General features: G+C 63.1%; 54 protein-coding genes (1 of these 54 cut by a window edge). 40 read left to right on the top strand and 14 right to left on the bottom strand.

Annotated elements, in window-relative coordinates; genetic code table 11:
* The 16 genes from PP4_RS26425 to PP4_RS26350 all read left to right on the top strand — a co-directional run.
* Positions 1–1606: the 3' portion of an efflux RND transporter permease subunit gene (locus PP4_RS26425; protein ID WP_016502137.1), read on the top strand. Its footprint begins 1460 nt before the window's first position; the window shows 1606 of its 3066 coding nt (coding positions 1461–3066); its start codon lies beyond the left edge, outside the window; it ends in the stop codon at positions 1604–1606.
* 238 nt (positions 1607–1844) lie between these two features.
* Positions 1845–2027 (top strand): sulfur starvation response protein OscA, encoded by a 183-nt coding sequence (oscA, locus tag PP4_RS26420; protein WP_016489716.1) that lies wholly within the window; start codon positions 1845–1847, stop codon positions 2025–2027.
* A gap of 48 nt (positions 2028–2075) precedes the next feature.
* On the top strand, positions 2076–3083 hold the full coding sequence (locus PP4_RS26415) for a sulfate ABC transporter substrate-binding protein (protein WP_016502136.1): 1008 nt from the start codon (positions 2076–2078) through the stop codon (positions 3081–3083).
* A gap of 203 nt (positions 3084–3286) precedes the next feature.
* On the top strand, positions 3287–4105 hold the full coding sequence (gene cysT, locus PP4_RS26410) for a sulfate ABC transporter permease subunit CysT (RefSeq protein ID WP_012274724.1): 819 nt from the start codon (positions 3287–3289) through the stop codon (positions 4103–4105).
* A gap of 11 nt (positions 4106–4116) precedes the next feature.
* Entirely contained in the window at positions 4117–4989 is an 873-nt protein-coding gene (cysW, locus tag PP4_RS26405) for a sulfate ABC transporter permease subunit CysW (RefSeq protein WP_016502135.1), read from the top strand.
* Between the two features lie 3 nt (positions 4990–4992).
* The gene (locus PP4_RS26400; protein WP_016502134.1) at positions 4993–5982 is read left to right on the top strand and encodes a sulfate/molybdate ABC transporter ATP-binding protein; all 990 of its coding nucleotides are present in this window, start codon (positions 4993–4995) and stop codon (positions 5980–5982) included.
* A 346-nt stretch (positions 5983–6328) separates the two neighbouring features.
* Positions 6329–7129 carry an energy transducer TonB gene (locus PP4_RS26395; protein ID WP_016502133.1) on the top strand — a complete coding sequence of 267 codons (801 nt, stop codon included), beginning with the start codon at positions 6329–6331 and terminating at the stop codon, positions 7127–7129.
* Positions 7130–7159: 30 nt separating this feature from the next.
* Positions 7160–7879, top strand: a complete 720-nt coding sequence (locus PP4_RS26390; protein WP_016502132.1) for a MotA/TolQ/ExbB proton channel family protein — start codon at positions 7160–7162, stop codon at positions 7877–7879.
* A gap of 1 nt (position 7880) precedes the next feature.
* Entirely contained in the window at positions 7881–8282 is a 402-nt protein-coding gene (locus PP4_RS26385; RefSeq protein ID WP_012274719.1) for an ExbD/TolR family protein, read from the top strand.
* A gap of 295 nt (positions 8283–8577) precedes the next feature.
* Positions 8578–9159, top strand: a complete 582-nt coding sequence (locus tag PP4_RS26380) for an alpha/beta hydrolase (protein WP_016502131.1) — start codon at positions 8578–8580, stop codon at positions 9157–9159.
* Positions 9160–9223: 64 nt separating this feature from the next.
* Complete coding sequence (locus tag PP4_RS26375) at positions 9224–10054, top strand: sigma 54-interacting transcriptional regulator (RefSeq protein ID WP_016502130.1); 831 nt, start codon at positions 9224–9226, stop codon at positions 10052–10054.
* A gap of 175 nt (positions 10055–10229) precedes the next feature.
* Entirely contained in the window at positions 10230–11015 is a 786-nt protein-coding gene (locus PP4_RS26370; protein WP_016502129.1) for a MetQ/NlpA family ABC transporter substrate-binding protein, read from the top strand.
* Between the two features lie 305 nt (positions 11016–11320).
* Positions 11321–11986: an amino acid ABC transporter permease gene (locus PP4_RS26365; protein WP_016502128.1), complete on the top strand. Its 666-nt coding sequence runs from the start codon at positions 11321–11323 to the stop codon at positions 11984–11986.
* Positions 11967–12626 (top strand): amino acid ABC transporter permease, encoded by a 660-nt coding sequence (locus PP4_RS26360; protein WP_016502127.1) that lies wholly within the window; start codon positions 11967–11969, stop codon positions 12624–12626. The genes PP4_RS26365 and PP4_RS26360 overlap by 20 nt, the downstream gene beginning before the upstream one ends.
* Complete coding sequence (locus tag PP4_RS26355) at positions 12623–13396, top strand: amino acid ABC transporter ATP-binding protein (protein WP_016502126.1); 774 nt, start codon at positions 12623–12625, stop codon at positions 13394–13396. The genes PP4_RS26360 and PP4_RS26355 overlap by 4 nt, the downstream gene beginning before the upstream one ends.
* On the top strand, positions 13393–14265 hold the full coding sequence (locus PP4_RS26350) for a transporter substrate-binding domain-containing protein (RefSeq protein WP_016502125.1): 873 nt from the start codon (positions 13393–13395) through the stop codon (positions 14263–14265). Before PP4_RS26355 ends, PP4_RS26350 begins: the two co-directional genes overlap by 4 nt.
* A gap of 119 nt (positions 14266–14384) precedes the next feature.
* Here PP4_RS26350 and PP4_RS26345 read toward each other — a convergent pair whose 3' ends face one another.
* Positions 14385–16748 carry a penicillin acylase family protein gene (locus PP4_RS26345; protein ID WP_016502124.1) on the bottom strand — a complete coding sequence of 788 codons (2364 nt, stop codon included), beginning with the start codon at positions 16746–16748 and terminating at the stop codon, positions 14385–14387.
* Positions 16749–16834: 86 nt separating this feature from the next.
* Between PP4_RS26345 and PP4_RS26340 the strand changes: the two genes are divergently transcribed.
* On the top strand, positions 16835–17401 hold the full coding sequence (locus PP4_RS26340) for a sugar O-acetyltransferase (protein WP_016502123.1): 567 nt from the start codon (positions 16835–16837) through the stop codon (positions 17399–17401).
* Here PP4_RS26340 and PP4_RS26335 read toward each other — a convergent pair.
* The gene (locus PP4_RS26335; RefSeq protein WP_016502122.1) at positions 17380–17949 is read right to left on the bottom strand and encodes a DUF6436 domain-containing protein; all 570 of its coding nucleotides are present in this window, start codon (positions 17947–17949) and stop codon (positions 17380–17382) included. The genes PP4_RS26340 and PP4_RS26335 overlap by 22 nt on opposite strands.
* A 217-nt stretch (positions 17950–18166) precedes the next feature.
* Here PP4_RS26335 and PP4_RS26330 point away from each other — a divergent pair, with 217 nt between their 5' ends.
* Entirely contained in the window at positions 18167–19093 is a 927-nt protein-coding gene (locus PP4_RS26330) for a phospholipase BipL (RefSeq protein WP_016502121.1), read from the top strand.
* Here PP4_RS26330 and PP4_RS26325 read toward each other — a convergent pair whose 3' ends face one another.
* Positions 19094–19846 (bottom strand): DUF2059 domain-containing protein, encoded by a 753-nt coding sequence (locus PP4_RS26325; protein WP_016502120.1) that lies wholly within the window; start codon positions 19844–19846, stop codon positions 19094–19096. It lies immediately after the preceding gene.
* 110 nt (positions 19847–19956) lie between these two features.
* Here PP4_RS26325 and PP4_RS26320 point away from each other — a divergent pair, with 110 nt between their 5' ends.
* The gene (locus tag PP4_RS26320; RefSeq protein ID WP_080642827.1) at positions 19957–20592 is read left to right on the top strand and encodes a 2OG-Fe(II) oxygenase; all 636 of its coding nucleotides are present in this window, start codon (positions 19957–19959) and stop codon (positions 20590–20592) included.
* Entirely contained in the window at positions 20579–21070 is a 492-nt protein-coding gene (locus tag PP4_RS26315) for a DUF523 domain-containing protein (RefSeq protein WP_016502118.1), read from the top strand. Before PP4_RS26320 ends, PP4_RS26315 begins: the two co-directional genes overlap by 14 nt.
* Positions 21071–21175: 105 nt before the next feature.
* Here the strand turns inward: PP4_RS26315 and PP4_RS26310 are convergent, their stop codons facing one another.
* Positions 21176–21664: a transporter substrate-binding domain-containing protein gene (locus tag PP4_RS26310; RefSeq protein WP_016502117.1), complete on the bottom strand. Its 489-nt coding sequence runs from the start codon at positions 21662–21664 to the stop codon at positions 21176–21178.
* A 223-nt stretch (positions 21665–21887) separates the two neighbouring features.
* Here PP4_RS26310 and PP4_RS26305 point away from each other — a divergent pair, with 223 nt between their 5' ends.
* Positions 21888–22364, top strand: coding sequence for a DUF4399 domain-containing protein (locus PP4_RS26305; RefSeq protein WP_016502116.1), 477 nt, complete (start codon positions 21888–21890; stop codon positions 22362–22364).
* Positions 22365–22411: 47 nt separating this feature from the next.
* On the opposite strand, the gene serA is transcribed toward PP4_RS26305, so the two are convergent.
* Positions 22412–23641 carry a phosphoglycerate dehydrogenase gene (gene serA, locus PP4_RS26300; RefSeq protein WP_016502115.1) on the bottom strand — a complete coding sequence of 410 codons (1230 nt, stop codon included), beginning with the start codon at positions 23639–23641 and terminating at the stop codon, positions 22412–22414.
* Positions 23642–23812: 171 nt separating this feature from the next.
* Between serA and PP4_RS26295 the strand changes: the two genes are divergently transcribed.
* The 4 genes from PP4_RS26295 to PP4_RS26280 all read left to right on the top strand — a co-directional run bounded on the left by PP4_RS26295 (position 23813) and on the right by PP4_RS26280 (position 27995).
* A complete protein-coding gene (locus PP4_RS26295) occupies positions 23813–25210 on the top strand; it encodes an FAD-binding oxidoreductase (protein WP_016502114.1) in 1398 nt (465 codons plus the stop codon).
* Between the two features lie 25 nt (positions 25211–25235).
* Positions 25236–25901, top strand: a complete 666-nt coding sequence (locus tag PP4_RS26290; RefSeq protein ID WP_016502113.1) for a fumarylacetoacetate hydrolase family protein — start codon at positions 25236–25238, stop codon at positions 25899–25901.
* 181 nt (positions 25902–26082) lie between these two features.
* Positions 26083–27003, top strand: a complete 921-nt coding sequence (locus PP4_RS26285; protein WP_016502112.1) for an SdiA-regulated domain-containing protein — start codon at positions 26083–26085, stop codon at positions 27001–27003.
* 89 nt (positions 27004–27092) lie between these two features.
* Positions 27093–27995, top strand: coding sequence for an SdiA-regulated domain-containing protein (locus PP4_RS26280; protein ID WP_016502111.1), 903 nt, complete (start codon positions 27093–27095; stop codon positions 27993–27995).
* 117 nt (positions 27996–28112) lie between these two features.
* On the opposite strand, the gene rpiA is transcribed toward PP4_RS26280, so the two are convergent.
* On the bottom strand, positions 28113–28787 hold the full coding sequence (gene rpiA / locus PP4_RS26275; RefSeq protein ID WP_016502110.1) for a ribose-5-phosphate isomerase RpiA: 675 nt from the start codon (positions 28785–28787) through the stop codon (positions 28113–28115).
* Positions 28788–28922: 135 nt separating this feature from the next.
* Here rpiA and ilvA point away from each other — a divergent pair, with 135 nt between their 5' ends.
* Together ilvA and PP4_RS26265 are read left to right on the top strand one after the other, a co-directional pair.
* A complete protein-coding gene (gene ilvA, locus PP4_RS26270) occupies positions 28923–30437 on the top strand; it encodes a threonine ammonia-lyase, biosynthetic (RefSeq protein ID WP_016502109.1) in 1515 nt (504 codons plus the stop codon).
* 149 nt (positions 30438–30586) lie between these two features.
* Positions 30587–31012: a DUF2269 domain-containing protein gene (locus tag PP4_RS26265; protein ID WP_016502108.1), complete on the top strand. Its 426-nt coding sequence runs from the start codon at positions 30587–30589 to the stop codon at positions 31010–31012.
* A gap of 111 nt (positions 31013–31123) precedes the next feature.
* Here the strand turns inward: PP4_RS26265 and PP4_RS26260 are convergent, their stop codons facing one another.
* Entirely contained in the window at positions 31124–31780 is a 657-nt protein-coding gene (locus tag PP4_RS26260; RefSeq protein ID WP_016502107.1) for a histidinol-phosphatase, read from the bottom strand.
* A gap of 140 nt (positions 31781–31920) precedes the next feature.
* Here PP4_RS26260 and PP4_RS26255 point away from each other — a divergent pair, with 140 nt between their 5' ends.
* Together PP4_RS26255 and ptsP are read left to right on the top strand one after the other, a co-directional pair.
* Positions 31921–32400 carry an RNA pyrophosphohydrolase gene (locus tag PP4_RS26255; protein WP_003249017.1) on the top strand — a complete coding sequence of 160 codons (480 nt, stop codon included), beginning with the start codon at positions 31921–31923 and terminating at the stop codon, positions 32398–32400.
* A gap of 22 nt (positions 32401–32422) precedes the next feature.
* Complete coding sequence (gene ptsP, locus PP4_RS26250; protein ID WP_016502106.1) at positions 32423–34702, top strand: phosphoenolpyruvate--protein phosphotransferase; 2280 nt, start codon at positions 32423–32425, stop codon at positions 34700–34702.
* A gap of 72 nt (positions 34703–34774) precedes the next feature.
* On the opposite strand, the gene PP4_RS26245 is transcribed toward ptsP, so the two are convergent.
* Entirely contained in the window at positions 34775–35521 is a 747-nt protein-coding gene (locus tag PP4_RS26245) for an NRDE family protein (RefSeq protein WP_016502105.1), read from the bottom strand.
* A gap of 129 nt (positions 35522–35650) precedes the next feature.
* Here PP4_RS26245 and PP4_RS26240 point away from each other — a divergent pair, with 129 nt between their 5' ends.
* From PP4_RS26240 to PP4_RS26230, 3 genes are read left to right on the top strand one after another with little or no spacing between them, the layout of a single operon-like run.
* Positions 35651–36433 (top strand): sulfite exporter TauE/SafE family protein, encoded by a 783-nt coding sequence (locus PP4_RS26240; RefSeq protein WP_016502104.1) that lies wholly within the window; start codon positions 35651–35653, stop codon positions 36431–36433.
* 16 nt (positions 36434–36449) lie between these two features.
* On the top strand, positions 36450–37259 hold the full coding sequence (gene lgt, locus PP4_RS26235; protein ID WP_016502103.1) for a prolipoprotein diacylglyceryl transferase: 810 nt from the start codon (positions 36450–36452) through the stop codon (positions 37257–37259).
* Positions 37260–37307: 48 nt separating this feature from the next.
* A complete protein-coding gene (locus PP4_RS26230; RefSeq protein WP_016502102.1) occupies positions 37308–38279 on the top strand; it encodes a thymidylate synthase in 972 nt (323 codons plus the stop codon).
* Positions 38280–38402: 123 nt separating this feature from the next.
* Here the strand turns inward: PP4_RS26230 and cadR are convergent, their stop codons facing one another.
* On the bottom strand, positions 38403–38846 hold the full coding sequence (gene cadR, locus PP4_RS26225) for a cadmium resistance transcriptional regulator CadR (protein WP_016502101.1): 444 nt from the start codon (positions 38844–38846) through the stop codon (positions 38403–38405).
* A gap of 83 nt (positions 38847–38929) precedes the next feature.
* On the opposite strand from cadR, the gene PP4_RS26220 reads away from it, so the two are divergent.
* Together PP4_RS26220 and PP4_RS26215 are read left to right on the top strand one after the other, a co-directional pair.
* Complete coding sequence (locus PP4_RS26220; RefSeq protein ID WP_016502100.1) at positions 38930–41182, top strand: heavy metal translocating P-type ATPase; 2253 nt, start codon at positions 38930–38932, stop codon at positions 41180–41182.
* Between the two features lie 9 nt (positions 41183–41191).
* On the top strand, positions 41192–42061 hold the full coding sequence (locus tag PP4_RS26215; RefSeq protein WP_016502099.1) for a LysR family transcriptional regulator: 870 nt from the start codon (positions 41192–41194) through the stop codon (positions 42059–42061).
* A gap of 93 nt (positions 42062–42154) precedes the next feature.
* Here the strand turns inward: PP4_RS26215 and PP4_RS26210 are convergent, their stop codons facing one another.
* On the bottom strand, positions 42155–43108 hold the full coding sequence (locus PP4_RS26210) for an IS110 family RNA-guided transposase (protein WP_016502098.1): 954 nt from the start codon (positions 43106–43108) through the stop codon (positions 42155–42157).
* A gap of 343 nt (positions 43109–43451) precedes the next feature.
* On the opposite strand from PP4_RS26210, the gene PP4_RS26205 reads away from it, so the two are divergent.
* The 4 genes from PP4_RS26205 to PP4_RS26190 all read left to right on the top strand — a co-directional run bounded on the left by PP4_RS26205 (position 43452) and on the right by PP4_RS26190 (position 47963).
* Entirely contained in the window at positions 43452–44510 is a 1059-nt protein-coding gene (locus PP4_RS26205; RefSeq protein WP_016502097.1) for a putative 2-aminoethylphosphonate ABC transporter ATP-binding protein, read from the top strand.
* 1 nt (position 44511) lies between these two features.
* Positions 44512–46236 carry a putative 2-aminoethylphosphonate ABC transporter permease subunit gene (locus tag PP4_RS26200; RefSeq protein WP_041167935.1) on the top strand — a complete coding sequence of 575 codons (1725 nt, stop codon included), beginning with the start codon at positions 44512–44514 and terminating at the stop codon, positions 46234–46236.
* Between the two features lie 18 nt (positions 46237–46254).
* Positions 46255–47280 (top strand): putative 2-aminoethylphosphonate ABC transporter substrate-binding protein, encoded by a 1026-nt coding sequence (locus PP4_RS26195; RefSeq protein WP_016502095.1) that lies wholly within the window; start codon positions 46255–46257, stop codon positions 47278–47280.
* A 134-nt stretch (positions 47281–47414) separates the two neighbouring features.
* Positions 47415–47963 (top strand): phosphonate degradation HD-domain oxygenase, encoded by a 549-nt coding sequence (locus PP4_RS26190; RefSeq protein ID WP_016502094.1) that lies wholly within the window; start codon positions 47415–47417, stop codon positions 47961–47963.
* Positions 47964–48071: 108 nt separating this feature from the next.
* On the opposite strand, the gene PP4_RS26185 is transcribed toward PP4_RS26190, so the two are convergent.
* Both PP4_RS26185 and PP4_RS26180 read right to left on the bottom strand, forming a co-directional pair.
* Positions 48072–49436: a GTPase/DUF3482 domain-containing protein gene (locus PP4_RS26185; protein ID WP_016502093.1), complete on the bottom strand. Its 1365-nt coding sequence runs from the start codon at positions 49434–49436 to the stop codon at positions 48072–48074.
* Complete coding sequence (locus tag PP4_RS26180) at positions 49429–50820, bottom strand: DUF2868 domain-containing protein (RefSeq protein ID WP_041167934.1); 1392 nt, start codon at positions 50818–50820, stop codon at positions 49429–49431. Before PP4_RS26180 ends, PP4_RS26185 begins: the two co-directional genes overlap by 8 nt.
* 54 nt (positions 50821–50874) lie before the next feature.
* Here PP4_RS26180 and PP4_RS26175 point away from each other — a divergent pair, with 54 nt between their 5' ends.
* Complete coding sequence (locus PP4_RS26175; RefSeq protein ID WP_016502091.1) at positions 50875–51390, top strand: dihydrofolate reductase; 516 nt, start codon at positions 50875–50877, stop codon at positions 51388–51390.
* Positions 51391–51425: 35 nt separating this feature from the next.
* Here the strand turns inward: PP4_RS26175 and PP4_RS26170 are convergent, their stop codons facing one another.
* Positions 51426–52817, bottom strand: a complete 1392-nt coding sequence (locus PP4_RS26170; protein ID WP_016502090.1) for an L-cystine transporter — start codon at positions 52815–52817, stop codon at positions 51426–51428.
* Positions 52818–53061: 244 nt separating this feature from the next.
* Here PP4_RS26170 and PP4_RS26165 point away from each other — a divergent pair, with 244 nt between their 5' ends.
* On the top strand, positions 53062–54117 hold the full coding sequence (locus PP4_RS26165) for an HAD family hydrolase (protein ID WP_016502089.1): 1056 nt from the start codon (positions 53062–53064) through the stop codon (positions 54115–54117).
* 174 nt (positions 54118–54291) lie between these two features.
* On the opposite strand, the gene ilvD is transcribed toward PP4_RS26165, so the two are convergent.
* Entirely contained in the window at positions 54292–56133 is a 1842-nt protein-coding gene (gene ilvD / locus PP4_RS26160; RefSeq protein WP_016502088.1) for a dihydroxy-acid dehydratase, read from the bottom strand.
* Positions 56134–56396 lie beyond the last annotated feature (263 nt).

Here is a 56396-nt window from a genome sequence, read left to right as displayed (position 1 = left end):
GCTAGGGGTGCATATTCTCAAGAGCGACAAGGTCAAGGCCCATGAGGCCGAGCCTGGCCGTGTCGGACGGGCATTTGAAGGCGGGTTGCTGTGGTGCATGCGCAACCGCTGGTTGACCATCATCGGTACCGTGGTGCTGTTCGCGCTGGCGCTCTTTTGCATGCGCTTCGTGCAGAACCAGTTCTTCCCGTCCTCGGACCGCCCGGAAATTCTCGTCGACCTCAACCTGCCACAGAACGCCTCGATCGAGGAAACGCGCAAGGTGGTCGACCGCTTCGAGGCGCGGATCAAGGACGACCCGGACCTGGTGCACTGGAGCACTTACATTGGTCAGGGGGCGGTCCGCTTCTACCTGCCCCTCGACCAGCAGTTGCAGAACCCTTACTACGCGCAGCTGGTGATTGTCAGCAAAGGCTTCGAAGAGCGCCAGGGCATGATGGAGCGTCTGCAGAAGATCCTGCATGAAGAGTTCGTCGGCATTGGCTCCAATGTGCAGTCGCTGGAAATGGGCCCGCCTGTAGGGCGGCCGATCCAGTACCGGGTCAGTGGTCCTGATATCGATCAGGTGCGCAAGCACGCGATCGAACTGGCCACCTTGCTTGACCAGAACAAGCACATCGGCGAGATGATCTACGACTGGAACGAGCCGGGTAAGGTGCTGCGGGTGGAAATCGCCCAGGACAAGGCACGCCAGCTGGGGCTGTCGTCGGAAGACGTGGCCAATGTGATGAACAGCATCGTCAGTGGCGTGCAGATCACCCAGGTCAACGACAACATCTACCTGGTGGACGTGGTCGCGCGGGCCGAAGACAGTGAGCGCGGCTCGCCCGATACCCTGCAGAACCTGCAGATTCTCACCCCCAATGGAACTTCGATCCCGCTGCTGTCATTCGCTACCGTGCGCTACGAGCTGGAGCAGCCGCTGGTGTGGCGCCGGGATCGCAAGCCGACCATCACCCTCAAGGCTTCGGTCACTGGCGAGATCCAGCCCACCGACCTGGTGGCGCAGCTCAAGCCGAAGATCGATGAGTTCGCCAGCCAGCTGCCGGTCGGTTACGAAGTGGCCACTGGCGGTACGGTGGAGGAGAGCAGCAAGGCCCAGGGCCCGATCGCCAAGGTCATTCCGCTGATGCTGTTCCTGATGGCGACCTTCCTGATGATCCAGCTGCACAGCGTGCAGAAGCTGTTCCTGGTGGTCAGCGTGGCGCCGCTGGGGTTGATCGGTGTAGTGCTGGCGCTGGTGCCCACCGGTACCCCGATGGGCTTCGTGGCGATCCTCGGCATCCTGGCGCTGGCGGGCATCATCATTCGTAACTCGGTGATTCTGGTGACCCAGATCGACGAGTTCGAAGCCCAGGGCTTCTCGCCTTGGGATGCGGTAGTGGAAGCCACCAACCATCGGCGCCGTCCAATCCTGCTGACTGCGGCGGCGGCCAGCCTGGGCATGATCCCGATTGCCCGCGAGGTGTTCTGGGGGCCGATGGCTTACGCCATGATTGGCGGGATCATCGTTGCCACCCTGCTGACGCTGCTGTTCCTGCCGGCCTTGTATGTGGCCTGGTACAAGATCCGCGAGCCTGAAAACAGCACTAAAACCCAACACTGAACCCTGTGGGAGCGGGCGTGCCCGCGAATGCGATGGTGGATTCACTGTCGCATTCGCGGGCACGCCCGCTCCCACAGAGGCATTTGAGCACCTGTAAAATCACGATTTGAATTTGGTTATATAAACATTCTTAAACAGTATTTTTAAGAATAACTCCGCCTCACTACTATTGCCCTCAAGCCAGGCGCAAATCCCCTTCAAACCTCTGCCCGGCACCCTCACTCCAAGGAGAACGAGCATGAGTGCATCTCTGCGTAGCATCGACGGTCAGGACGAAGCCACCATTCTGCGTGAAATCCAGAGCGCCTTGCGCGACCTGCGGTTTGGTGCGGTGGAGATCACTGTGCACAACGCTCAGGTCGTACAGATCGAGCGCAAGGAGAAGTTCCGCCTGCAACAGCCCGGCAACAAGTCCGGCTGATCGCGCCTCACCTCCAAAATTAGAAAAATGCCAATCGGGAGCTTCACCATGTCCATTCGCCGTTATGCGCTTGCCGCTCTGGCCAGTGCTGTTTTTGCCGGTTCCGCCATCGCCAAGGACTACGAACTGCTGAACGTGTCCTACGACCCGACCCGCGAGCTGTACCAGCAGTACAACGCCGAGTTCATCAAGCACTGGCAGCAGGCCCACCCGGGCGACAAGGTGAAGATCCAGCAATCCCATGGTGGCTCGGGCAAGCAGGCCCGTGCGGTGATCGACGGCCTGCGCGCCGACGTGGTGACCCTGGCCCTGGCCGGCGACATCGACGAAGTGGCCAAGCTCGGCAAGACCCTGCCGGACAACTGGCAGACCCGCCTGCCGGATGCCAGCACCCCGTACACCTCGACCATCGTGTTCCTGGTGCGCAAGGGCAACCCGAAAGGCATCAAGGACTGGGGCGACCTGATCAAGAAGGACGTTTCGGTCATTACCCCGAACCCGAAAACCTCCGGCGGTGCGCGCTGGAACTTCCTGGCGGCCTGGGCCTATGGCCTGAAAGCCGGTGGTAGCGAAGACAAGGCCAAAGCCTACGTGCAGGAGCTGTTCAAGCACGTACCCGTACTGGATACCGGCGCCCGTGGCTCGACAATCACCTTCGTCAACAACGGCCAAGGCGATGTGTTGCTGGCTTGGGAAAACGAAGCGTTCCTGGCGCTGAAGGAAGACGGTGGCGCCGACAAGTTCGACATCGTCGTACCGTCGCTGTCGATCCTGGCCGAACCGCCCGTGGCGGTGGTGGACAAGAACGCCGAGAAGAAGGGCAATACCGACATTGCCACCGAATACCTCAAGCACCTGTACAGCCCGGCCGGGCAGAAGATTGCCGCCGAGAACTTCTACCGTCCGCGTGACGAGAAGGTCGCCGCCGAATTCGGCAAGCAATTCCCGAAACTGGACCTGGTAACCATCGACAAGGACTTCGGTGGCTGGAAAACTGCACAACCCAAATTCTTCAATGATGGCGGTGTGTTCGACCAGATCTATCAGGCACAGTAAACGCCAGGGAAAAGCGGGGGCCGCCTTGCGGCCCATTTGCGGCACAAGGCCGCTCCCACACAGAGCCGCGATCCCCTGTGGAACCGCGATCGCTGTGGGAGCGGCCTTGTGCCGCGAATGGGCTGCAAAGCAGCCCCAGGATTCAGAAGCCTGCACCGGCCCCGGATCGATACTGGGCCAAGTGCATTCAACCAGGGACACTTATGTCGCGTCGTATTTCCCCCGTCATACCCGGCTTCGGGCTGACGCTGGGCTACACCTTGGTGTACCTCAGCCTGATCGTGCTGATACCGCTGGCAGCCATGTTCATTCATGCCTCGCAGCTGACCTGGGAGCAGTTCTGGAACATCATCAGTGCGCCGCGGGTGATCGCCGCGCTCAAGCTGAGTTTCGGCACCGCCCTGTTCGCCGCCATCATCAACGGGGTGATCGGCACCCTGCTGGCCTGGGTGCTGGTGCGCTACACCTTCCCTGGGCGCAAGATCATCGACGCGATGATCGACCTGCCGTTCGCCCTGCCCACCGCCGTTGCCGGTATCGCCCTGACTGCCCTGTACGCGCCTGCGGGCTGGGTTGGCCAGTTCGCCACCGACCTTGGCTTCAAGATTGCCTACACCCCGCTGGGCATCACCCTGGCGCTGACCTTCGTCACCTTGCCCTTCGTGGTGCGCACGGTGCAGCCGGTACTGGCCGATATCCCGCGTGAAGTGGAAGAGGCTGCGGCCTGCCTGGGAGCCAAGCCGCTGCAGGTGTTCCGCCACATACTGGCGCCAGCCCTGCTGCCGGCCTGGCTCACCGGCTTTGCCCTGGCCTTCGCCCGCGGCGTGGGCGAGTATGGTTCGGTGATCTTCATTGCCGGCAACATGCCGATGAAGACCGAGATCCTGCCGCTGCTGATCATGGTCAAGCTCGACCAGTACGACTACACCGGCGCGACTGCCATCGGCGTGCTGATGCTGGTTGTTTCCTTCATCCTGCTGCTGCTGATCAACCTGCTGCAGCGCCGCATCGAAACCCCTTGAAGGAGGCCGGCATGTCCAGTTCATCCCTGAGTGCAAGCGCCGCCGCCAACGCAGCCCGCCGTGGCAGTGCTACCTCGCGGCGTATTCTCATCGGCCTTGGCTGGCTGGTGTTCGCCCTGTTCCTGCTGCTGCCGCTGGTGATCGTGGTGTCGCAGGCGCTGAAGAACGGTTTTGGCACCTTCTTCGAGGCGATCTTCGAGCCTGATGCCTTGTCGGCGCTGAAGCTGACCCTGCTCGCCGTAGCCATTTCGGTACCGTTGAACCTGGTGTTCGGTGTCAGCGCCGCCTGGTGCGTCAGCAAGTACACCTTCCGTGGCAAAAGTATCCTGGTCACCCTTATCGACCTGCCGTTCTCGGTATCGCCGGTAATCGCCGGCCTGGTCTACGTGCTGATGTTCGGCGCGCAGGGGCTGTTCGGGCCCTGGCTGCAGGACCATGACATCCAGATCGTCTTCGCCCTCCCGGGCATCGTCCTGGCGACCATTTTCGTCACCGTGCCATTCGTGGCCCGTGAGCTGATCCCGCTGATGCAGGAGCAGGGCACGCAAGAAGAGGAGGCCGCGCGTCTGCTCGGCGCCAATGGCTGGCAAATGTTCTGGCACGTGACTTTGCCCAACATCAAATGGGGGCTGATCTATGGCGTGGTGCTGTGTACTGCACGGGCCATGGGCGAGTTTGGCGCAGTGTCGGTGGTGTCGGGCCACATTCGTGGCGTGACCAACACCTTGCCGCTGCACGTAGAGATCCTCTACAACGAGTACAACCACGTCGCAGCCTTCAGCGTGGCCAGCCTGTTGCTGATCCTGGCGCTCTTCATCCTGCTGCTCAAGCAGTGGAGCGAGAACCGTATTAACCGCCTGCGCCACAGCGCCGCGGAGGAATGATTCATGTCGATCGAAGTTCGTAATGTCAGCAAGCGCTTCAACAGCTTCCAGGCCCTGAACAACATCAACCTGGACATCAACAGCGGCGAGCTGGTGGCGCTGCTGGGCCCGTCCGGCTGTGGCAAGACCACCCTGCTGCGCATCATCGCCGGCCTGGAAACCCCGGACCAGGGCAACATCGTGTTCCATGGCGAGGATGTGTCCGGCCACGACGTGCGTGACCGCAACGTCGGGTTCGTGTTCCAGCACTACGCGCTCTTCCGCCACATGAGCGTGTTCGACAACGTCGCCTTCGGCCTGCGCATGAAGCCCAAGGGCGAGCGCCCGAGCGAGAGCAAGATTGCCGAGAAAGTGCACGAGCTGCTGAACATGGTGCAGCTGGACTGGTTGTCCGACCGCTACCCGGAGCAGCTGTCTGGCGGCCAGCGCCAGCGTATCGCCCTGGCCCGCGCCCTGGCCGTGGAGCCCAAGGTGCTGCTGCTGGACGAGCCGTTCGGTGCGCTGGACGCCAAGGTGCGCAAGGAGCTGCGCCGTTGGCTGGCGCGGCTGCACGAAGACATCAACCTGACGTCGGTGTTCGTCACCCACGACCAGGAAGAGGCCATGGAAGTTGCTGACCGCATCGTGGTCATGAACAAGGGCGTGATCGAGCAGATCGGCTCGCCGGGCGAGGTGTACGAAAAGCCCGCCAACGATTTCGTCTACCACTTCCTGGGCGATTCCAACCGCCTGGCGGTGAGCGAAGGGCACCATGTGCTGTTCCGCCCGCACGAGGTGTCGCTGTCGCGGCATGAGACAGAAGGGCACCATGCTGCCGAGGTGCGGGATATCCGGCCGCTGGGCGCTACCACGCGGGTGACCTTGAAGGTGGAAGGGCAGAGCGAGTTGATCGAGGCCGAGGTGGTCAAGGACCATGACAGCCTGACCGGGCTGGCGCGGGGCGAGACGTTGTTCTTCCGGCCGAAGGTTTGGCAGAAGGTGGCGGATATCTGAGCCGCCCTTGAAGATGAAAAAGCCCGGGCTTGGTTCCGGGCTTTTTTTCGCCTGACAGATTGCCGGGGCTGTGTGCCGCGGCCAAATGTGGGAGCTGGCTTGCCGGCGATCAAGGGCGCAGCCCTCGCGGCATTCTCATGCCTTGCGCGAATATTTTGCATGCCGACAATGCATCGCACTTATCCCTGAAAGCCGCAGGCCGCGCAATTCGCGGGTTTCACGCTCCCCCTAGAAAACAATATTCAATCCAGTTCTAACCATAATTTTAAACATTACTTTAAGAGATAAGCCTCTGGCCCCGATGATTCAGCCACACACCTGAATCGAGACCCCAGGAGTTTGATCAATGGGTAATGTCCAGTCGGCCGTCAGGGCCTACGACCAGCCATGGCGCCCGGCCCCGGGTGACCTGGTCGAGCTTGGACGCACGCTTCGCCTCCCGCTTGGCCAGCTGCGCCTGCAACGCACGCCCGTCAGCGGGCTCAAGCGCCGCGACAAGCTGGTGTTGGGCCTGCTGGTGCTGGTGCTGCATGGCGCTGCAGCGTACTGGGTCAGCCAGGCGCCAACGCCCGAGCTGCCAGTGGTGCCGCCACAGGTGCCGCCCATGACCATCGAGTTCGCAGCGCCAGCGCCGCCCGTGGTCGAACCACCGCCGCCAGCGCCCGCGCCGCCTGTGGTCGAGCCGCCCCCGCCACCACCGGTAGTCGACGAACTGGCCGCCAAGCCCAAACCCAAGCCAAAGCCCGTGCCCAAGCCTGTGGTCAAGCAAGCGCCCAAGCCACAGCCCAAACCGGTGGAGGCACCACCGCCAGCGCCGGTGGCCGCCCCCGCACCGCCTGCGCCAGCGCCACCCGCGCCGGCCCCGATAACCCCGGCATCGGCCAACGCCGCGTACCTGAAGAACCCGGCACCGGAATACCCGCAAATGGCCCAGCGCCGTGGTTGGGAAGGCACCGTGCTGTTGCGCGTAGAGGTGCTGCCAAGCGGCAAGCCCGGGCAGATCCAGATACAGAAAAGCAGTGGCCGTGACGCCCTCGACACTGCCGCGCTGGCCGCGGTCAAGCGCTGGAGCTTCGTGCCCGCCAAGCAGGGCGATGTGGCCCAGACCGGCTGGGTCAGCGTGCCGATCGATTTCAAGCTTCGCTAACTATTTCGCAGAACACAGGAAGACACCATCATGAGCCTGCTGGCATCCCCCCTCGAATCCGTTGAAAGCGCAGTCATCTGGCTGCTGGTCGGTTTCTCTGTCGTCACCTGGGGCCTGGCCCTGGTCAAGGTCGCGCAGTTCGTGCGGCTGAAAAACCAGGACAAGCGCTTCCACCAGCAGTTCTGGGCTGCCTCCAGCCTGGACTCGGCTGCCGAACTCAGCCATGAGCTGCCCGGCCCGGCGGCCCGCGTTGCCCAGTCCGGCTATGCCGCGATTGCCGTTGGTGATACCCAGGCCAATGACCTGAGCCACGCCATCAACCATCAGGACCGCCTGGAGCGCGCCCTGCGTCAGCAGATCGTGCGTGAGCGCCGCTCGCTGGAAACCGGCCTGGCGGTGGTCGCCAGTATCGGCAGCACCTCGCCCTTCATCGGCCTGTTCGGCACCGTGTGGGGCATCATGGAAGCGCTCAAGGGCATCAGTGCGGCCGGCTCCGCCAGCCTGGAAACTGTTGCTGGGCCCATCGGTGCGGCACTGGTGGCTACCGGTGTGGGTATCGCCGTCGCGGTGCCGGCAGTGCTGGTGTACAACTACTTCCTGCGTCGCCTCAAGCTGACTGCTGCCGACCTGGATGACTTCGCCCACGACTTCTACAGCCTGGCGCAGAAGAGTGCCTTCCGTGTGCTGGTGCACCCTGCTGTGCAAAAAGCCCAGCCTGGTTTCACCCAACCCGTGAAGGAGGCGTCCTGATATGGCCTTTTCGACCCAGGACAGCGACGAAGTCCTCAGTGAAATCAACGTCACGCCTTTGGTAGACGTCATGCTGGTGCTGCTGGTGGTGTTCATCGTCACCGCGCCGCTGCTGACCAACGCCATCCCTATCAACCTGCCCAAGACCGAGGCCGTGGCCCCGGTGGAGCAGAAGGACCCGCTGGTGGTCAGCATCGACGGTGAAGGCAAGCTGTTCATCAACAAGGACCAGATCCAGCCCGACCTGCTGGAAACCAACCTCAAGGCTGCCAAGGACAAGGACGCGGACGTGCGCGTGCAACTGCAGGCCGATGACGGCGTGAACTACGGCGAAGTGGCGCGGGCCATGGCAGCCATCGAACGTGCGGGTATCAGCAAACTGGCGGTGATAACCGCGCGCTGATACCTGCAAAACCTCTTCAGGCAAGTGACTCTCGCAAGTGCGTTGGGGCCATATCTCTTGGCAGGGGTTGGCCCTTTTTTTTGCCTGTGAGGGCCCTATCGCCGGCAAGCCAGCTCCCACAGGTATTGTGCTGCCCTGAGGCTGTGTGCAGTCCCTGTGGGAGCTGGCTTGCCGGCGATAGGGCCATCGACAGAAATTACATATAGTTATTAATAAATAGCTTCTTATTCCTTTACGAATATAACTCCCTCCCTATACTTGTCTCCAAGCACGCAAACTTACTGGAGGCGTCCCCATGCGCAATGAGTCAATTCGTTACCTGATTGTGCCGGGCTGGCAAGGATCGCCAGACAACCATTGGCAAAGTCACTGGCAGCGCACCCTGCCCAACAGTGCGCGGGTCGAGCAGCACGACTGGCTCACCCCGCAACGGCAGGACTGGGTGCAGGCGCTGGAGCAGGCGATTGCCGCCGAGCGCTCGCCGGTGATCCTGATTGCCCACAGCCTTGGCTGCGTCACTGTCGCCCATTGGGCTGCGCAGGCCAGTCCGGCCTTGCGGCGGCAGGTGCGGGGTGCACTGCTGGTGGCACCGGCAGACGTCGAACGGCCGACCTGCGCGCCGGCCCTGCGCAACTTCGCGCCGATCCCGACCGAGGCCTTGCCATTCCCCAGCCAGGTCGTCAGCTCTGACAACGACCCTGCCGTAAGCGTGCCGCGGGCCCTGCACCTGGCCCAGGCGTGGGGCGCCGAAGCGGGGTTGCTGAGCAATGCCGGGCACATCAACGTCAAGTCCGGCCATGAGCGCTGGGAACAAGGCTTCGCCTACTTGTATCGCTTGCAGAGCCGGGTCGAGCAGCGCGCACTGCGTCGCGCCTGATAGGCCTTAGCGTTTTCCGTTTACCTGACGCCCGGCCAATGAAGGCCTGGGGCGGGAGTTCGTCATGACGTTTCAAAACCCGTTTGGCCAGCCACTGCTGACCTTCCCCGAGCTGGACAAAAGCCCGCTGAGCATCCGTGCCAAGGCCCTGGTGTTCATCGACCCGCGTTCCCAGCAGTTGCGCGAAGACCTCGAGCGCTTGGCGCCGCAACCGTTGCCTGTGCTGATCCGTGGCGAAACCGGCACCGGCAAGGAGTTGCTGGCCCGGCAGATCCACCGTGCCAGCGACCGTGGAGGGCTGTTCGTGTCGGTCAACTGCGCGGCCATCAGCCCCACTTACGCCGATGCCGAGCTGTTCGGCTACAGCGCCGGCAGCCATGGCGGTACGGCCAGCAGCCGCGCTGGCTGGTTCGGTTCGGCCAACGGCGGCACGCTGTACCTGGACGAAATTGCCGACTTGCCGCTGGCCATCCAGGGCAAGCTGCTGGCGGCCCTGGAAAACCGCGAGGTCACCCGGGTGGGCGCGCAGCAGCCACAGCCGGTGGATGTGCGCCTGGTCGCCGCCACCAGCATCGATCTGGCACGGGTGGTACGTGCGGGGCGCTTCAACGAGCGCCTGTACCAGTACCTGCGCGAGGGCGCGCTGGAACTGCCGCCACTGCGCGAGCGGCCGGGCGATATCCTGCCGCTGGCCGAGTACTTCGTGGGCATCTACAGCGTACGCCTGCAGCGGCCTGTGCCGTTGGTAAGCGAGGCGGCGCAGCAGGTACTGGAGGCGCATTTCTGGCCTGGCAATACCCGCGAACTGGAGAACGTCATTCACTTTGCCTTGCTGGTGAATGACAGCGAAGAGATCCAGCCAGAGGACCTCGACTTGCCCAACACCGCACGCTAGACATCGCTCATAAGCAAAGTGGCTGGTGGCAGTTTTTTTTTGGAATAAGCAGCTAAATAAAAGATATTGTTACGGAATAAAAAATCTAGGTATTGTCCGTTTCACGCCCGCTGGTGAACCGGTTGGGCAACCGATTCGCCATCGCCGATGGCCCAGATTCAGAACAAGGACCACCATGAAGAAGACCCTGCTGACCACCGCCCTGGCCGCTGCCCTGTCGTTCTCCGGCCTGGCCGCCGCTGCCGAGAAACTGGTGGTTGCCGCTACCCCGGTACCGCACGCCGAAATCCTTGAGCTGATCAAACCGACCTTGGCCAAAGAGGGGGTGGACCTGCAGATCAAGGTCTTTACCGACTACGTACAGCCGAACGTGCAGGTAGACCAGAAGCGTCTGGACGCCAACTACTTCCAGACCCTGCCATACCTGAAGAGCTTCAACGAAGGTAAAGGCACCCACCTGGAAACGGTCATTGGCGTACACGTCGAACCCTTCGGTGGTTACTCGAAGAAGATCAAGAACCTGTCCGAGCTGAAGGAAGGCGCTACCGTTGCCATCCCTAACGAAGGCAGCAACAGCGGCCGTGCCCTGATCCTGCTGCAGAAGGCTGGCCTGATCACCCTGAAAGACCCGAAGAATGCCCTGGCCACCCCCAAGGACATCGCCGAGAACCCAAAAAAGCTGAAGTTCCGCGAGCTTGAGTCGGCCATGCTGCCGCGTGTGCTGGACCAGGTCGACCTGGACATGATCAACACCAACTACGCCCTGGAAGCCGGCCTGAACCCGGCCAAGGATGCGCTGGTGATCGAAGGTGCCGACTCGCCGTACGTGAACTTCCTGGTTGCCCGTCCGGACAACAAGGACAGCGAAGCCATCCAGAAACTGGCCAAGGCCCTGACCAGCCCGGAGGTGAAGGAATTCATCGCCAAGAAGTATCAGGGCGCTGTGCTGCCGGCGTTCTGATTCGCTTTCGATACCCTGCATAACCCAACGCCGACACCCCTGTGTCGGCGTTTTTGTTTCTGTATCTGGGGCCGCTTTGCGGCCCAATCGCGACGCAAGGCCGCTCCCACATGGGTTCGGCGTACGCGGGCCATTGTGGGAGCGGCCTTGCGTCGCGATTGGGCTGCAAAGCAGCCCCAGGATGTATGCCCCGGTGAAAAATGCTTGGTGATATGCATATGCAATAAAGATATTTATTAAAAATTTTTTAGATCATTACAGTCTAGCAATCGTGCCCCCGCGCACCCCGCAGACTTGCTTTACCCATGACCCTCGACACCGCATTCATCCTCAGCACGCTACCCGCCTTCCTCAAGGCCGTGGGCGTGACCTTGCAGGTAGGCCTGATCGCCATCGCCACCTCGCTACTGGTTGCCCTGGTCAATGCCACCCTGCTGGTACTACGCACCCCCTACCTTTGGCGTCTGGTCAAAGCCTACGTGGAGCTGGCCCGCAACACGCCGCTGCTGATCCAGCTGTTCTTCGTCTACTTCGCACTGCCGAGCCTGGGCCTGAAGATTTCCGGTTTTTCCGCTGCGATCATCACCATGACCTTCATGGGCGGTGCCTACCTCACCGAAGTGTTGCGGGCAGGCATCGAAGCCGTGCCCCGTGCCCAGCTTGAGTCCGGGCGTTCCATCGGCCTGTCCGAGGGGCAACTGCTGCGCCATGTGGTGCTGCCCCAGGCCGGTATCCTCAGCCTGCCGGCACTGTTCGCCAATTTCATCTTCCTGCTCAAGGAAACCACTGTGGTGTCGGCGGTGGCCGTGCCGGAAATCCTCTACACCACCAAGAACTACATCGCGCTGTACTACAAGACCTACGAAATGCTCACCGTGCTGACCCTGCTCTGCGTGCTGCTGTTCCTGCCGCTGTCGTTGCTGCTGCGCTATGCGGAAAGGAGGCTGCAACATGGCCAGTTCGGGATTTGACCTGTTGCTGCAGGTGTTGCCGCAGCTCGCCGGCGGCGCCGCGCAGACCTTGGCCATCTCGGCGCTGGGTATTCTGTTCGCAACGCTGGGTGGCGTGCTGTACGGCGTGCTGGCAACCCTGGGCAACCGTGCCCTGAACATCGCCTTGCAGGTGTACCTGGAGCTGTTCCGCGCCATCCCGGTGCTGGTCTGGCTGTACCTGGTGTTCTTCGGCCTGCCGATCTTCTTTGCCCTGAGCATTCCCAGCTTCTGGTGCGCCGTGCTGGTACTGGCCCTGTGGGGCGCCAGCGAGGTAGGCGAGGTGGTGCGCGGTGCACTGGCTTCGTTGCCGCGGGGCCAGCGCGAGGCCGGGTTGTCGATCGGCCTGGCCGGCTGGCAGCTATATGGCTACGTGCTGCTGCCGCAGGCGCTCAAGCGCATGACCCCACCGACTATCAACATCTACACGCGGATCATCAAGACCAGCTCGCTGGCGGTGCTGATCGGCGTGGTCGAGGTGATCAAGGCCGGCCAGCAGATCATCGAACGCACCTACGAATCTGTGCTGATCTATGGCGCCTTGTTCCTGTTCTTCTTCATCGTCTGTTATCCGCTGTCCGCCGCTTCACGCGTGCTGGAACGCCGTTGGGCACACTCATGAGCGCATTGATCGAATTCCAGGGTTTCAACAAGTTTTTTGGCGAGCAACAGGTGCTCAAGGACGTCGACCTCAAGGTGGCGGCCGGCGAAGTGGTGGTCATCCTCGGCCCCAGCGGTTGCGGCAAAAGCACGCTGCTGCGCTGCCTCAACGGCCTGGAGCAGGCCCATGGCGGCCACCTGCGCCTGGCCGGGCAAGAGCTGCTTGACCCGCGCACCGACTGGCGCGACGTTCGCCAGCGGGTTGGCATGGTGTTCCAGAGCTACCACCTGTTCGGCCACATGAGCGTGATCGACAACCTGCTGCTCGGCCCGCTCAAGGTGCAAAAACGCGAACGAGCCGAAGCGCAGGCCCAGGCCGAGGCGCTGCTGGCGCGGGTCGGCCTGCTGGACAAACGCGACGCCTTCCCCCGGCAATTGTCCGGCGGCCAGCAACAGCGCATCGCCATCGTGCGCTCGCTGTGCATGAAACCCGAGGTGATGCTGTTCGACGAGGTTACCGCCGCACTCGACCCGGAAATGGTCAAGGAGGTGCTGCAGGTGATCCAGGGCCTTGCCCGCGACGGCATGACCTTGCTCATCGTTACCCACGAAATGGCCTTCGCTCGCGCGGTGGCCGACCGCATCGTGTTCATGGAGGCCGGCAGGATCCTTGAACAGGGCGACCCCGAGAGCTTCTTCACCCGACCGCAGACCGCACGCGCGCAGCAGTTCCTGGAGAAATTCTCCTTCGTAGAAAGCCTGCCAAAGACACTGCACAAGGAACTGTCATGAAAACTGCCAACCTCACCAAACTGCTGGGGCCGTTGTTTGGCCTGGCCCTGCTGGCCGGCTGCAACAAGGCCGAAGAACCGCCCAAGCCGGCAGCGGCATCGCCAGCCACCAGCTACCTGGAAACCATCAAGGCCCGCGACAAGCTGATTGTCGGGGTGTTCACCGATAAGCCGCCGTTCGGCTTCGTCGATGAAAAAGGCCGCTATGTGGGCTTTGACACCGACATTGGCCGGCGCCTGGCCAAGGACCTGCTGGGTGATGAAAGCAAGGTCGAGTTCGTTGCCGTGGAACCGGCCAGCCGCATTCCGTTCCTGCAGAGCGACAAGGTCGACCTGATCCTCGCCAACATGACCGTGACCCCGGAGCGCAAGGAAGCGGTGGACTTCACCAACCCCAACCTGCGCGTTGCCGTGCAGGCCATCGTGGCTGATGGCAGCTCGGTACAGAAGCTCGACGACCTGGCCGACAAGACCATCATCGTCACCACCGGCACCACGGCAGATATCTGGCTGACCAAAAATCACCCTGACTGGAAACTGCTCAAGTTCGAGAAGAACAGCGAGTCGCTGCAGGCCCTGGCCACCGGCCGTGGCGATGCCTATGCCCAGGACAACCTGATCCTGTTCAGCTGGGCCAAGCAGAACCCGGGCTACCGCGTGCTGCCGCAGCTGCTGGGTGACGAAGCACCGATTGCGCCAGCGGTGAAGAAGGGCAACACCGAGCTGCGTGACTGGGTGAATGCCGAGCTGGCCAAGCTGGGGGAAGAAAAGTTTCTGCTGAAGCTGTATGACCAGTATGTGCGCAAGGAACTGAGCGATGACACCAAGCCGGAAAGCGTGATCGTCGAAGGCGGCAAGTGGCAGGGCTGACCGTGTGATTGGGGCCGCTTTGCGGCCCATTCGCAGCACAAGGCTGCTCCTACAGGATTGCGCGGTCTTGTGCAGGAGCAGCCTTGTGCTGCGAATGGGCTGCAAAGCAGCCCCATCGATCACCCACCCGGTACCAGCCTCAGGGTACTTTGCGCCGGAATCACCCCCATCTGCGCCCGCTGATACTCCCCCTGCACATACCCCTCGGCCTGGTCCGCATAATACTTGTCGAACGGCACGCCACTCTGGCCGACCGGGTTGATGGTCAGTGCCTGCCCGGCATCGGCAAAGTCGATCAGCCGCCGGGTCGACGGCCCATAGGTGACCGGCCACGGCGCCGGGCCGATCTTCGCCGAGAGGTTGTTCGGCACTTCGTGGGTACCGGGTGCGGCGAACGGCCCGACGTTGAACAGCAGGTTCAGCGGCTTTTTCACCCCCAGCGGGTGGTTGTGGGTCAGGGTATGCGCCTTGCCCCATTGCCAGCTGGCGGGGTCACTGCCCAGGGTGTCACGCAGGTGCTTCAAACTGCTCTGCCAAGCCGTGCGCACGACTGCGGTACGGTCTGTGCGCAGGTTGCCTCCGCGGGTGTTCCACCAGGGTGAATCGGCATCCGCCGCCAGGCGCGGCAAGGCTGCATCGATGGCGCGGGTGCTGATCAGTACCGGGAACCACGTGTCACCCAGTTCGTCATGCAGGGCAGCAAATGCCAGTTCGTAGAGGAACTGGTTGAACAGGGTGGCGCTGGTCGAGTCCAGCGGGTAGTCGCCGCGCCAGGCAGCCAGCTGCTCGACCAGTTCCTTCTCTTCGTCACCTTCGGCCACCGCGCGCAGCGTTGCCAGCAGTGGTGCAAGGGTGCGCGGGCCATGGTCGCTGGCGGTGTCCAGCTGCAGCGACTGGCTGTTGTGCGTGTCCCATTTCACCTCAGGGTTGGCCAGCTGGCGGTCGAGCTGGCGGCCACGGTCGGGCAGGTTGTAGTAACCCGGTATCGGCACCGCTGCCGGCGGTTGGTAGTTGGCAGAGACGATGTAGCCGCGCGCCGGGTTTTCCTGTTGTGGGTTGGCGTTGAAGGGGTAGAAGCCGAGCTTGTCGGCCTGCGCGCTGGCACCGTCGAGGATGAACGCCGGGTCGACGCCGTCTGGGCGGATTGGCAGCTTTGCCGCCGCCCACCAGCCGATATCGCCACGGGCATTGGCCCAGACAAAGTTCAGCCCCGGCGCGTGAACTTTGGCAGCGGCTTCGCGCATCTTGCCCAGCGTATCGGCACGGTTGAGCTGGTAGAACCCTTCGAGGATCGGGTTTTCGGTTTCCAGAAATGCCCACCACATGGCGATTGGCGTGGGCCCGGCCGTGGCGCCCAACACGTCGTTGACGATCGGGCCATGGGGCGAGCGGCGCAGGCTGAGAGTGACCGGCGCTTCGCCTTTCACCGCAATCTGCTGTTCGGTCTTTTCCAGCGCCTGCCATTTGCCGTCGACCATGACCTGGTTGGCGTCGGCAGGGTTGGTGCGCTCGGCGATCAGGTCGACGTCGTCGTTCTGGAACATGGTCAGGCTCCAGCCGAAGTCGCGGTTATGGCCCAGCAAGGCGAACGGGTTGAGCGCCTGGAAGTAACCATACAGGTTGAAACCGGGCGCCGACAGTTCGGCCTCGTACCACACCGCCGGCACCGCGAAGCCGATATGCGGGTCGCCGGCCAGCAGCGGCTTGCCGCTGCGGGTATGGCTGCCGGCCACCGCCCAGGCGTTACTGCCTTCGAACTGCGGGATACCGGCGTCGCCCAGTGCTTCATGGCTGAGCCGGGCAAGGGCCTCCAGGCTTTGCCAGTCGGCAGCCGCCAGTGGCGTGCCCAAGGCGCCTTCGGGCTGCCAGCCGAGGTCGAAGATGTTCAGGTATTCAGGCCCTAGCTGGTCGCGGATGTAGGTAAGCGCGGGCTCGGTGCGAAACGCGGCCGCGAAGCTGTAGGCCAGGTAACCGGCGATACTCAGGGTGTCTTCGGCGGTGAACGGGCGCGGGGTGATGCCGAGCAGGTCGAACTCCATGGGCTTGGGATGGCTGGCCTGCCAGCTGTTGACCCCGTCGAGGTAGGCTTGCAGGGCCTGCCAGGCAGGGGATTGCGGGTCCTGACGCTTGGCCATCAGTGCGGCCTGATCGCGAATGCGCAGGCTGCGGAACAGGGTGTCGGTGGGCAGTAGCTTGTCGCCCAGCACCTCGGCCAGTTCACCACGGGCCAGCCGGCGCAGGATCTCCATCTGGAACAGCCGGTCCTGGGCATGCACATAGCCCAGGGCGCGATACAGGTCTGGTTCGCTCTGCGCCTGCAGGTGCGGCACGCCGCGGCCGTCGTAGCGCACAGTGACCTGCGCCTGCAGGCCGGCCATGGCCACCTCGCCCTCGCGTTGTGGCAGTTTGCCCTGCACGTACCAGTAACCGGCGCCAGCGGCCACGGCCACAACCACGGCCAACAGGGTCAGGCTGCGCTTCATGCAGACTCCTTGTGCGTTCAAGCGGAAAATGTGGTCCGATCATCGGCGGATTCGCGAACAGAGCATAGCCCCAGGAAGGAGTTTCCATGTCCCTCAGCGAAAAACAGAAAATGCTCGCCGGCCAGCTCTACCACGCTGGCTGCCCCGAGCTACAGGCCGAGCAGATCGCCAACAAGCACTGGATGCACCGTTACAACAGCAGCGTCGAACTGCTCAACGATGCGCGTCACGGGCTGTTGGCCGAACACTTCAATGAAGTTGGCGAAGGCGCGGTGATCCGCCCGCCGTTCTATTGCGACTACGGCTACAACATCAGCGTCGGTCGCAATACCTTCATGAACTTCAACTGCGTGATCCTTGACGTGGTGCAGGTGCATATCGGCGACGATTGCCAGATTGGGCCCAATGTGCAGATCTACACCGCCGACCATCCGCTCGACCCCGAGGTGCGACGCAGCGGGCTGGAGAGTGGGCGGCCGGTGACTATTGGCAACAACGTGTGGATCGGCGGTGCTGCGATCATCCTGCCGGGGGTGACCATTGGCGACAACGCCGTGGTGGGCGCCGGCAGTGTGGTGACGCGGGATGTGCCGGCGGGTGCGACGGTAGTGGGTAACCCGGCGCGGGTGCGTCAGCCCGCCCAAGGGCAGTAGCAGCCCACTGCCAGGGTATTGGAGGCGCTGACCTGGCGACTGTCGAGCAAGGCCTTGAGGATTGGCTCGATGAAGCTGTTGCTGGCATTGCACACTGCGCCTTCGCTGTACGGGCCAAAGTAGGCCAGGCGGCCTTGCCGGTCCCAGATGGCCACGGCCGGGGAGGCCGGCAGGTGTTCGCTGCCCGGCAGGTTGGCGATGGGCTTGAGGGCGGCGAGGTTGGCGGGTAGTTGGCCCTGGCTGCCGGGCTTTTGCAGCACGTGGAAGGTAACGCCGTGGCCTGCGAACTGGTTTACCAGGTCGCCCAGGTGTTGCTGGTTGCCGACATTGCACGGGCACGCCGGGTCCCAGAAATGCACCACCCGGACCGGGCCGGGGCCGGCCAGCTCGGCAGGCAGTTGCAGCTGGCTGCCGTCGAACAGCGTGGTCTGGTTGTCGAACGGGCGCAGGTAGCGGGCCTGAAAGGTGGTGTAGGCCTGCCAGGCCAGAGCGGTGCAGAGTGGCAGGGCAAGGGCAATCAAGATTGGTTTGACGAGTCGCGTCTGCATGGATGTCTGCGGATATCTTGTGGTGGGTTCGCTGGCCCTATCGCCGGCAAGCCAGCTCCCACAGGTTATCCGCTGACCTCAGGCCCGAGGATAACCTGTGGGAGCTGGCTTGCCGGCGATAGGGCCAGTTCAGGTGACACATAGCCCAAGCTTGCCATGGCGCCGGCCAGAGCTGAAGATTCCAGATCAATACATTGCATCAATGTGGATGTGCTCGATGCCCGCTGCTTTTCACCCCGACCACCTGCGCCTCAGCCTTTTGCCGTTTACTGCTTGCCAGCCGTTGTCGGTCGAGGCACAGGACTACCAGCGCTTCTATGGCCTGAACCTGTCGGTACACAGCTGGCTGGGCGGTTTCCAGGCGGCGGGCTTCGACCTGGTCGGGCAGGCCTGGTTGCCTGACCAGCCAACCGCGACGCTGTTCCTGCTGCACGGCTACTACGACCACATGGGCCTCTACCGGCATGTGGTCGAGTGGGCACTCAAGCAGGGTTTCGCCGTAATCAGCTGCGACCTGCCCGGCCACGGCCTGTCCAGCGGCGAGCGGGCCAGCATCAGCGATTTCGCAGTGTACCAGCAGGTGCTGGAGGCGCTGTTCGAACAGGTGCGCACGCTGCAACTGCCGAGCCCGTGGCACTTGTGCGGGCAGAGTACGGGCGGCGCCATCGCGGTGGATCACTTGCTGCACCAAGGCGCGCGCAGCCCCATCGATGGCCAGGTCATCCTGTTGGCACCGCTGGTGCGGCCGTGTTCCTGGCGTTGGTCGAAGTTCAGCTACCGAGTGCTGCGGCATTTCGTCAACGGCATCGAACGGCGCTTCAGCGAGAACACCAACGACCCGGCCTTCCTGCCGTTTCTGGAGGCCGACCCGCTGCAACCCCGTCGCCTGCCAACTGCCTGGGTGGGCGCACTGATCGCCTGGGTCAAGTACATCGAGGCCGCGCCGCGCAGTTCGCGGCGGCCGTTGATCGTGCAGGGGGAGGCCGATGGCACGGTGGATTGGCCCTACAACCTTGAAGTGCTCAAGGCCAAGTTTGCCGAGCCGCAGATCCTGATGCTGCCCGAAGCCCGTCACCACCTGGCCAACGAGCTGCCGGGCATTCGCCAGCGCTACTTCGACTTCATCGACCAGCGCCTGGGCTGATCACTTCAGGTCGTTGGTGCTCTGGCCAACCGCCAGGCCCGCGCGGACTGCGGCCAGGGCCGCCTGGTAGTAAGCCTTGCCGTCGGGGGACTCGGCGAAGGTGGCAAATTCTTCCAGCTCGGCGTCGGACAGATCGCGGTAGACGTACAGCAGCGTGTTGTTGAGGTCTTCGCCAATCTGCCCCATCAACCGCTGGCGCTGGCCGTCGAGCAGGCCCTGGGCCTGGCCGCCGCCGAACAGGCCGGGGATCATCGAACTGAGGCTATCGGCTGCCACGCCGGCGATGGCCAGGCTCACTTCGGCACCGGCTTCACGCGCCGGCAGGGCCTGGGCCAGGTGGCCAATGACCAGCAGGCGGTCGTCGCTGGCCTGGATCTTCGGCAGCCCCTTGGCGTTCTTGGCCAGCTCATCCTTGCGGGTGGCCTTGAGTTCCGCCGCCACCACCTTGCGCCCCAGCGGTGACTGGAAGAACGCCAGGGCCGGGGCCGGGTTGGCCAGGGTGGCGCGCAGCTTTGCCTGGGCACGACGGTCCACCGCCTGGGCCTGGAAGCGCTGGTTGCTGTTGTTGACCAGCGCCTGGTACACGGCGGGTGGCAAACTGTTGCGGTAGCGTTCCTGGGCGGCGCTCAGGGCATCGTTGAAGTGGGCGCGCTGGTCGGGCCAGCCGGCGGCCTTGTACAGTTGATCCAGGTTGTCTGCCCAGACAGGCATGGTGCAGATCATCAGCAGAATCAGGGAAAACAGACGGCGCATTCAGGACTCCTGTCGGCAGGTGGCTATTGTCCTTGGCCCGGCGCCGGTTTGTCGAGTTATCCGCGTGTTTCTCGGCCAAGTGGCGCTGTGCGCCGGCATGGCTAATGGATATGATGCGCGCCATGCACATCTCCCCTGAACACCCGATGCTTGCGGCCGTCGTCGACGATCTGGCCACCCATGGCTGGTCCCGGCAGGCACTCTTTCTGCCTGGCGAACTGGTGCGCGCGCTGGCGGCCGAATGCCGGCGGCGTGATGCCGAAGGCGAGCTCAACCCTGCGGGAGTTGGGCGCGGTGGTACCCAGGAGGTGCGCGAAGCCATTCGCGGCGACCAGATCCAGTGGATCGATCCGGGGCAGGCCGAGGCCTGCGACCAGTATCTGTCGGCCATGGACCAACTGCGCCTGGCCATCAACCAGGGCCTGTTCCTGGGCCTGGAAGACTTCGAATGCCATTTTGCTCTGTACCCACCGGGGGCGTTTTATCGCCGGCACCTGGACCGCTTTCGCGACGATGACCGGCGCATGGTCTCGGCCGTGCTGTACCTGAATGAAGGCTGGCAGCCGCAGGACGGTGGCCAGTTGCGCATGTTCCTGGCAGACGACGTGGCGCTCGACGTCGAGCCTGTGGCGGGTTGCCTGGTGGTGTTTCTGTCGGGTGAAGTGCCCCACGAAGTGCTGCCGGCCGGCCGTGAACGGTTGTCGTTGACGGGTTGGTTCAGGCGACGTGGCAATGACCCGTTCTGATTTGCCCAAGGTGCTGGTCAGCGCCTGCCTGCTGGGGCAGCCGGTGCGCTATGACGGCCGGGCCAGCGGGCACCCGGACCTGTTGCAGCAATGGCAGGCCGAAGGGCGCGTGGTGCCGTTGTGCCCCGAGGTGGCCGGTGGCTTGCCCACCCCGCGCCCGCCAGCGGAGATACCGGGCGGGCAGGGCGGCGAGGTGCTTGATGGCACTGCACAGGTGCTGACGGTGACGGGCGAAGATGTCAGTGCCGAATTTCTGGCCGGGGCGCAGCTGGCGCTGGAGCTGGTGCGTCGGCATGGCATCCGTGTGGCGGTACTGAAGTCTGGCAGCCCCTCGTGTGGTAACCGGCTGACCTACGACGGCACGTTCAGTGGGGTGAAGGTGGCGGGGGAAGGGGTGACCACGGCGCTGTTGCGGCGGGCTGGGGTGCAGGTGTTCAGCGAGCTGGAGCTGGAACAGGCGCAGCGGGCTTTGGGGTAAACCTGTACCGACCTCTTCGCAGCACAAGGCTGCTCCTACAGGGATCGCGTACCCTTGCAGGAGCAGCCTTGTGCTGCGAAGAGGCCGATACAGGCAATACAAATCTTACTGCCCGGCTGCAGTCTCCTGCACACCCTTGAACCACTTCTGCTCAAGCTCGGCCGTGCGGCCACTGTCTTTCAAGCGTTGCAGCGCATTGTTCACCGCACTTTCGAACGCCGGGTTGTCCTTCTGGAACGGGATCACCAGCTTCTTCTCGCCAAACGGCAGGCTCACATCGAGCGGGCCGTCGCCCTTGGGCGCCTCACTCGATGGGGTGAGTGCGACGTCGTACTTGCCACTCTCGACGCCGCTCAATACTTCGGCAGCCGGGGCTTCGACGAACTCGGCGCGCAAGTCCAGTTCCCTGGCCAGGTCCTGGCCAAATTCGATGTCGAAACCCGTCAGGTGGTCGTCTTGTTTGAACGCGTACGGCGAATTGTCGGCCTGTACGGCAATGCGCAGTTCGCCCCGGTCGGCGATTTCGTCGATCAGCTCCGCCTGGGCCAATGGACTGATCAGTACTGCCAGCAGTACCCCTATGGTTGAACGCATGATTGCCCCTTTTCTTTTAGCAGATGAATAACTTTCGCCACGGCTTTCTTCCTCGCCGTGATCGAGCGCAGCCTATGACCTTTAAGCCTCGGCATTGTTTAACCCTGACCGAAATATTTCTGTCAGACAATGTGAACACCTTGGCGATTATTTCAACTAAGGTGAACTACCGTCGCCGCCGGATGAAGGGCGGCGGTCAATAAGTGAATCACAGGAGAAGTGAATGAACAGCCTATTTTCGCGCGCTGCCGTTGCCGGTCTGCTGATGGGAGCGTCGGTTTTCGCCGTTGCTGCGGACGCCCTGAAGAGCCAGGAGCCGCCCAAGGATGCCAAGGTCTTCATCGTTTCCCCCGCCGATGGCGCAACGGTCGACAAGACCTTCACCGTCAAGTTCGGCATCGAGGGTATGGCACTCAAGCCAGCGGGTGACCAGACCCCGCACACCGGCCACCACCACCTGCTGGTGGATGTGGACAAAGAACCCGTGGCCGACATGCCGCTGCCGACCAGCCTGATGCCAGAAGCTGGCACCGCACTGCCGGCGGGCCCGCAGGTGCTGCACTTCGGCAAGGCGCAGACCGAAACCAGCATCACCCTGACGCCGGGCAAGCACACCCTGCAACTGATCCTGGGTGACCAGTATCACGTGCCGTTCAAGCCAAGCGTAGAGTCGAAGCAGATCACTGTCGAAGTGAAATAAAAAAAGGGAGGCCACCAGGGCCTCCCTTTTTCATGCAGCAAGCAAACTTAGAACAGGACGCGGGAACGGATGGTGCCCTTGACCTGTTGCAGCTTCTCTTGCGCCAGGTCCGAGTACTCGGCGTCGACGTCGATCACCACGTAACCGACCTTCTCGTTGGTCTGCAGGAACTGACCGGAGATGTTGATGCCGTTCTCGGCGAAGACTTTGTTGATCTCGCTGAGCACGCCTGGGATGTTTTCGTGGATGTGCAGCAGGCGGTGCTTGCCTGGGTGGGCCGGCAGGGCTACTTCCGGGAAGTTGACCGAGGACACCGAGGTACCGTTGTCGCTGTACTTGACCAGCTTCTCGGCCACTTCCAGGCCGATGTTGGCCTGGGCTTCGGCAGTAGAACCACCGATGTGCGGGGTCAGGATCACGTTGTCCAGGCCGCGCAGCGGGCTCTCGAACTCTTCGTCGTTGGAGCGTGGCTCGACCGGGAACACGTCGATGGCGGCGCCGATCAGGTGCTTGTCCTTGATGGCGGCGGCCAGGTGGTCCAGCTCGACCACGGTGCCACGGGCGGCGTTGATCAGGATCGCGCCCTTCTTCATCGCGCGGATTTCCTTCTCGCCGATCATCCACTGGGTGGATGGCAGCTCAGGCACGTGCAGCGAGACGATGTCGGCCAGGCCCAGCAGCTCGTTCAGGCTGGTGACCTGCACGGCGTTGCCCAGTGGCAGCTTGGTCAGCGGGTCGTAGAAGTACACCTGCATGCCCAGGTTCTCGGCCAGGACCGACAGCTGGGTGCCGATCGAGCCATAGCCGACGATGCCCAGTTTTTTACCGCGGATTTCGAACGAGTTGGCCGCGCTCTTGATCCAGCCGCCACGGTGGCAGGAGGCGTTCTTCTCAGGGATGCCGCGTAGCAGCAGGATGGCCTCGGCCAGCACCAGCTCGGCTACCGAACGGGTGTTGGAGTAAGGTGCGTTGAACACGGCGATACCGCGCTCGCGGGCAGCTTCCAGGTCGACCTGGTTGGTGCCGATGCAGAAGCAGCCAACGGCTACCAGTTTCTTGGCGCAGTCGAAGATCTCTTCGGTGAGCTGGGTGCGCGAACGGATGCCGATGAAGTGGGCATCGGCGATCTTTTCCTTCAGCTCGGCTTCCGGCAACGAACCAGTGAGGTATTCGATGTTGGTGTAGCCGGCGGACTTGAGGGTATCGACCGCGTTCTGGTGCACACCTTCAAGAAGAAGGAACCGGATCTTGCTCTTGTCGAGAGAAGTCTTGCTCATCTGCGTAAACCTGTATCCCGGAGAAAAAATGGCGAGGGGTGATGCCAGGCGCGAGGGCAGCCTTAGCATGAACAGCGGGAGGGCTATGCTAGCATACGCGACACAATCTGAGCTTATCCCGACAGGTGAAGAGTGCTCAGGGTGACTATGAATAAGTCGAGAGTTCCAGCGATGACCCACCCCGCTGTTATTGAAGAACTGATGACCCTTGTCGACCCTGGCAAGGTCCTGACCGACGCGGCTTCCCTCGAAGCGTATGGCAAGGACTGGACCAAGCATTACCCCCCGGCGCCCAGCGCCATCGTCTTCCCCAAGACAGTAGAACAGGTGCAGGCCATTGTGCGCTGGGCCAATGCGCACAAGGTGGCCCTGGTGCCATCGGGTGGGCGCACCGGGCTTTCTGCCGGCGCCGTGGCGGCCAATGGCGAGGTTGTCGTTTCCTTCGACTACATGAACCAGATTCTCGGCTTCAATGCCTTCGACCGCACCGTGGTCTGCCAGCCCGGGGTAATCACCCGGCAGCTGCAAACCTACGCCGAAGAGCAGGGCCTGTACTACCCGGTGGACTTCGCTTCCAGCGGCTCCAGCCAGATTGGCGGCAACATCGGCACCAACGCGGGCGGCATCAAGGTGATTCGCTACGGCATGACCCGCAACTGGGTGGCCGGGCTGAAAGTGGTCACCGGCAAGGGCGAGTTGCTGGAACTGAACAAAGACCTGATCAAGAACGCCACCGGCTATGACCTGCGCCAGCTGTTCATTGGCGCCGAAGGCACGCTGGGCTTCGTGGTCGAGGCCACCATGCGCCTGGACCGCGCCCCGCGCAACCTCACTGCCATGGTGCTTGGCACACCGGACTTCGACTCGATCATGCCGGTGCTGCACGCCTTCCAGGGCAAGCTGGACCTTACAGCCTTCGAGTTCTTCTCCGACAAGGGCCTGGCCAAGATCCTCGCGCGCGGCGATGTACCCGCCCCGTTCGCGACTGACTGCCCGTTCTATGCACTGCTGGAGTTCGAAGCCAGCACTGATGAAGTCGCCAACGAAGCGTTGGCCACCTTCGAGCATTGCGTGGAGCAGGGCTGGGTGCTGGACGGGGTGATGAGCCAGAGCGACACCCAGCTTAAAAACCTGTGGAAGCTGCGCGAGTACCTGTCGGAAACCATCTCGCACTGGACGCCCTACAAGAACGACATTTCCGTCACCGTGTCGAAAGTGCCCGCGTTCCTGCGTGATATCGACGCCATCGTCGCGGAGCACTACCCGGATTACGAAGTCGTGTGGTACGGCCACATCGGTGATGGCAACCTGCACCTGAACATCCTCAAGCCCGAACACATGAGCAAGGACGACTTCTTTGCCTCGTGCACCAAGGTCAACAAGTGGGTGTTCGATATCGTCAAGCACTACAACGGCTCGATCTCGGCCGAGCACGGTGTGGGCATGACCAAGCGCGACTATTTAGGCTACAGCCGCTCGCCGGAAGAAATCGCCTGCATGAAGGCAATAAAGGCCGTCTTCGACCCTAACGGCATCATGAATCCGGGTAAGATCTTTTCACCTGAATAAAAAGCAGCATCCAGAGGAGTCGGCCATGAGTTACCAGCACCAGTACGTAGACGGCACGCGCATTCACTTCCCGCTGGGCAAGGTGGTGTGTATTGGCCGTAACTATGCCGAGCATGCCAAGGAACTGGACAACCCGATCCCCACCGAGCCGCTGCTGTTCATCAAGCCGGGCAGCTGCGTGGTGCCTGCCGAGGGCGGCTTCAAGATCCCGGCCGAGCGTGGTGCGGTGCACTACGAGGCCGAAATTGCCGTGCTGCTGGGCAAGCCGCTGTCGACCCATCCGAGCGAGGAAGAGGTGCTGGACGCCATTTCCGGTTATGCCCCGGCGCTGGACCTGACCCTACGCGACGTGCAGGCCAAGCTGAAAGAGAAGGGCCTGCCGTGGGAACTGGCCAAGTGTTTTGATGGCGCTTGCGTGCTGCCGCCGTTCGTCTCCGCTGCCAGCTTCGAGGACGTGACCGACATCCCGGTGCGCCTCACCGTCAACGGCGAAGTGCGCCAGGACGGCAACAGCGCGATGATGCTGAACCCGATCGTGCCGATGATCCAGTACATGGCGGCGCAGTTCTCGCTGCAGGCGGGGGATGTGATCCTCACCGGCACCCCGGCAGGTGTGGGGCCGTTCAATGTCGGTGACGAACTGGTGCTGGAGCTGCCGGGCGTGAGCCGCTTCGAAAGCCGGGTGCTTTAACTCGAAACCGCGTCGCCCTCTTCGCAGGCTCGCCCGCTCCCACAGGTACTGCACAGGCCTTGAATACTGTGCTGAACCTGTGGGAGCGGGGTTACCCGCGAAGACGCCGGACCTGTTTACCCTTTTTTCACACCCTATCCGGATAATGCGCGGACCTACGCCCATTCCCCAGGACACCCGCATGCCATCACCCTCCAGCGCCCCTGCAACTCCCAAGCGTCGCTTCTACCTGCGCTGGCCGTTCGGCCTGGCCGTGGCGGCGGTGATCGGTTATGGCGTCGCAGTTGCCATGCACTGGGATGACCGCGGCGCGCTGTGGCTGAAGGAAAGCCTCGAAAGCACCGCCGAGCGCAGCGAAAGCGTGTGGCTGCCGGACTATCAGGTTGATATCGATGCCAAGCCGCTACCGGGTATGGACGATGACGAAGCCTCGGACCTGGCCTTCAACCCGCATACCCGCACTCTGTTCGCGGTCATGGGCAAGAACCCGATACTGGTCGAGCTGAGCCTGGAGGGCGATGTACTGCGCAAGATCCCGCTCAACGGCTGGAACAACCCGGAAGGCGTCGCCGTGCTGGAGGATGGCTACCTGGCCATCACCGACGAGCGCCTGCATGACCTGACCGTGGTCAAGGTGGATGCGCAGACGACGATGCTGAACCACGACGACTTCCAGAGCCACGACCTGGGCCCGTCGGTCAAAAGCAACAAAGGCTTCGAGGCCATTGCCTGGGACCCGTTGCGTCAGCGGCTGATCATCGGCGAGGAGCGCCCGCCCAGGCTGTACACCTGGAACACCGATGGCCGCGGCCCGCTCAAGGGCCAGAAGCAGCCGTTGCCTAGCGAAGAGCTCGACCTGCGCAACCTGTCTGCACTGGGTGTCGACCCGCGTACCGGCCACCTGCTGGTGCTCTCGGCCGACTCCAACATGCTGCTGGAGCTGGACGAGCAAGGCCAGCAAGTCAGCTTCATGACCTTGCTGGGCGGCTTCAACGGGCTTGAAGACACCATTCCGCGCGCTGAAGGTGTAGCCATGGACGACAAGGGCAACCTGTACATGGTCAGCGAGCCGGCCCTGTTTTATCGCTTCAGAAAGAACTGACCCCAACATCCGAAGTTTCTGATGCTGGCATTAAGCTTTATTTCAGTTGTACATGGTTAGATTCGCCACCCCCACGTCGAGTCTGCCCCATGCGTCTTCTTGTTCGCCTGTTTCTTGCCCTGGCCGTTATCGGTCTGCTCCTGCTCGGCTGGGCCGGGCAGGAGTTTCGCCTGTTCGAGCGTGGCTGGTTCAACCTGAAGACCTGGTGGCAGCCCGCCGGGCAGAGCATCGGCCTGGACCGCTACCGGGTGGTGGTGGAGGCGCAGCCGGTCGAGGGGCTGGATGACGATATCTCCGCGCTGACCTACGACCCTGACCGCAAGACCCTGTTCACCGTCACCAACGCCCGCTCGGAACTGATCGAGTTGTCGCTGGACGGCCGCATCCTGCGCCGCATACCGCTGACTGGCTTCGGCGACCCGGAAGCGGTGGAGTATGTAGGGCCCAACAGCTACGTGATCACCGACGAGCGTCAACAACGGCTGATTCGTGTACGGCTGGAAGACGACACGATGTTCCTCGATGCCGGTGATGCCGAACAGCTCAGCCTGGGCATTGGCCTGAACGGCAACAAGGGCTTCGAGGGCCTGGCCTACGATTCGGCGGGCAAGCGCCTGTTTGTGGCAAAGGAACGCGACCCGATGCTGATCTACGAGGTGCATGGCTTCCCGCATGACAACCCGGAAAAGCCCTACGCCGTGCATGTGGTGCAGGACCGCAAGCGTGATTCACGGCTTTTTGTGCGGGACCTGTCGAGCTTGCAGTTCGATGAGCGCAGTGGGCACTTGCTGGCGCTGTCGGACGAGTCGCGCCTGGTGCTGGAGCTGGATGTTGAAGGTCGGCCGCTGAGCACCTTGTCGTTGCGCAAAGGCTTTCAGGGGTTGCAGGCGACGGTGCCGCAGGCGGAGGGGATTGCGATGGACGAGGCGGGGACCATCTATCTGGTCAGTGAGCCTAACCTGTTCTATGTGTTCAAGCAGGCGGCGGAGTGAGCAGGTGGGGCTGCTTTGCAGCCCATTCGCAGCACAAGGCTGCTCCTACAGGAAATCGCGTACCCCCTGTAGGAGCAGCCTTGTGCTGCGAATCGAGGGCAAAGCCCTCGCCGAAGATTACTCCGCCTTCAGGCTTTTGACGCCCTCAGCGGTACCCAGCAACAGCAAGTCCGCCGGCCGCGCCGCGAACAGGCCGTTGGTCACCACGCCGACGATGGCGTTGATCTGCGCTTCCAGTTCCACCGGGTTGGTGATCTGCAGGTTGTGCACATCGAGGATTACATTGCCGTTGTCGGTGACCACGCCTTCGCGATACACCGGATCGCCGCCCAGCTTGACCAGCTGACGGGCCACATGGCTGCGCGCCATCGGGATCACTTCGACCGGCAGCGGGAAAGCGCCCAGTACCGGCACCAGTTTGCTGCCGTCGGCGATGCAGATGAAGGTCTTGGCCACAGCAGCGACGATCTTCTCGCGGGTCAGGGCCGCACCGCCGCCCTTGATCAGGTTCAGGTGCGCGTCGCTCTCGTCGGCGCCGTCCACGTAGAATTCCAGCTCGCTGACACTGTTCAGCTCGTAGACCGGGATGCCATGGCCCTTCAGACGCTGGGCGGTGGCTTCGGAGCTGGCGACTGCGCCGTCGAAGGCAGTCTTGTGCTGAGCCAGGGCGTCGATGAAGAAGTTGGCAGTCGAACCGGTACCGACGCCGACGACGCTCTTTTCATCCAGCTTGGGCAGAATGAAGTCGACAGCGGCCTGGGCGACGGCCTGTTTGAGTTGGTCCTGGGTCATGCGGGCTCCGAAAAGGGGCAGGGCGGTTTTCAAAGTTGCCTAGTATAACGGCTTGGGCGGCTTTGCTGTGGTCGCCCGACGTAGCGCTGGGGTAGACTCGCAGCCCTCGTCCCGCGGCCCAGTGATGCTTTCCCGATGCTCGAACAGTACGTCAAGAAGATCCTCACCTCGCGCGTCTATGACGTTGCCGTCGAAACCCCGCTGCAGAGCGCCGGGCAGCTGAGCAAGCGCCTGGGCAACCAGATTTTGCTCAAGCGTGAAGACCTGCAACCGGTGTTCTCGTTCAAGATTCGAGGGGCGTACAACAAACTGGCCCAGCTGACCCCGGAAGAGCTGGCCCGTGGCGTGGTCACCGCCTCGGCTGGCAACCACGCCCAGGGCCTGGCCCTGGCTGCGCGCGAGATGGGCATCAAGGCCACTATCGTGATGCCCAAGACCACCCCGGAGATCAAGATCGAAGGCGTGCGCTCGCGCGGTGGCAAGGTAGTGCTGCATGGCGACTCGTTCCCAGAAGCGCTGGCTTATTCGCTGAAACTGGTCGACGAGAAGGGCTTTGTCTATGTCCACCCTTATGACGACCCGCACACCATTGCCGGGCAGGGTACCGTGGCCATGGAAATCCTGCGCCAGCACCCTGGCCAGCTCGACGCGATCTTCGTGCCCGTGGGCGGTGGTGGCCTGATCGCCGGCATTGCCGCCTATGTGAAGTACCTGCGCCCGGAAATCAAGGTGATTGGTGTCGAGCCCGACGACTCCAACTGCCTGCAGGCGGCCATGGCAGCCGGTGAGCGCGTGGTGCTGCCACAGGTCGGGTTGTTTGCCGACGGCGTGGCGGTGGCGCAGATCGGCCAGCACACCTTCGATATCTGCCGCCACCATGTGGATGAAGTGGTGACGGTCAGTACCGACGAGATCTGTGCAGCTATCAAGGATATCTATGACGATACCCGCTCGATCACCGAACCTGCCGGCGCCTTGGGCGTTGCGGGCATCAAGAAGTACGTCGAGCTGTACGGCGTGACCGGGCAAACCCTGGTGGCGATCGACTCCGGCGCCAACGTCAACTTCGACCGCCTGCGTCATGTGGCCGAGCGTGCCGAGCTGGGTGAGAAGCGCGAAGCGATCATCGCCGTGACCATCCCGGAACGCCCAGGCAGCTTCAAGGCCTTCTGCGAGGCTATCGGCAAGCGGCAGATCACCGAATTCAACTACCGCAAGCACACCTCCGACGAGGCGCACATCTTCGTTGGCGTGCAGACCCACCCGGAAAACGACCCACGTGCGGCGCTGGTGCAGCATCTGACCGAGCAGGGCTTCCCGGTTACCGACCTGACCGACAACGAGCTGGCCAAACTGCACATTCGTCACATGGTTGGCGGCCATTCGGCCGGTGCCAGCGATGAAATGGTGTTGCGCTTCGAATTCCCCGAGCGGCCAGGGGCGTTGTTCAACTTCCTCAATAAGCTGGGCGGGCGCTGGAACATCTCGATGTTCCATTACCGCAACCATGGCGCGGCTGACGGGCGCGTGGTGGCGGGCTTGCAGGTGCCGGAGGACGAGCGCCACCTGGTGCCAGCCGCGTTGGCCAAGATCGGCTACCCCTACTGGGACGAAACCGAAAACCCGGCGTACAAGCTGTTCCTGGGCTGAGCGGCTAAGCTAGGGCTGATGGCCCTATCGCCGGCAAGCCAGCTCCCACAAGTGCTGCGCAGGCCTCAAGGCCTGTGATAACTCTGGGGGAGCGGGCGAGCCCGCGAAGAAGCCACCGCAATAATGGCCTATTCAAGGACAACCGAGACATGGAACACCTGACCACCCTCAAGACCCTGCACATCATCGCCACCGCACTGCTGTTTCTGGGCGCCCTGGGCCTGGCGGTGTGGACGGTGCGCGCTCGCCGCCAAGGCGATGCCGAAGCATACGCCAAGCTGTTGCGACGGCCGCTGGTATTCATCTGGCTGGTGATGGGCCTGTGCCTGGTAAGCATGCCGTTCACCGGCTGGTGGCTGGTGCACCTGGTGGGCTGGCCACTGGGGCAGGCCTGGGTGCTGGCGTCCAGCGTCATCTATACCTTCGGCGCCTTTGCCGTGTGGTGGCTGCTGGTACGGCTGAACCGGCTGCGCAAGGCCGAAGTGGTGGGGCTGCGGTTTACCCTGGCGCTGGCGGTGTTCAGCGGGGTCTGCTTCCTGTCCATTGCCGGGCTGATGGGCGCCAAGCCAGTCTGACAGTCCTCTTCGCGGGCGCGCCCGCTCCCACAGGTACAGCGCAGCCCTCAAGGCCTGTGGTGATTCCTGTGGGAGCGGGCGTGCCCGCGAAGAGGCCGGCGCGGGAAACCCTCAATCCCTGAGTGAAACCACCGGCCACCCGCGCTTCTCGGCCTCGGCCCGCAGGTTCGGGTCCGGGTCCACCGCCACCGCATGCGTCACCCGTTGCAGCAGCGGCAGGTCGTTCATCGAGTCGCTATAGAAGTAGCTGTCTTCCAGGTCGAAGCCGTTTTCCAGCATCCAGCGTTCCAGCCGTGTCACCTTGCCTTCACGGAAACACGGTATATCGGTACTGCGGCCGGTATAGCGGCCGTCGTGCATCTCGCATTCGGTTGCCAGCAGTACCCGAACCCCGAGGCGCCGGGCAATCGGGGCGGTCACAAAACGGTTGGTGGCGGTGATGATCACCAACTGGTCGCCCGCCTCGCGGTGCTGCTGCAGCAAGGCCAGGGCCTTGGGCAGGATGATCGGCTCGATGCAGTCGCGCATGAAGTCGCGGTGCCATTCGTCGAGCTGGGCCACAGGCGTTGCCGCCAGGATCTCCATGGAAAAGGCCAGGTAGGCCTGCAGGTCCAGGGTGCCGTTGAGGTAGTCCTGGTAGAAGCCATCGTTGCGTTGCTTGTAGGCGACCGGGTCGAGAATGCCGCGCTCGCAAAGGTAATCACCCCAGGCATGGTCGCTGTCGCCACCGAGGAGGGTATTGTCCAGGTCGAATAAAGCCAGGCGCATTGCGGTCACTCGCATCAGCTACAGGTAGGCCCGCAGAATACGGAGTTTTCACCCGGCTGCACATAAGCTTGGCGGGCGCGTTGCTGCGCTCGCAAGCTTTGTGGAACAATGCGGTGACATGCGTTTGCGAGGTTGCTGCCGTGATCGACCCGGATGGTTTTCGCCCCAATGTCGGGATCATTCTCACGAATGATGCCGGGCAGGTGCTATGGGCTCGCCGGATCAACCAGGATGCCTGGCAGTTTCCCCAGGGGGGTATCAACCCTGACGAGACGCCGGAAGATGCCCTGTACCGCGAGCTGAACGAAGAAGTTGGCCTTGAACGCGATGATGTGGAAATTCTTGCCTGCACCCGCGGTTGGTTGCGTTATCGTTTACCCCAGCGACTGGTACGTACCCACAGCCAGCCGCTGTGCATCGGCCAGAAGCAGAAGTGGTTCCTGCTACGGCTGGTCAGCAATGAACAGCGGGTGCGGATGGACCTGACCGGCAAGCCGGAATTCGACGGCTGGCGCTGGGTGAGCTATTGGTATCCGCTGGGCCAGGTTGTGACATTCAAGCGCGAGGTGTACCGACGCGCCCTGAAAGAGCTAGCACCGCGTCTGCTGACGCGCGACTGACGACGGAGTTCGACCCCGAGCCATGCTCAATACGCTGCGCAAGATCGTCCAGGAAGTAAACTCCGCCAAAGATCTCAAGTCGGCGTTGGGGATCATTGTCTTGCGCGTCAAGGAGGCCATGGGCAGCCAGGTCTGCTCGGTCTACCTGCTCGACCCGGAAACCAACCGCTTCGTGCTGATGGCTTCCGAAGGCCTGAACAAGCGCTCCATCGGCAAGGTCAGCATGGCCCCCAACGAAGGCCTGGTTGGCCTGGTCGGTACCCGGGAAGAGCCGCTGAACCTGGAAAACGCCGCCGACCACCCGCGTTACCGCTACTTTGCCGAAACCGGTGAAGAAAAATTCGCCTCCTTCCTGGGTGCACCGATCATTCACCACCGCCGCGTGGTCGGGGTGTTGGTCATTCAGCAAAAGGAGCGCCGCCAGTTCGACGAGGGCGAAGAAGCCTTCCTGGTCACCATGAGCGCCCAGCTTGCCGGGGTAATTGCCCACGCCGAAGCCACTGGCTCGATCCGTGGCCTTGGCCGCCAGGGCAAGGGTATCCAGGAGGCCCGCTTCGTCGGTGTACCAGGCTCGCCTGGCGCTGCCGTGGGGCGTGCGGTGGTGATGCTGCCGCCGGCCGACCTGGAAGTGGTGCCGGACAAGGCCGTCGATGACATCGACGCCGAACTCAAGCTGTTCCAGAACGCCCTTGAAGGCGTGCGCGACGACATGCGCAAGCTGTCGGCCAAGCTGGCCACCCAGCTGCGCCCTGAAGAGCGCGCGTTGTTCGATGTGTACCTGATGATGCTCGAAGATGCAGCCCTGGGCGGCGAGGTGACCGAAGTCATCAAGACCGGCCAGTGGGCACAGGGCGCCCTGCGCCAGGTGGTTGGCGAGCACGTCAGCCGCTTCGAGCTGATGGACGATGACTACCTGCGCGAGCGCGCCTCCGACGTCAAGGACCTTGGCCGGCGCCTGCTGGCCTACCTGCAGGAAGCCCGCTCGCAGTCGCTGGTGTATGCCGACAACACCATTCTGGTCAGTGAAGAGCTGACACCGGCCATGCTCGGCGAAGTGCCGGAAGGCAAGCTGGTGGGCCTGGTCTCGGTACTGGGTTCGGGCAACTCCCACGTCGCCATCCTTGCTCGCGCCATGGGCATCCCCACGGTGATGGGTCTGGTCGACCTGCCGTACTCCAAGGTCGACGGTATCGAACTGATTGTCGACGGCTACAAGGGCGAGGTGTTCACCAACCCCAGCGAAGTGCTGCGCAAGCAGTACAGCGAAGTGGTCGAGGAAGAGCGCCAGCTGGCCCAGGGCCTGGACGCCCTGCGCGAACTGCCATGCGTCACCCCCGACGGCCACCGCATGCCGCTGTGGGTCAACACCGGCTTGCTGGCCGACGTGGCCCGTGCCCAGCAGCGCGGCGCCGAAGGGGTAGGCCTGTACCGCACCGAAGTGCCGTTCATGATCAACCAGCGCTTCCCCAGCGAGAAAGAGCAGCTGGCCATCTACCGTGAGCAGTTGGCGGCCTTCCACCCGCTGCCGGTCACCATGCGTACCCTCGACATCGGCGGTGACAAGGCGCTTTCGTACTTCCCGATCAAGGAAGAAAACCCCTTCCTGGGCTGGCGCGGCATCCGCGTCACCCTCGACCACCCGGAAATCTTCCTGGTGCAGACTCGCGCCATGCTCAAGGCCAGCGAGGGCCTGAACAACCTGCGCATCCTGCTGCCGATGATTTCCGGCATCCACGAGCTGGAAGAAGCGCTGCACCTGATCCACCGCGCCTGGGGCGAGGTGCGTGACGAAGGCACCGATGTGCCGATGCCGCCGGTGGGCGTGATGGTGGAAATACCTGCGGCGGTGTACCAGACCAAGGAACTGGCGCGGCAGGTGGATTTCCTGTCGGTCGGCTCCAACGACCTGACCCAGTACCTGCTGGCGGTGGACCGCAACAACCCGCGGGTTGCCGACCTGTACGACTACCTGCACCCGGCGGTGCTGCAAGCCTTGAGCACGGTGGTGCGCGATGCCCATGGTGAAGGCAAGCCAGTGAGCATCTGCGGTGAGATGGCCGGTGACCCGGCGGCGGCGATCCTGCTGATGGCCATGGGCTTCGACAGCTTGTCGATGAACGCCACCAACCTGCCGAAGGTGAAGTGGATGCTGCGCCAGGTGAACATGAGCAAGGCCAAGGAACTGCTGGCCGAGGCCCTGAGCCATGACAACCCGCAAGTTATCCACAGCTCGTTGCAGCTGGCCCTTAAAAACCTCGGGTTGGCGCGGATGATCGGCCCAGGGGCCAACAAAACCCTCTGAAATCAAGGTTGCCGGTTCCGGCCTCTTCGCGGGCTTGCCCGCGAAGAGGCCGGCACAGGCAGCATCAAATGATCAGACCAGCACTTCAACCTCACCCAAATGCCCACCAAAGGGCCCGAAACTGCGCTCGATCAGCCGCCTTTGTCCCTGATCATCCACGATCAGCACCGTACTCGCCCGGGTCCCGTAGTTCTGGCTGGCGATGAATACGCTCGACAGCAGTTTCTCGGTCGCCAGCCCCACGCCTGTCTCGGGCAGGTCACCATCAGCTGCCGGCTCGTTATCGGCCAGCAAATCCAGCAACCGGCGCGGGTCTGGCGTTTCCAGCAGGCCCTCCAGCCCGCTACGTGCCTTCACCAGCTTCGGCCACGGGGTATCCAGCCCGGCGTTGGATAACCCGTACACCCCGGCGTCCAGCAGGCAGGGCGTAGCGTCACGGGCATGCAGATAACCCAGCTGCCGCGCATCACCCACCAGCAGGTTGAAGCTCGAATACTGCCCGCTGCGGCTGGCTACCTGGTCCAGGTAAGCCTCGACCCCAAGCTCACCCTGCAGGTACGCCGCCACCAGTTCACCCCGCGAGCGCGGCCCCAGTGCCTGGCCCGGGTCGCGGATATTGGTCAGCGCCGCAAACCGCCCCTGCGGCCCCACGCCCAGCCATGTGCCACCGGCCTCCAGGTCGCGCCCGGCATGCACCCCGGGCGCATCTTCCCAGGCCGCCAAGGGTTGAGTGGGGCGGGCATAGAACTCGTCGCGGTTGGCCGCGACGATCAGCGGCAGGGCATGCCCCGGCCGCCAAGCAAATACGATCAGGCACATCGGTTTGGCCTCTGTGTTTTCTGCCACTGTACCCACAGCGGCGTGGCCGATCCATCCTGACACAGAGTTCACTAGAGCCCCGAGGCCGGCTTCCGTTACCATGCCGGATTGATTTTTCGGGGAAGCCGAATGGAATTCGTGCTCTATCTGCTGTTGGGCGCCTGTGCCGGTGTGCTGGCCGGGCTGTTCGGCGTGGGCGGTGGCATCATCATCGTGCCGGTGCTGGTGTTCAGCTTCACCTTGCAGGGCTTCGACGCCTCGGTGCTGACCCACCTGGCGGTCGGCACATCGCTGGCAACCATCGTGTTCACGTCGATCAACGCCGTGCTTGAGCACCACCGCAAGGGCGCGGTGCAATGGCCGATCTTCGCCTGGATGACCCTCGGCATCCTGCTGGGGGCCGGTGTCGGTGCCAAGACCGCCTCGCTGATCCAGGGCCCGCTGCTGCAGAAGATCATCGGCGTGTTCGCCCTGGTTATCGCCGCGCAGATGGCCCTGGACCTCAAACCCAAGGCGAGCCGCGGCATCCCGGGCAAACCCGCCTTGATCGGGGCCGGTGGGGTAATTGGCTGGGCCTCGGCCATTTTCGGCATCGGCGGTGGTTCGCTGACTGTGCCGTTCCTGACCTGGCGCAGCCTGCCCATGCAGCAGGCGGTGGCCACGTCCTCGGCCTGTGGCCTGCCGATTGCCGTGGCCAGTGCCCTGAGCTTCATGCTGCTGGGTTGGCACGAGGAGCACCTGCCGGCCCACAGCCTGGGTTACGTGTACCTGCCGGCGATGGTCGGCATTGCCGTGACCAGCATGTTTTTCGCCCGCTTTGGCGCGCGTCTGGCGCACAAGCTGTCGCCCCGTTTGTTGAAACGCCTGTTCGCAGCGCTGCTGTTCTGTGTCGGCCTCAGCTTTTTGATTTGAATCGAGAGGAAGTTCCATGCTGCCTTACCCGCAGATAGACCCCGTGGCCCTGGCCATCGGGCCGCTGAAAATCCATTGGTACGGGCTGATGTACCTGATCGGCATCGGCGGCGCCTGGCTGCTGGCTTCGCGCCGGTTGAACCGCTTTGACCCCACCTGGAGCCGCGAGAAGCTTTCCGACCTGGTGTTCTGGTTGTCGATGGGGGTGATCGTCGGTGGCCGCCTGGGTTACGTGCTGTTCTACGACCTGCATGCCTACCTGGCCAACCCGACACTGATCTTCGAGGTGTGGAAGGGCGGCATGTCGTTCCACGGCGGCTTCATTGGCGTGATGCTGGCGGCCTTGTGGTTCGGCAAGCGCAACAACAAGTCGTTCTTCGAGCTGATGGACTTCGTTGCCCCGCTGGTGCCGATCGGCCTGGGTGCCGGGCGTATTGGCAACTTTATCAACGCCGAGCTGTGGGGCAAGGCGACCGACGTGCCGTGGGCGATGGTGTTCCCGCCTTTCAGCGACCCTGCCCAGTTGCCCCGTCATCCGTCGCAGCTGTACCAGTTTGCCCTGGAAGGTGTGGCATTATTCGTGATTCTCTGGTTGTACTCGCGCAAACCGCGCCCGACCATGGCCGTTTCCGGCATGTTCGCGCTGTTCTACGGCATTTTCCGCTTTATCGTGGAGTTTGTGCGGGTGCCTGATGCCCAGCTTGGCTACATTGCCTTCGGCTGGTTGACCATGGGTCAGTTGCTTTGCTTGCCGATGATCGTCGGCGGCATCTTCTTGATCTGGTTGGCCTACAACCGCAAACCTACGGCAAAACCAGCCGTATGATTTTCACGGCAGGGGCGATCCCCCTGCCGTTCTTGTTACAGGAAAGTCATGAAACAGTATCTAGATCTGGTCCGTGAAGTCATCGAGAACGGTACGTTGCAAGGCAACCGCACCGGCATCCGTACCATCAGCATGCCGGGCGCCATGCTGCGCTTCGACCTGCAGAAGGGCTTCCCGGCCATCACCACGCGCAAGCTGGCGTTCAAGTCGGCGATCGGCGAGATGGTCGGCTTCCTGCGGGGCGTGAAAAACGCCGGTGAATTCCGTGAGCTGGGCTGCAAGGTCTGGGACCAGAACGCCAACGAAAACGCCCAGTGGCTGGCCAACCCGTTCCGCCAGGGCCATGACGACCTGGGCGAGATCTATGGCGTGCAATGGCGCCAGTGGCCGGGCTACAAGCGCATCCCGCTTAGCAACCCGGCCGCTGTCGAAATGGCCGAGAAGGCCGGCTTCCGCCGTATTGCCCAGGACGAAGAAGACGGCCAGGCGTTCGTGGTCCTGTACAAGGCCATCGACCAGGTGCGCCAGTGCCTGGACACCATCGCCAACGACCCGGGCAGCCGCCGCATCCTGTTCCACGGCTGGAACTGCGCGCAGCTGGACGAGATGGCCCTGCCGCCGTGTCACCTGCTGTACCAGTTCCACCCGAATGTAGAGACCAAGGAAATTTCCCTGACCCTTTACATCCGCTCCAACGACCTGGGCCTGGGCACACCGTTCAACCTCACCGAAGGCGCGGCGCTGCTGTCGCTGTTCGGCCGCCTGACCGGTTACACCCCACGCTGGTTCACCTACTTCATCGGCGATGCCCATGTGTATGAAAACCACCTGGACATGCTGAACGAGCAGCTCAAGCGCGAGCCGCTGGAAGCGCCGAAGCTGGTGATCAGCGACCGCGTGCCGGCGTTTGCCGAGACGGGCAAGTATGAGCCGGAGTGGCTGGAGAAGATCGAGCCGAGTGATTTCTGGCTGGAAGGCTATGAGCACCATGCGCCGATGACAGCGCCGATGGCGGTGTGATTTTCTAGATTTCCGGGGGCGCTTTGCGCCCCTTTCGCCGGCAAGCCAGCTCCCACAAGTACTACTGAATGCCAGGCCCTGTGCGGTCCCTGTGGGAGCGGGCGTGCCCGCGAAGCTTTTGGCTCAATGCCCGTGACTGCGCCCCACATGCGAATGCTCGGTGTCCGGCACCGATACCGCCCCGTTCGTCTCCAGTTGCTGCAAGATCGCGCATTCGCTCCCCTGCGCGCTGCAGCGCCGCCGCAGTTCCACCAGCTGCTCTTGCAATGCCACCAAGCCATCGATCCGCGCCTGCACATGCTCGATATGTTCGTCGATCAGCGCATTGACGCTGCCGCACGAGTCGTCGGGGCTGTCGCGCAGGCGAAGCAGGCTGCGGATTTCTTCCAGGGTCATGTCCAGGGTGCGGCAGTTGCGGATGAAGGTCAGCCGTTCCACGTGGGCCTGGGTATACAGCCGGTAGTTGCCTTCTGTACGGGCAGGCTCGGGCAGCAGGTGTTCACGCTCGTAGTAGCGGATGGTTTCCACCGCGCAGTCGGTGGCTTTGGCCAGTTCTCCGATCTTCATCACGAAATCTCCAGCAAGTGGCTTGACCCTATAGTGGCTACAGGGTGTTCACTTGGCAACAGGCTCACTTTAAGGACGACCCCATGAACCAGCCTGTCAGCCACGAACACAAGCATCCGCACGATCACGCCCATGGCGATGACGACCATGGGCACGCCGCCCACGGCCACAGCTGCTGCGGGGCCAAAGCCGCGCCGGCGCTGGTGCAGCTGACTGAAACGGCCAGTGCCCAGGCACAGCTCAGCCGCTTCCGCATCGACGCCATGGACTGCCCGACCGAGCAGACCCTGATCCAGGACAAGCTGGGCAAGCTGGCCGGTATCGAGCAGCTGGAATTCAACCTGATCAACCGCGTACTTGGAGTACGCCACACCCTGGACGGTACTAGCGACATCGAGCGTGCCATCGACAGCCTGGGCATGAAGGCCGAGCCGCTTGGTGCCGAAGGCGACGGTATCGCCGCCGCGCCCCAACCGGCCAAGACCCGCTGGTGGCCGCTGGCATTGTCGGGTGTTGCCGCCATCGCCGCCGAAATCGTGCACTTTGCCGCGCTGGCGCCGGAATGGCTGGTGGCGGCATTGGCGCTGGCAGCCATTCTTGGTTGCGGCCTGGGCACCTACAAGAAGGGCTGGATTGCCCTGAAAAACCGCAACCTCAACATCAATGCGCTGATGAGCATCGCCGTGACCGGTGCTGTGCTGATCGGCCAGTGGCCGGAAGCGGCCATGGTGATGGTGCTGTTTACTGTTGCCGAGCTGATCGAAGCCCGCTCGCTGGACCGCGCACGCAATGCCATCAGCGGGCTGATGCAGCTGACCCCGGACATGGCCACGGTGCAGCAGGCAGATGGCCAATGGCGCGAAGTGGATGTGCGCGAAGTGGCCATCGGCGCGTTGGTGCGGGTGCGCCCCGGCGAGCGCATCGGCCTGGATGGCGAAGTGAGCAGTGGGCAATCCAGCGTCGATCAGGCGCCGATCACCGGCGAAAGCTTGCCTGTGGAGAAGGCCGTAGGCGACAAACTGTTCGCCGGCACCATCAACCAGGCGGGTGCGCTGGAGTTTCGCGTTACCGCTGGCGCGGGCCAATCGACCCTGGCGCGGATCATCAAGGCCGTGGAGGAAGCACAAGGCGCGCGGGCGCCTACCCAGCGCTTCGTCGACCAGTTTTCGCGTATCTATACCCCGGTGGTGTTTGCCATCGCCCTGGCCGTGGCGGTGATCCCGCCGCTGTTCATGGCCGCAAGCTGGTTCGACTGGGTGTACCGCGCCTTGGTGCTGCTGGTGGTCGCGTGCCCGTGCGCCCTGGTCATCTCGACCCCGGTGACCATCGTCAGCGGGCTGGCCGCTGCTGCGCGCAAAGGCATCCTGATCAAGGGCGGTGTGTACCTGGAAGGCGGCCGCCACCTGGATTACCTGGCCCTGGACAAGACCGGCACCATCACCCACGGCAAGCCGGTACAGACCGACGCCAAAGTACTGGAGCCGGTGTTTGAAGGCCGTGCGCAAGCCCTGGCTGCCAGCTTGGGCGAACGTTCGGACCACCCGGTTTCCCGCGCCATTGCCCAGTTCGGCAGGGAGCAAGGCCTGGCCTTGAGCGAGGTCGATGACTTCGCTGCCCTGGCCGGGCGCGGCGTGCGTGGCACCATCGCTGGCGAGGTCTACCACCTGGGCAACCACCGTCTGGTGGAAGAACTGGGGCTGTGCTCACCCGAGCTGGAAGCCCAGCTGGATGCGCTGGAGCGCCAGGGCAAGACCGTGGTCCTGCTGCTTGACCGCAGTGGCCCGCTAGCCCTTTTCGCAGTGGCCGATACGGTCAAGGACAGCAGCCGCCAGGCCATTGCCGAGCTGCATGAGCTGGGCATCAAGACTGTCATGCTGACCGGTGATAATCCGCATACCGCGCAGGCCATCGCCGCCGTGGTGGGTATCGACCGCGCGGAGGGCAACCTGCTGCCTGCCGACAAACTGAAAACCATCGAAGCCTTGTACGCACAGGGCCATCGGGTGGGCATGGTCGGTGACGGCATCAACGACGCCCCGGCCCTGGCCCGTGCCGAGATCGGTTTTGCCATGGCCGCTGCCGGCACCGACACCGCCATTGAAACCGCCGATGTGGCACTGATGGACGACGACTTGCGGAAAATCCCGGCCTTCGTCAGGCTGTCGCGCCAAAGTGCGGCGATCCTCATGCAGAACATCGTTCTGGCGTTGGGCGTCAAGGCGATATTCCTGGCGATTACCTTTGCCGGCATGGCCACCCTGTGGATGGCAGTGTTCGCCGACATGGGCGTGAGCCTGCTGGTGGTGTTCAACGGCTTGCGCCTTTTGCGCAAATAGAGGACGTGCATGCTGAGTTCGGAGCTTAAAGCCTTTTACATGGTGGCCCGCCTGGGCAGCATCACCCTGGCGGCAAAGAAGCTCGGGCTCAGCCAGCCCACGGTGACCACGCAGATCCGCAACCTGGAAAGCCACTACACGGTCGAGCTGTTCTACCGTGGCGGGCGGCGCCTGGTGTTGAGCGAAGAGGGCGTGCGACTGCTGCCGATGGTCAAGGCGCTGTTGCAACAGGAGGCCGACATCGAGTTCGAGCTGCGCAACAGCGGCCAGGCCCAAGGCAGTTTGCGCATCGCCGCCACAGCGCCTTACTACATTCTCGACCTGGTGAAGATCTACCGCGAGCGCTTGCCGCAGGTGGATGTAGCGGTGGAGATCGGCAACTCGCAGCAGGTGCTGGAAATGCTCGAAGACTACCGGGTGGATATCGCCGCTTCGTCGCAGCTGCTGGAGGACGCCCGGCTGGTGCGACGGGTGCTGGGCACCGATCCGCTGGTGGTGGCGGTGCACCGCAACCACCCATTGGCCCACCGCCAGACGGTGTCCATCGATGTGGTGGCCGGGCATTGCCTGTTGATGCGGGAGAAGGGCTCGACCACGCGCAAGCTGACCGAGCAGATGATGCAGGAGGCCGGGGTGACGGCCGGGGCCTTGCTGGAAATCGGCAGCCGCGAGTCGATCCGCGAGGCGGTGCTGCGCAACATCGGCATCAGCGTGATTGCCCGCCATGAGGTGCCGCACAACCCCGAACTGCGGGTGCTCGTGCTGGAGAATGCGCCGGTGATGCATGAGTACCTGTATTGCCTGAAGGAACGGCGCCAGGCCAGGTTGCCGGCCGCGTTCATGGGTGTAGCGCAAGAAGTGGCCGGTTCGCATTTCTAGACCTGTGTTGGCTTCTTCGCGGGCTTGCCCGCTCCCACAGGTACTGCGTAGGGTCTGAATTTTGTAGATATCCTGTGGGAGATTCTATGGTTTTCAGCAAGGCGCTTTCCCACCCTTGGTGACATATTCGTCCTGATTCTTCATCAGGGCGAATGCCACTCGTGCAAGCTTCCTGGCCAGGATTACCAACGCCTGGGTTGTTGCTTTACCCGCATTGCGATGTTGTTCGTAGATCCCTTTCCAAGTGGCCGTCCGGCTGGCTGACATCGCCGCGTTATGCAGCAGGCGACGGATTTCTGAGCAGCCTCGCTTGGTCAGGCGACGACGTCCATTCTTCTGCCCAGAATCAATCACTCGTAGATCCATTCCCAGGAATGCAATGTACGAATCACTGCTCTTGAACTCGCCCCGCATAAAGGCCATTACCAAGGCAGTCGCAGTGAGAAAACCAATACCCTCTACCGCCTGGCAGCGAGCAACTTGCTCGTGCAGCCCTGCTTCGCGCAGCACCTCTTTAATTTTCTTTTGGATCAACAAATCCAGCCGGTCTATCGATTTTACAAAGGTTGTGAAGGCGGCTTTCAACAGGGGTTCATTAGCCCAGCTCTGGGTCATCGCCGTGCGGGCAGTCACCAAGGCCGCTCGGCGTCGCAGAAGGCTCTGAAGCTTGCCGTAGACGGCGGGAGGGGGAGTCCAAGGGCGGAGGTCTTCCCCCTCGTTTCTCAAAAATCGGGACAGCAACCGAGCATCAGTGGGGTCCGTTTTTACCCGTACACCCACGCTTTTGCGGTAGTTACTCAGTTGGAATCCATCAATGACATAGACCTCGAAACCCAGGCTATGGGCCAGCTCAACCAAGTCCAGGTGGTAAACATTGGTCGCCTCAACAGCAATTGCCGTGTTGAGAGGCTGTTGCTTCAGCCATTTCTTGATTTCCGGTTTGGTATTTTTCACCTTGATGATCTCATCGCGATCATCGTGATGAATCACTAACTCAGCTTTCGCGACATCCGCACCCACGATCAATTTGCCAACCTGCATTGCCACGGGAGCCTCCTCACGTTATGGTTTTTTGGCTTGAAGGGGTTTCACCAAGAGGCGCTGGCTTGCTTCTATCGTCGTTTGCAAACGATGCATTCTTTATCGGCGCTTTGGTGGAAGGGGTGGGGCGATGTCTCCCACGGTCTGTACTGCTGTGAACAGTCAGAATCGGGCATTTAGTCCCACCACCCCTTCAAGTCTAACCATACAAGCGGGCAAGCCCGCGAAGAGGCCCCGACAGGCCAATACAAAATCTGCCTATACCACTATCACCGGCTTTTGCCTCAAAGCCACAGAACCTTCGCACAGCCTGCCTAGCATGGCCCCATCTCTTCGATGAGGCCCTGCCATGAACCACACCACCCCCGGCGCACAGATGAAAGTGCGCAACATCCACAAGCGCTTCGGTGCCTTCACGGCACTCAACGATGTCTCGCTGGACATCGCCGCCGGCGAACTGGTGTGCCTGCTCGGCCCGTCCGGCTGTGGCAAGACCACGCTGCTGCGCTGCATCGCCGGCCTGGAGCGCCAGGACCGCGGCACGCTGTACATCGGCGAGCGCGATATCTCCGAGCTGCCGCCCCAGGCCCGTGACTACGGCATCCTGTTTCAGTCCTACGCGCTGTTCCCCAACCTTACCGTCGAAGCCAACATCGCCTACGGCCTGACCGGCAGTGGCCGCGAGCAGGCCCGCCAGCGGGTGGCTGAAATGCTCGAACTGGTGGGCCTTTCTGGCAGCGAGAAGAAATACCCAGGCCAGCTTTCCGGTGGCCAGCAGCAACGTGTGGCCCTGGCCCGTGCGCTGGCGCCGTCGCCATCCCTGCTACTGCTCGACGAGCCGATGTCGGCGCTGGACGCCCGGGTCCGCGAGCACCTGTGCACCGAGCTGCGCCAGCTGCAACGCCAGCTGGGCATCACCACCCTGATGGTGACCCACAACCAGGACGAAGCCATGCTGATGGCCGACCGCATTGCCGTGATGAACAACGGCCAGGTCGAGCAGTACGCCACCCCGCAGGAAATCTACGACCAACCGGCCACGCTGTTCGTTGCCGAGTTCGTCGGCCAGGGTAACTGGCTGCCATTCCAGCGAAGCGGCGACAGCCATGCCCAGGTTGGCGGCATGAACATGCGCCTGGCGCCGGGTTCGGCCCAGGCCAGCAGTGGCCGGCTGTTCTGCCGCCCGGAGGCGATCACGGTCAACCCGGTGGTACACGAAGAAAACCTGTTCCCGGCCATGGTCCGCGAAATCACCTTTCTCGGTAACCGCTGCCGCATGAGTTTTGAACTCAAGGCCCTGCCAGGCCATGCCCTGCTGGCCGAGGTGGCCCCCGAGGCCATGCCCCGCCTGGGTTCGCAGGACATCTGGGTGGCGCTGCCGCCGCAGAGCCTGCAGGTGTTTGCCTGAGATGGCCGCGCCAATGTCCCTGCCGCTGAGCCAGGCCAAAGCCGCGCCGCGTGCTGGCGTTGCCCTGGGTGATCGGTTGTTCGTCGTCGGCGGCAAGAGCCTGCTGCTGATCCTGTTGGTGCTGGCCGTGCTGATGCCGCTGCTGGCGATCTTCTGGCGTGGCTTCAGCGCGGACGCGGGCCAGGGTGGCGGCTTGCTGGCAGCCCGGGAGCTGTTTGCCAGCGACAACTTCCACTGGTTGCTGGGCAACAGCCTGTCGGTGGCTTTCACCGTCGCAGCCATCGTGGTGCCGTTGGCCTACCTGTTTGCCTATGCCCTGCAACGTACGCTGATCCCGGCCAAGGGCCTGTGGCGGGGGATTTCCCTGCTGCCGCTGCTGGCGCCGTCGATGCTGCCAGCCATCGCCCTGGTCTACCTGTTCGGTAACCAGGGGCTGCTGCGCGGGTTGCTCAGCGACAACATCTACGGCTTCTGGGGCATCGTGCTGGGGGAGGCCATCTACACCTTCCCGCATGCGCTGATGATCCTGCTATCGGCGCTGTCGCTGGCCGATGCTCGGCTGTTCGATGCCGCCTCCAGCATGGGCGCTGGCCCAGGTCGGGCGTTCACCAGCATCACCTGGCCGGCCACGCGCCAGGCGGTGTTTGCGGCGTTCTGCCTGGTGTTCACCCTGACCATCACCGACTTCGGTGTGCCGGTGGTGGTCGGTGGCGACTATCAGGTGCTGGCGCTGGAGGCCTACAAGGCGGTGGTCGGCCAGCAACAGTTCGGCCGTGGTGCGCTGATCGGTATGGTGCTGCTGTTGCCGGCCCTGTTCAGCTTCAGCGTTGACGCCTGGCTGCGCCGGCGCCAGGGCGAGGCCATGAGCGGCCGCGCCCAGGTGTTCGAACCCAAGCCATCGCGTGGCCGCGATGCCTGCTTCCTGGCCCTCGTGCTGCTGGTGTGCGCGGCATTGCTGCTGGTGATCGGCATGGCGGTGTATTCGTCGCTGGTCACTTTCTGGCCATACAACCTGTCGTTGTCGCTGCGTCACTACATGTTCGAAGACACCGCCGGTGGCGGTTGGTCGGCCTACCGCAACAGCGTGACCATGGCCATCGGCACCGCGCTGATCGGCAGCATCGTGATTTTCACCGGTGCCTACCTGATGGAGAAAACCCAGGGCCAACGCCTGCTCAACCAGGCGCTGCGCCTGCTCAGCTTCATCCCCATGGCCGTGCCGGGCCTGGTGCTGGGCCTGGGCTACGTCTTCTTCTTCAACCTGAACGGCAACCCGCTGCATGTGCTGTACGGCAGCATGGGGCTGTTGGTGGTGTGCACCATCGCCCATTACCTGACCACCGCGCAGATGACCGCAACCACCGCGCTTCGCCAGCTTGATGGCGAGTTCGAGGCCGCTGCGCTGTCGTTGAAGGCGCCGCTGTACAAGCACTTCCTGCGGGTGACCGTGCCGATCTGCCTGCCGGCGCTGCTGGACATCATCCGCTACCTGTTCGTTTCGGCCATGACCACGGTGTCGGCGGCGATCTTCCTGTACAGCCCCGACACCATCCTGGCTGCCGTTGCCGTGCTGAACATGGACGATGCCGGCAACGTTGGCGGTGCTGCTGCCATGTCCACCCTGATCCTGCTGACCAGTGCCGGCGCTTCACTGCTGCTGGCCGCAGCCTCACGCGGCCTGCTGCGCCGCTCCCAAGCCTGGCGCCAACGCGCCGCGACCGTCTGACCTGTAAGGAACCTACCCATGTACAAGCACCTTGCACTTGCCGCTGCCGTTTCTGCCGTATTCAGCCTGCAGGCTTCGGCCGCGGATACCCAGCTGACGGTCTACACCGCGCTGGAAGCCGAGCAGCTGAAGAGCTACAAGCAGGCCTTCGAGAAGGCCAACCCGGACATCGAGATCAAGTGGGTACGCGATTCCACCGGCATCATCACTGCCAAGCTGCTGGCCGAGAAAGACCGCCCGCAAGCCGACGCGGTATGGGGCCTGGCAGCGTCCAGCCTGGCCATTCTCGACCAGAACGGCATGCTGGAAGCCTATGCACCGAAGGACCTGGGCAAGATCTCCGGCAACTACCGGGACGCTGCCAACCCGCCGGCGTGGGTGGGCATGGACGTGTGGGCCGCAACCATCTGCTTCAATACCATCGAGGCCGAGAAGCAGGGCCTGAGCAAGCCGGTGAGCTGGCAGGACCTGACCAAGCCGGAATACAAAGGCAAGATCGTCATGCCGAACCCGGCCTCGTCGGGTACCGGCTTCCTTGACGTGAGTGCCTGGTTGCAGACCTTTGGTGAGCCGCAAGGCTGGGCCTACATGGACGCACTGCACCAGAACATCGGCCAGTATGTTCACTCCGGCTCCAAGCCATGCAAGCTGGCGGCTGCGGGCGAGTTCCCGATCGGTATCTCGTTCGAATACCCGGCTGTGCAACTGAAGCGCCAGGGCGCACCGCTGGACATCGTGTTGCCGAAGGAAGGCCTGGGCTGGGAGATCGAGGCGACTGCTGTGATCAAAGGCTCGCCCAAGGCGGATGCGGCCAAGCGCCTGGCTGATTTCTCGGCCAGCCCGGCGGCGATGGAGCTGTACAAGGAAAACTTCGCCGTGCTGGCCGCGCCGGGTATTGCCAAGCCACAGACCGAGCTGCCAGCGGACTATGAACAGCGCCTGATCAAGAACGACTTTGCGTGGGCATCGAAGAACCGTGACCAGATTCTGGCCGAGTGGCGCAAGCGCTACGACGGCAAGTCGGAGAAGGTGGCCCAGCAGTAACCTGTACCGGCCTCTTCGCGGGCATGCCCGCTCCCACAGGTACTGCGCAGGTCCTGAAATTTGCGCAGCCCCTTGTGGGAGCGGGCGAGCCCGCGAAGAAGCCACCGCCGCTACCAAGCCAGGAATAGATACCGATGCCTGATCCAGCACAGATAGTCGACAGCACCTTCGCCCTGTACGCACTCCATGGCACCGACGACTACATCGGCGAAGCCATCACCCAGCTCGAACACATGTCACAGGCCGCGCAACTGGCCATGGCCGAAGGCTTCGACGATGAGGTGGTGCTGGCGGCGTTCTTCCACGACATCGGCCACCTGTGTGGCGGTGACGCCAGCATGGGCGGCTACGGCGTGGTCAGCCATGAACGCATCGGCGCCGAGTATTTGCGCCGTTGCGGCTTTGGCGAGCGCATGTCGCGGTTGGTGGAGTATCACGTGGAGGCCAAGCGTTACCTGACGTTGCGCCAGGCGGGGTATTACCAGCGCCTGAGCGAGGCGAGCCGGCGGACCCTGGAGTATCAGGGGGGGGTAATGAGCGAAGCTGAGGCGGATGCATTCGAGCGGGATCCGCTGTTCGAGGTGAGCTTGCGGATGCGGGAGTGGGATGAGCGGGCCAAGGAGGTGGGGGTACCGGTGGTTGATCTGGATGGGTTGAAGCAGAGGGCACTGGCATTGCTTTGAAACATGGGTTGTCGGGCCTGGCCTCTTCGCAGCACAAGGCTGCTCCTACAGGCGGACGCGATATCTGTAGGAGCAGCCTTGTGCTGCGAAGAGGCCAGGCCTGCTGACTCAAAATTGTGAAACCAGTGCCTCCAGCTGTTCCTGCCGCTCAGCCTGATTCAGCTTCGCCCCTGGGTTGAGCGTCGACCATTGCGGATGCGCCCGCGCCTTCACCAGTGCCTCTGGCAACTTGCCCTCGCGCCAGGCCTTCTCATCCAGCTCACCCAGCCTGATGCTGTCTTGCGCCGCATGCCCGCGGTTATCCAGCGCCACCATCAACTGCTGCTGACGCAACGCCAGCAGGCGCAATACCGTGTCGTCCACGGTCAGCTCGCGTTTGCCCTTGAGCTTGCCCATCAACCGTGAGCCATAGTTACGCGCCGTCTGCAGCGCACCGCCGGCAATCGCGCCGGCCAGCGCTGCCGCGCCGAGGGTAAGCCCGCCGACCAGCAGATCGACCCCGGCCCCGGCTGCAGCGCCGGCCGCCACGCCGCTGCCCAGGCGCACACCCAGCAGCTTCAGGGTTTCAGGATTGAACAGGTCATCGCCCCAGCGGCCATCGAGCAACGGCAGGTCGCTGGCATGGGCATCCTCGCGGCGGAAGGCATACAGCTTGAGCAAGGCTTCGACGCAACGCTGTTCACGTTGGCGTATGTCCCGGCGCAGCGCCTCTATGGCCTTGGCTTCGGCCGCTGGCTCCGCCTCGACGCTACGCCGGCAGGCGGCGCAGTCCAGCAGCAACTCGGCAATCAGCCGCTTGCCACTTTGCTGGCGGGCCAGGCGCTGTGCCTGCTGGTCGTCGATCAGCCGCTGCAGGGCCGGGCGGGCGTCCTCCAGCAGCAGGGCCAGGCTTTCGTACAAACGGCGCTCGCCATCCTCGGGCGGGGCCACGCTGTCGAACCGCACCAACGCGTGAAGCCCAAGCCGGGCAAGGGCTTCACGCCATTGCGGCTCGCGGTGCTGGTGGCTGGCGACGAAGTTGAGCACCGGCAGCAACGGCTTGCCGCAGCTGGCCAGCACTTCCAGTTCATCGCGATACTTGGCCAGCACCGGCTCGCGCGCGTCGATCACGTACAGGCCGGCATTGCTGGCCAGCAACTGGCGCAGCACCTTGGCCTCCTGCTCGAAACGCTGGCGCGCTTCGCTGCCCTGCAGAAAGCGCTCCAGGCGGGCCGGGCCGTCCAGGCGCTCGCCCGGGCGTTCCAGGCGTTCGAGGTAGTCGAGCAACGCGATGGCATCCTCCAGGCCCGGGGTGTCGTACAGCTCCAGCAAGGGTTCGCCGTCCACCGACAAGCGCGCACCTTCTACATGGCGGGTGGTGCTGGGGCGGTGGGACACTTCGCCAAAGCCTACGTCGCGGGTCAGCGTGCGCAGCAGCGAGGTCTTGCCGACGTTGGTATGGCCGACCACGGCCAGTTTCAGTGGCTCAGTCATGGCCATGCTCCAGCCAGGTCAGTGGTGAGGTGTCGGCGTGTTGCAGGCCAAGGCGGTCAAGGGCTTCGTGCCAATCGCCCAGGCGCTGGGCATCAACAGCCTGGCCGGGTGCCGACTGCAGTAGCCAGATACGGGTTGCGCCGGCATTGCGCGCCAGTTCGGCGAGCAACGCCAGGCTGCCGCGGTCGGGCGAGCGCCGGGGGTCGCAGGCGATGGCCAGGCGTGCCGGGGGGAAGCGGCTGAGTTGTTCGAGCAGCCGGTTGCGCGATTCGCGGCTGTCGAGCACGCCAGCGTCGATCACGCTTTTCGGCAGGGCGGGCGGCCAGGGGCGCTGGTCGTCCAGTTCCAGGCCCACCAGCAGGGCACCGCTGCTGCCGCTTTCCAGCTGGCCGGCGGCAAACTGTGGCAGGGCCTCGGGTGCGGCATCCTGCACGCCGATGCGTTCGCTGCGCGGCATCAGTGCATCACGCAGTTGCGCGTAGCCGGGCAGGCTCAAGTCCAGTGCCAGGCGCTCGCGGCCTTGGCGCCAGCGCCACAGGCACAATGCAGCCAGTACCAGGCGTGGTAACAGGCCATACACCAGCACCACCCCCAGCAACCAGCTGGCCCAGGCCTGTCGGGCTTGCTCCAGGGCCGGCAAGGTGTCGCCGCTGGCGCGGATCATGGCTTCGTCAGGCACGGCAAAGCCCAGCAGCGAAGGCAGGGCGCCCAGGGCTTGGGTCAGGTGGATGAACGGGTCGGCGGCAAGCAGCGTGGTTTCCCAGACAAAGCCATAGCGCCGGGTCGCCAGCAAGGCTAGCAGCATGCCCAGGGCGGTGAGCATGGCCAGCAGCCACAGGCCATGCACCAGCAGGCCGAGCAGCCAGCGGTTCAGGCGTTGGCGTTGCAGCAGCACCAGCAGCGCAGGTGCCAGGTGTGCGGCCTTGGCATCGCGGGCAAAGCGTTCACTCAGCCATAGCCACAAGCGGCCCAGCCCTGCGCCATGCTCGCCGCTTACGGCAGAACCGATGGCCCAGCCCAGCAGCATCAGCAGGTTCAGCCCGAGCAGGCTGCCCAGGGCCCAGAACACGTTCACCGGCCGCTGCCCGTCGCCCAGGGCGGCCAGGGCCAAGCCCGCGCCGCTGAGCACGGCCATCAGCAGCAAGGCCAGCAGCGCCAGGCGCGCGCCTTGCTTCCAGTGGCGCAGGGCGGTGCTCATGCCATCGCGTTCGGCCAGGAACAGTGCACGGGTTTCGATGCGGGCCGCCAGGTCGCCGCCCAATTGGCGGGCGCGACGGTTGGCTTCCTGGTCTTCCAGGGGGCCGGCGTGTTCCTCGCGCAGGCGTACCGCTTCGGTGAGCCAGCGCTTGTCCAGTGGAGTCGGTTCAGTCACATGGTCTTCCATTGCACAGGTCAGGGCAGAAGCATAACCCACACGCCCGGTGCTATCCTCGCTGGCATGAATACATCACTCCCCCTCAGCCTGATCGCGGCGTACGCCGAGAACCGCGTGATCGGCATCGACAATTCCATGCCCTGGCATTTGCCGGGGGACTTCAAGTACTTCAAGGCCACCACCCTGGGCAAGCCGATCATCATGGGGCGCAAGACCTGGGACTCGCTGGGGCGGCCGCTGCCTGGGCGGTTGAATATCGTCGTCAGCCGCCAGCCGGGCCTTGAACTGACAGGTGCGGAGGTATTTGCGTCGCTTGAAGAAGCGCTGGTGCGGGCCGAGCAGTGGGCGCGCGAGCAAGGCGTTGAAGAGCTGATGCTGATTGGCGGGGCGCAGTTGTATTGGCAGGCGCTGGAGAAAGGGCTGGTCAGCCGGATGTACCTGACGCGGGTAGAAATGGCGCCGGAAGGCGATGCCTGGTTCCCTGCGTTTGATGAGGCGCATTGGAAGCTGGAGTCGAGTGAGGCACAGGCTGAGGAAGGCAAGCCTGCTTATCACTTCGAGGTTTGGGACAAGGTTTGAGATTGTCGGGGGCGCGAAGCGCCCCCTGCGATCGGTCAGGAGTGGCTCAATTCGGCATGCTCATCGCCCGCCAGCACGTCCTTGTCGGTCTCTTTCAACAGCTGGCTGGTCACCACGCCCGCAGTCATCGAACCGTTCACGTTCAGCGCCGTACGCCCCATGTCGATCAGCGGCTCCACCGAAATCAGCAACGCCACCAGCTCCACCGGCAAGCCCATTGCTGGGAGCACGATCAGTGCGGCAAAAGTGGCCCCGCCACCCACACCGGCAACCCCTGCAGAACTCAGCGTGACGATGGCCACCAGGGTCGCGATCCACAGCGGGTCGAATGTATCGATGCCCACCGCCGGTGCCACCATCACCGCCAGCATGGCGGGATAGAGGCCAGCGCAGCCGTTCTGGCCAATGGTGGTGCCGAATGATGCGCTGAAGCTGGCAATCGACTGCGGCACACCCAGGCGGCGCGTTTGCGCTTCGATGTTCAGCGGAATGCTGGCGGCGCTGGAGCGGCTGGTGAAGGCGAACGTGAGCACCGGCCACACCTTGCGGAAGAAGCGCAGCGGGCTCACACCGGTCGCCGCCAGGATAAGGGCATGCACCACGAACATCAGCCCCAGGCCCAGGTACGACACCACCACGAAGCTGCCCAGCTTGAGGATGTCTTCCATGTTCGAGCTGGCAACCACCTTGGTCATCAACGCCAGCACGCCATACGGGGTCAGTTTCATTACCACCCGCACCAGGCGCATCACCCAGGCTTGCAGGGTGTCGATGGCCGACAGGGCGCGCTCGCCTTTCTCGGCATCGTCCTTGATCAGCTGCAGCGCGGCCAGGCCGACGAATACGGCGAAGATCACCACGCTGATGATCGACGTCGGCTTGGCCCGCGCCAGGTCACCCACCGGGTTGCTGGGGATGAACGACAGCAGCAGCTGCGGGATGTTGAGGTCGGCGACCTTGCCGGCGTAGTCGCTGTGGATAACCTGCATGCGGGCGCTTTCCTGCACACCGGCCACCAGGCCTTCTGCACTCAGGCCGAACAGGTTGGTCAGCACGATGCCGATCAGCGCGGCAATGGCGGTGGTCAGCAGCAGGGTGCCGATGCTCAGCACGCTGATGCGGCCCAGCGACGAGGCATTGTGCAGGCGCGCCACGGCACTGAGGATCGAGGCGAAGATCAGCGGCATGACAATCATCTGCAACAAGCCGACATAGCCGTTGCCGACCAGGTCGAGCCAGGCGATGGTGGACTTGAGCACGGGGTGGCCAGCGCCGTAGATCGTGTGCAGGGCCAGGCCGAAGACTACGCCCAGCACCAGGCCCAGCAGTACCTTCTTGGCCAGGCTCCAGTCGGTGCGGCGGGTTTGTGCCAGGCCCAGCAACAGGGCCAGGAACGCCAGCAGGTTAAGTGACAGCGGCAGGTTCATTGAAGCTCCAGCAGAAAAAAGCAGAAGTGGCATCGCCTCTGTGAGCGATTGCGAACTGAAATGCTAACAGCCTGAAAACAAACGAATTTATACCCAAATGGAATTTGCATAGTCGTTTATGGAATAACGAAGTGTCGCGGATTGCAATGAACGCGGCGTTTGCGGCTGCATGGAGGTCGTTATCGAAGGTTGGCAGTGGGGATTGTTGCACTAGCGTTTCTGGGTCATTTCAGGAGATTCGTACATGAAAGTCGCTGTGAAAGCCGCCGCCATCGGCCTGTCCCTGCTGTTCAGTATCGAAACCTTCGCCACCGAGCTCAAGCATTGGCCCGCCGAGGCGGCCAGGCAGCTCGACCGCATGATCGCTGCCAATGCCAACAAGGGTAACTACGCGGTGTTCGACATGGACAACACCAGCTACCGCCATGACCTGGAAGAAGCCCTGCTGCCGTTCATGGAAAACAAGGGCCTGCTGAGCCGCGACAAGCTTGACCCGTCGCTGAAGCTGATGCCGTTCAAGGACACTGCCGAGCACAAGGAAAGCCTGTTCAGCTACTACTACCGGTTGTGCGAAGTCGACGACATGGTCTGCTACCCGTGGGTGGCCCAGGTGTTCTCGGGTTTCACCCTGAAGGAGTTGAAGGTGCAGGTGGACGAGCTGATGGCTTCTACCAAGCCGATCCCCAGTACTTATTACGAAGGCGACCAAGTCAAGGCCATCGAGGTACAGCCGCCCAAGGTCTTCAAGGGCCAGGCCGAGCTCTACAACAAGTTGATGGAGAATGGCATCGAGGTATACGTGATTTCGGCGGCCTCCGAAGAGCTGGTGCGCATGGTCGCCTCGGACCCCAGGTACGGCTACAACGTGAAACCGCAGAACGTGATCGGCGTGAGCCTGCTGCTAAAGGACCGCAGCAATGGGCAACTGACCACGGCACGCAAGCAGATCAGTGCTGGCCACTATGATGCCAAGGCCAACGAAGGGCTGGAGCTGACCCCGTACCTGTGGACCCCCGCTACCTGGATGGCGGGCAAGCAGGCGGCCATCCTGACCTACATCGATGAATGGAAGAAACCGGTGCTGGTGGGCGGCGACACGCCGACCAGCGATGGCTACATGCAGTTCCACGGGGTGGATGTGGGCAAAGGTGGCATCCACCTGTGGATAAACCGCAAGGCCAAGTACATGGACCAGCTCAACGGCATGATTACCAGGAATGCGGCGGCGCAGGCCAAGGAAGGGTTGCCGGTGACGGCGGACAAGAACTGGGTGATCGTGACGCCGGAGCAAATCCAGTAGTTGTTGCGTTGTCTGCTCCGGCCTCTTCGCGGGTGAACCCGCTCCCACAGGTACTCCACAGAATCTAAAATCTGTGGAGTACCTGTGGGAGCGGGCGTGCCCGCGAAGAGGCTGGAACAGGCATAAAAAAACCGGCACCCAGGGCGCCGGTTCTTCTTTCACGCTAGAAAAGCCTCAGAGCCCTTCGAGCATCGCCTTGTTGCGCACCGCACCTTTGTCGGCACTGGTCGCCAGCAGGGCGTAGGCCTTCAGCGCGGTGGTCACTTTGCGTGGGCGTACTTCAGCGGGTTTCCAGCCCTTCTTGTCCTGCTCGATGCGGCGCTCGGCCAGCTCTTCGTCGCTGACCAGCAGGTTGATCGAACGGTTAGGGATGTCGATCAATACCTTGTCGCCGTCGCGCACCAGGCCGATGGCGCCGCCGGCAGCCGCTTCCGGCGAGGCGTGGCCGATCGACAGGCCCGAGGTACCGCCCGAGAAGCGGCCGTCGGTGAGCAGGGCGCAAGCCTTGCCCAGGCCTTTGGACTTCAGGTACGAGGTCGGGTACAGCATTTCCTGCATGCCCGGGCCGCCTTTCGGGCCTTCGTAGCGGATGATCACGATGTCGCCGGCCTTCACTTCGTCGGCGAGGATGCCGCGCACGGCGCTGTCCTGGCTCTCGAAGATCTTGGCATTGCCTTCGAACACGTGGATCGATTCGTCAACACCGGCGGTTTTCACCACGCAACCGTCGAGGGCGATGTTGCCGTACAGCACGGCCAGGCCGCCTTCTTGCGAGTAGGCGTGCTCGAAGCTGCGGATGCAGCCGTTTTCGCGGTCGTCGTCGAGGGTTTCCCAACGGGTCGACTGGCTGAACGCAGTCTGGGTCGGGATACCGGCAGGGCCGGCTTTGAAGAAGGTGTGCACGGCTTCGTCATCGGTCTGGGTGATGTCCCATTTGGCGATGGCTTCTTCCATGCTGGCGCTGTGCACGGTCGGCAGGTCGGTGTGCAGCAGGCCGCCACGGGCCAGCGAACCGAGGATGCTGAAGATGCCGCCGGCGCGGTGCACGTCTTCCATGTGGTACTTCTGGATGTTCGGCGCCACTTTGCACAGCTGCGGCACTTTGCGCGACAGGCGGTCGATGTCACGCAGGTCGAACGCGACTTCGCCTTCCTGGGCTGCGGCCAGCAGGTGCAGGATGGTGTTGGTCGAGCCGCCCATGGCGATGTCGAGCATCATGGCGTTTTCGAACGCCTTGAAGTTGGCAATGTTGCGCGGCAGTACCGACTGATCGTTGTCGCCGTAGTAGCGCTTGCACAGCTCGACGATGGTGCGGCCGGCGGTGAGGAACAGCTGCTCGCGGTCGGCGTGGGTGGCCAGGGTCGAGCCGTTGCCCGGCAGGGCCAGGCCCAGGGCCTCGGTCAGGCAGTTCATCGAGTTGGCGGTGAACATGCCGGAGCACGAACCGCAGGTCGGGCAGGCGCTGCGCTCGTATTCGGCGACTTTTTCGTCGGAAGCCGTGGAATCGGCGGCGATGACCATGGCGTCGACCAGGTCCAGGCCGTGGCTGGCCAGCTTGGTCTTGCCGGCTTCCATCGGGCCGCCGGAAACGAAGATCACCGGGATGTTCAGGCGCAGGGCGGCCATCAGCATGCCGGGGGTGATCTTGTCGCAGTTGGAGATGCACACGATGGCGTCGGCGCAGTGGGCGTTGACCATGTATTCCACGGCGTCGGCGATGATCTCGCGGCTTGGCAGCGAGTACAGCATGCCGTCGTGGCCCATGGCGATGCCGTCATCGACCGCGATGGTGTTGAATTCCTTGGCCACGCCACCGGCGCGCTCGATCTCGCGGGCAACCAGCTGGCCCAGGTCCTTCAGGTGCACATGGCCCGGGACGAACTGGGTGAACGAGTTGGCGATGGCGATGATCGGTTTCTTGAAATCTTCGTCCTTCATCCCGGTTGCGCGCCACAGGGCACGGGCGCCGGCCATGTTGCGGCCATGGGTGGAAGTCTTGGAACGATAATCAGGCATGAAACACTCCTGGCGGCTTAATCAGGTCACATAAAGGGGAGTGAGCTTCTCTTGTCCTTTGTGCCGCAGGCCTGTTGCCACTGGCACGGATGGGGCCGAAGACACCACGGGATCGCCGCGTGCTTGGCCAGAGCTCATAAACCCGCCTGGGGATGACTGGCGATGAATAGGCCGATTCTACACCGCTGGCGCGGTGAGGGAATGCAGATGTGGATGGTTGGCGGGGAGATTGCAGCAGGAAAGGGCCGCCAGGCGGCCCTTTG

Origin of the sequence: Pseudomonas putida NBRC 14164, assembly GCF_000412675.1 — a bacterium.
GTDB lineage: Bacteria > Pseudomonadota > Gammaproteobacteria > Pseudomonadales > Pseudomonadaceae > Aquipseudomonas > Aquipseudomonas putida.
This window is presented reverse-complemented; position numbering and strand designations above follow the sequence as displayed.

Coding starts and splice junctions, on each gene's coding strand:
- PP4_RS26355 (WP_016502126.1), top strand. CDS start 12,623: ATGAGCGCATTGATCGAATTCCAGGGTTTCAACAAGTTTTTTGGCGAG.
- rpiA (WP_016502110.1), bottom strand. CDS start 28,787: ATGACCCAGGACCAACTCAAACAGGCCGTCGCCCAGGCCGCTGTCGAC.
- PP4_RS26290 (WP_016502113.1), top strand. CDS start 25,236: ATGAGTTACCAGCACCAGTACGTAGACGGCACGCGCATTCACTTCCCG.
- PP4_RS26190 (WP_016502094.1), top strand. CDS start 47,415: ATGCCTGATCCAGCACAGATAGTCGACAGCACCTTCGCCCTGTACGCA.
- PP4_RS26215 (WP_016502099.1), top strand. CDS start 41,192: ATGCTGAGTTCGGAGCTTAAAGCCTTTTACATGGTGGCCCGCCTGGGC.
- PP4_RS26230 (WP_016502102.1), top strand. CDS start 37,308: ATGAAACAGTATCTAGATCTGGTCCGTGAAGTCATCGAGAACGGTACG.
- PP4_RS26370 (WP_016502129.1), top strand. CDS start 10,230: ATGAAGAAGACCCTGCTGACCACCGCCCTGGCCGCTGCCCTGTCGTTC.
- PP4_RS26245 (WP_016502105.1), bottom strand. CDS start 35,521: ATGTGCCTGATCGTATTTGCTTGGCGGCCGGGGCATGCCCTGCCGCTG.
- PP4_RS26180 (WP_041167934.1), bottom strand. CDS start 50,820: ATGGAAGACCATGTGACTGAACCGACTCCACTGGACAAGCGCTGGCTC.
- ptsP (WP_016502106.1), top strand. CDS start 32,423: ATGCTCAATACGCTGCGCAAGATCGTCCAGGAAGTAAACTCCGCCAAA.
- ilvD (WP_016502088.1), bottom strand. CDS start 56,133: ATGCCTGATTATCGTTCCAAGACTTCCACCCATGGCCGCAACATGGCC.
- PP4_RS26365 (WP_016502128.1), top strand. CDS start 11,321: ATGACCCTCGACACCGCATTCATCCTCAGCACGCTACCCGCCTTCCTC.
- PP4_RS26280 (WP_016502111.1), top strand. CDS start 27,093: ATGCGTCTTCTTGTTCGCCTGTTTCTTGCCCTGGCCGTTATCGGTCTG.
- PP4_RS26220 (WP_016502100.1), top strand. CDS start 38,930: ATGAACCAGCCTGTCAGCCACGAACACAAGCATCCGCACGATCACGCC.
- PP4_RS26265 (WP_016502108.1), top strand. CDS start 30,587: ATGGAACACCTGACCACCCTCAAGACCCTGCACATCATCGCCACCGCA.
- PP4_RS26415 (WP_016502136.1), top strand. CDS start 2,076: ATGTCCATTCGCCGTTATGCGCTTGCCGCTCTGGCCAGTGCTGTTTTT.
- PP4_RS26320 (WP_080642827.1), top strand. CDS start 19,957: ATGATGCGCGCCATGCACATCTCCCCTGAACACCCGATGCTTGCGGCC.
- PP4_RS26260 (WP_016502107.1), bottom strand. CDS start 31,780: ATGCGCCTGGCTTTATTCGACCTGGACAATACCCTCCTCGGTGGCGAC.
- PP4_RS26310 (WP_016502117.1), bottom strand. CDS start 21,664: ATGCGTTCAACCATAGGGGTACTGCTGGCAGTACTGATCAGTCCATTG.
- PP4_RS26325 (WP_016502120.1), bottom strand. CDS start 19,846: ATGCGCCGTCTGTTTTCCCTGATTCTGCTGATGATCTGCACCATGCCT.
- PP4_RS26185 (WP_016502093.1), bottom strand. CDS start 49,436: ATGACTGAGCCACTGAAACTGGCCGTGGTCGGCCATACCAACGTCGGC.
- PP4_RS26205 (WP_016502097.1), top strand. CDS start 43,452: ATGAACCACACCACCCCCGGCGCACAGATGAAAGTGCGCAACATCCAC.
- PP4_RS26380 (WP_016502131.1), top strand. CDS start 8,578: ATGCGCAATGAGTCAATTCGTTACCTGATTGTGCCGGGCTGGCAAGGA.
- PP4_RS26395 (WP_016502133.1), top strand. CDS start 6,329: ATGGGTAATGTCCAGTCGGCCGTCAGGGCCTACGACCAGCCATGGCGC.
- cadR (WP_016502101.1), bottom strand. CDS start 38,846: ATGAAGATCGGAGAACTGGCCAAAGCCACCGACTGCGCGGTGGAAACC.
- PP4_RS26340 (WP_016502123.1), top strand. CDS start 16,835: ATGTCCCTCAGCGAAAAACAGAAAATGCTCGCCGGCCAGCTCTACCAC.
- PP4_RS26165 (WP_016502089.1), top strand. CDS start 53,062: ATGAAAGTCGCTGTGAAAGCCGCCGCCATCGGCCTGTCCCTGCTGTTC.
- PP4_RS26345 (WP_016502124.1), bottom strand. CDS start 16,748: ATGAAGCGCAGCCTGACCCTGTTGGCCGTGGTTGTGGCCGTGGCCGCT.
- PP4_RS26285 (WP_016502112.1), top strand. CDS start 26,083: ATGCCATCACCCTCCAGCGCCCCTGCAACTCCCAAGCGTCGCTTCTAC.
- PP4_RS26170 (WP_016502090.1), bottom strand. CDS start 52,817: ATGAACCTGCCGCTGTCACTTAACCTGCTGGCGTTCCTGGCCCTGTTG.
- oscA (WP_016489716.1), top strand. CDS start 1,845: ATGAGTGCATCTCTGCGTAGCATCGACGGTCAGGACGAAGCCACCATT.
- PP4_RS26335 (WP_016502122.1), bottom strand. CDS start 17,949: ATGCAGACGCGACTCGTCAAACCAATCTTGATTGCCCTTGCCCTGCCA.
- PP4_RS26360 (WP_016502127.1), top strand. CDS start 11,967: ATGGCCAGTTCGGGATTTGACCTGTTGCTGCAGGTGTTGCCGCAGCTC.
- PP4_RS26240 (WP_016502104.1), top strand. CDS start 35,651: ATGGAATTCGTGCTCTATCTGCTGTTGGGCGCCTGTGCCGGTGTGCTG.
- cysT (WP_012274724.1), top strand. CDS start 3,287: ATGTCGCGTCGTATTTCCCCCGTCATACCCGGCTTCGGGCTGACGCTG.
- PP4_RS26330 (WP_016502121.1), top strand. CDS start 18,167: ATGCCCGCTGCTTTTCACCCCGACCACCTGCGCCTCAGCCTTTTGCCG.
- lgt (WP_016502103.1), top strand. CDS start 36,450: ATGCTGCCTTACCCGCAGATAGACCCCGTGGCCCTGGCCATCGGGCCG.
- PP4_RS26315 (WP_016502118.1), top strand. CDS start 20,579: ATGACCCGTTCTGATTTGCCCAAGGTGCTGGTCAGCGCCTGCCTGCTG.
- PP4_RS26305 (WP_016502116.1), top strand. CDS start 21,888: ATGAACAGCCTATTTTCGCGCGCTGCCGTTGCCGGTCTGCTGATGGGA.
- PP4_RS26350 (WP_016502125.1), top strand. CDS start 13,393: ATGAAAACTGCCAACCTCACCAAACTGCTGGGGCCGTTGTTTGGCCTG.
- PP4_RS26400 (WP_016502134.1), top strand. CDS start 4,993: ATGTCGATCGAAGTTCGTAATGTCAGCAAGCGCTTCAACAGCTTCCAG.
- PP4_RS26390 (WP_016502132.1), top strand. CDS start 7,160: ATGAGCCTGCTGGCATCCCCCCTCGAATCCGTTGAAAGCGCAGTCATC.
- PP4_RS26375 (WP_016502130.1), top strand. CDS start 9,224: ATGACGTTTCAAAACCCGTTTGGCCAGCCACTGCTGACCTTCCCCGAG.
- PP4_RS26195 (WP_016502095.1), top strand. CDS start 46,255: ATGTACAAGCACCTTGCACTTGCCGCTGCCGTTTCTGCCGTATTCAGC.
- PP4_RS26385 (WP_012274719.1), top strand. CDS start 7,881: ATGGCCTTTTCGACCCAGGACAGCGACGAAGTCCTCAGTGAAATCAAC.
- PP4_RS26295 (WP_016502114.1), top strand. CDS start 23,813: ATGACCCACCCCGCTGTTATTGAAGAACTGATGACCCTTGTCGACCCT.
- serA (WP_016502115.1), bottom strand. CDS start 23,641: ATGAGCAAGACTTCTCTCGACAAGAGCAAGATCCGGTTCCTTCTTCTT.
- ilvA (WP_016502109.1), top strand. CDS start 28,923: ATGCTCGAACAGTACGTCAAGAAGATCCTCACCTCGCGCGTCTATGAC.
- PP4_RS26200 (WP_041167935.1), top strand. CDS start 44,512: ATGGCCGCGCCAATGTCCCTGCCGCTGAGCCAGGCCAAAGCCGCGCCG.
- PP4_RS26175 (WP_016502091.1), top strand. CDS start 50,875: ATGAATACATCACTCCCCCTCAGCCTGATCGCGGCGTACGCCGAGAAC.
- cysW (WP_016502135.1), top strand. CDS start 4,117: ATGTCCAGTTCATCCCTGAGTGCAAGCGCCGCCGCCAACGCAGCCCGC.